Below are 47,632 nucleotides of genomic sequence, written 5' to 3'. Positions count from 1 at the left end.
CAGGGCGATGCGGTAGAGCGCGGCGTTGGCGGCCCGGTCGCCGCCCCGGGACAAGCGGTGACGGTTGGTCCTGCCGCTGGAGGCGGGGACCGGAGCGGCTCCGCAGAGAGCCGCGAAGGACGCCTCGGTCCGCATCCGCTCAGGATTGCCTCCCGCGGTGATCAGCAGCTGTGCCGCGGTGTCGGGGCCGACTCCGTAGGCGGCCCGCAGCCCCGGGTTGCCCGCGGTGGTCTCGGCGTCCAGGGCCCGGGTCAGCATCTCGTGCTCGGCGGTGAGCTCTTTGACACGGCGGGCGAGACTCTTCAGCGCGGTAAGGACGGCGACGTGGAGCGCGTCACCGGCCGGCCTCAGCCGGGCCAGGGCCTCGGTGCGGTCTGCTCCCTTGAGCTGCCCGTATTTCGCGCGGACGGTCTCTGGGGCGGTGATGAGGACGTGACCGATCTGGTTGAGTGCGGCGGTGCGTGCCTTGACCGCCGAGCGGGCGGCGTTGCGCAGGGCGCGTATCCCGGCGACCGTGTCGTCCTTGGGGGCGCTGTCGGCTCGTCCGGACAGGGCGGCGCGGGCGGCGGCGTAGGCGTCGATCGGGTCCGACTTGCCGGTGCGCCGGCGTTCGGCCCTGTCGGGGCGGTTGACCTCGATGACCCGGTGCCCGTGGGAGCGGGCGGTTCGGGTGAAGCCGGCTCCGTAGGAGGAGGTGCCTTCCACACCGATCGCGATCACTTGGCCGTGTGCGGTCAGGAAAGCCAGGGCCGCCGCGTATCCGGCGGCGGTGGTGGCGAATTCGGCGTCCGCGAGATGACCGCCGATGTCGCTGATGACAGCGACATGGACCGTGTCGGCGTGGGAATCGACTCCGCCGAACACATGCTGGTCCGCAGTGTGCTCCGTGACCCTCGATGTCATGCTGATGATGCCTTCCAACCGGAGGTAGGCACCGGTCGGGTGGCGCAGACAGGACATTGAAGGGGCTTCTGGCCAAGCTCCTATCAGGTCATGTTCCGCCCGGCCGGAGCCGTGAGGAAAGGTCCCGGCGGCCGGACAGTACAACCGGAAGACAGCCCAGCAGGGCGTCAGTCAGACCCTGAGCCACGGCCACCGGAACCTCAGTATCAGCATCAATGTCAGACCCGGCTGGCAGGATCGGTGATCATGACGCACACCGAACGCCCCATGCCGCCCCTGAACGCCGACGAGCGCACCAACCTGGAGAGCTGGCTCGACTTCTACCGGGCCACCGTGGCCGTGAAGTGCGAGGGCCTGGCCGACGAGCAGGTCCGCGACGCCTCCGTGCCACCGTCGCCGCTGACGCTGATGGGACTGGTCCAGCACCTGACAGAGGTCGAGCGAAACTGGTTCCGCCGGGTGCTCGCCGCCGAGGACGCCCCGCCCGTCCACGCCGCACCGGCCGGTTCCGGTGGCCAGGACGGGGGCTTCGAGGTCTCCGCCGACGCCTCCTTCGCACGGGCCCTCGCCGCGTGGCAGGACGAGATCGCCGTGTCCCGTGCCAACTGTGCCGCGCGGGCGCTGGAGGACACCGCACCCTTCATGGGCGGCGAGGTGAGCCTGCGGTGGATCTACACGCACATGATCGGTGAGTACGCCCGCCACAGCGGCCACGCCGACCTGCTGCGCGAGCGGATCGACGGCAGTACCGGAGCGTGACGGCAGGGCGCGCGGGCAGGGACGGGGCCACGGCGACGCGCAACCGCGTGCGTCGACCACATGCGCCCGGCCCGTCACCCGTGAGCGGTGTTTCGTCGCGCCCGCCCGAACGGGCCGCGCGGCCGGATGTCAGGATGGTTCCATGACGAGCAAGGTTTACTTCGACATCACCATCAACGACGAGCCCGCCGGGCGGATCGTCTTCAACCTGTACGACGACGTCGTTCCCAAGACCGCGGAGAACTTCCGCCAGCTGGCGACCGGCGAGCACGGCTTCGGCTACAAGGGGTCGTCCTTCCACCGGGTCATCCCCGAGTTCATGCTCCAGGGCGGTGACTTCACCCGTGGTGACGGCACCGGCGGCAAGAGCATCTACGGCGCGAAGTTCGACGACGAGAACTTCAAGCTGGCGCACACCAAGCCCGGCCTGCTCTCCATGGCGAACAGCGGCCCGAACTCCAACGGTTCGCAGTTCTTCATCACGACCATCGTGACCTCGTGGCTGGACGGCAAGCACGTGGTGTTCGGCGAGGTCGCCGACCAGGAGAGCCTGGACCTGGTCACCAAGATCGAGGGTCTCGGCTCGCAGAGCGGCCGGACCAAGGCGAAGGTCACCATCGCCGACTCCGGGGTTCTCTGATCCCGACCCGCTGGCTGAACAGCTGACCGGACGCGCCGGCCGACGAACACCGTCGGCCGGCGCGTTCGTCGTACCGGGGCTTCCGCGACCGGCGCCGGCGCTGCCGGCCACACCCTCCCACGCTGTCAACGGAAGGTTGACGGTACGGCACTGTCAACCTAAGGTTGACGCATGACGAAGCCAGTGGTTCCCACGCATCCGGTCCGTCTCGACGACCTCATCGAAGCCATCAAGAAGGTCCACCCCGACGCCCTCGACCAGCTCCAGGACGCCGTCATCGCCGCCGACCACCTCGGCGACGTGGCCGACCACCTGATCGGCCACTTCGTGGACCAGGCACGGCGCTCCGGCGCCTCCTGGACCGAGATCGGCAAGAGCATGGGGGTGACCCGGCAGGCGGCGCAGAAGCGGTTCGTCGCCAAGGGCCCCGGCGAGCCGACCGACCTCGACCCCAGCCAGGGCTTCGGCCGTTTCACCCCCCGCGCGAAGAACGTCGTGATGGCGGCGCAGAACGAGGCGCGCGCCGCGGGAAACAGCGAGATCGGGACCGAGCACCTCGTACTCGGGCTGCTCAGCGAGCCGGAAGGGCTTGCGGCGGCGTTCATCAAGGCACAGGGAGTGGCTCTGGACACCGTCCGCCAGGAGGCCACCGCCGCGCTCCCGGCCGCCTCCGAGGAGGAGCTGCCCGAGCTCCTCCCTTACAACGCCGGTGCCCGCAAGGCGCTGGAGCTCACCTTCCGCGAGGCCCTGAGGATGGGGCACAACTACATCGGGACCGAGCACATCCTGCTCGCGCTGCTGGAGTACGAGGACGGCGCGGGACTGCTGACCGGCCTCGGCCTCGACAAATCGACCGCCGAGACGGCCATCACCGAGGCGCTCACGCTCATCGTCGCCGCACACGAGAAGGGCTGACTGCCCGGGGCCAGTGCCACGGCGCGTGCCGCGCGGCCGATGCGGGGCGGGCGCCGCGTACCGGCCGCGCGGCGGAACGGGACGGCCCGCCGCACGTGTCGCGGCCCGGAGTCCCGTACCTGCATCTACGTTCTCGAGTTGGACACGAGGGACGCGGCGCGCCCCGGCCGAAACGGCCCGTCCCCTGCTCCGGGAGAACGCATGGCCCCGCCCAGCGCCAGCACGTACGCGGCACCGGAGAAATCGCGCGGGGGACGGCTGCTGCGGCTGGGCGAGTGGTGTGCCCGCCACTCCGTCGTGGTGATCATCGCCTGGGTGGTCGCCCTCGGCGGGCTGCACGCCCTCCAGAGCGCGTTCGGGGGGACGTACTCCGACGACTTCAACCTGCCCGGCACCCAGTCGAACACGGGCGCCGAGCTGCTGAAGGCACACGATCCCGCCGCGGGCGGCACCGGTGCGCAGGTGGTCCTGCACGATGCGCAGAAGCCCCTGACCGATGTGCGGAGCCAGGTCGACCAGGTGGTGGGCAACCTCCAGAAGCTGCCGCATGTGCTGTCCGCCCAGAACCCCCTGCCGTCCTCGTCCTCCTCGACGTCCACCGCACTGTCCAAGGACGGCACGATCGGGTACATCACCGTGCGGTTCGACGTGAATCCGACCTCGTTGGACGACGCCTATCTCCACCAGGTCGACACGGCGGTGAAACCGCTGCGCAGCGCCGGGGTGGACGTCGAGTACGGCGGACCGCTGGGGGAGCTCGCCAGGCCCGAGACCAAGGACCTGACCAGCGAGGCCATCGGTTTCGCCGTCGCGGTGGTCGTCCTGCTCATCGGATTCGGCAGCGTCGCCGCCGCCGGCGTCCCGCTGCTGACCGCGCTCATCAGCGTGATCGTCGGGCTGAGCATCCTGTCGCTGGTGGCCGCAGCCACCACGTTCGCGAGTGTGTCCCCCACGCTCGCGACCATGATCGGGCTGGGGGTCGGGATCGACTACGCCCTGTTCCTGATCACCCGTCACCGGCAGCTCGTCATGGACGGCGGCGATCCGGTCCGGGCCGCCGGCCGGGCCGTGGCCACCAGCGGGCGTGCCGTGCTGGTCTCCGGCTGCACTGTCATCGTCGCGCTGGCCGGGCTGTACGTCTCCCGGGTGAGCTTCATCGGCAAACTGGGGGCCGCGGCCACGGTCACCGTCATCACCGCGGTCATCGGCGCGGTCACCCTGGTCCCCGCCCTGCTCGGCCTCATCGGCAGGCGTATCGACCGCTACCGGGTACGGCCGCCGGTCGCGGAGGGCGGGGCCGTACCCGGGACCCCCTCGCAGGGCGGCTGGCACCGCTACGCCCAGCGGGTGGAGCGGCGGCCCTGGTGGTTCCTGCTCGCCGGGCTCGTCGTGGTGGGGGTCCTGGCGATCCCGCTGTTCTCCATCCGCCTCGGGCACATCGACGACGGAGCTGATCCGGCGAGCTTCACCGACCGGCGCGCCTTCGACCTGATCTCCACCGGTTTCGGGCCGGGTGCCAACGGCCCGTTCACCCTGGTCGTCGATCAGCGGGCGGTGCCCGGCGCGGACCGCTCAGCGCTGGCGAGCAGTCTCTAGAAGGCCCTCACCGATGTCCCGGGCGCGGCCAGTGTGAGCCCGCTCCGGGCGACGGACGACGGAGCGCTGCTCATCGGCGACGCCGTCTCGAAGCAGGCCCCGCAGGACGCGGGCACGACCACGCTGTTCAACCACCTCAAGGACGACGTCCTGCCGAAGGGCGTGTCCGGCACCGACGCGTCCACCTACGTGACCGGAACGACCGCGGCCCAGGAGGATTTCCTCGACATCATCGTCAGCCGCCTCCCGCTCATCATCGCCGTCGTGGTCACTCTGGCCTTCGTCATCATCCTGATCGTGTTCCGCGGTGTCCTGGTGGCGCTGAAGGCCGCCGCCCTCAACCTGCTGTCGATCGCCGCCTCGTACGGGGTGGTGGTGGCCGTCTTCCAGTGGGGCTGGGGCGGGCCCTCGCTGGGCGTCTCCGGGACGGTGCCCATCGAGAGCTATGTGCCGATGATGATGTTCGCGATCGTCTTCGGTCTGAGCATGGACTACGAGGTGTTCCTGATCGCCCGCGTGCACGAGGCCTGGCTGCGCACCCGGGACAGCAAGGGCGCCGTGGCACACGGGCTGGAGATCACCGCCCGGGTGATCACCTGCGCCGCGCTGATCATGGTCAGCGTGTTCGCCGCGTTCATCCTCAGCGACACCATCGTGGTCAAGATGCTGGGCCTCGGGCTGGCGGTCAGTGTGCTCGTCGACGCCACGATCGTCCGGCTGCTGCTGGTACCCGCCGTGATGACGCTGCTGGGCCGCAGCGCCTGGTGGATCCCCCACTGGCTGGACCGGGTACTCCCCCACATCGACACCGAGGGCGAGCCGGCCGCGCCGTGACCGGTTCCGTGCCGGTCGGAGCGAGGCGTACACCGCCTCGGTCAGTGGTGCCGTCCTGCGCGGATCGTCGCCGCAGGCCGGGCGCGCGCCGTGCCCTCAGCGGGCTCCGGTTTCGAGGCGGAGGCTCCAGCGGCGGGGCAGACCGGTCAGCGTGACGGTGGAGAGCGGGCGGACGTCGAGGTTCCAGTACGTCGAGGGCGGGGCCCGCAGCGCGTACACGAGAGCGGCCCGGACGACGGACGGTTCGGCGACGGCGACGATCGACCCGTCGCAGGCGGGGCGGGTGTCCAGCCAGCCGCCTATCCGGGAGATGAACGCGAGCAGCGGTTCACCGCCGTGCGGCGCGGACCGCGGGTCCGCGAGCCAGGCGTCCACGGCCGCCGGTTCGCGCGCCGTGACATCCGCGAGCGTGCAGCCGCGCCACCGCCCCATGTCACAGTCGCGCAGCGCGGGCTGGACCATCGGGGCGAAGCCGAGTGCCTGGCCGGTGGCGCGGCTGCGAGCGGTCGGTGAGCAGTAGCGCAGCTCGGCAGCCCCCAGGGGTATCAGGGCCGCGGCGGCGAACTGCACCTCGTGCCAGCCGGCCTCGTCGAGCGGCCGGTCGTCGTCGAAGCGCTCACCGAGGGGGGAGGAGTTGCGCGCCGCGGCGACGAGTGAGACTCGAACACTCATGGCCGCGATCGTGGAGCCGATCGCCCCGCAGGTCAAGAGCGCGGGCGGAAGCGCTTCCGGGTCAGCCGAACGTGAGGGACATCCACTTGTCCGGGTTGTCGAGCGGCTTGAAACCGACCTTCTCATATACGCCGTGGGCGTCATCCGTGGCGAGCACGATCCTGCGGACCCCGGCCTCGGCGAGGTGGTCGCGCGCCGCGGCGACGATCCTGGCGCCGAGTCCGTGGCCGCGGGCTGCGGGGTCGACGTACACGTCGCAGAGCCAGCCGAAGGTGACGTGGTCGGTCACCACCCTGGCGTACGCGGCCTGTTCGCCCGAAGCGAGGTCGTAGGCGCCGAAGTTGAGCGAGCCGGCGATGGCCAGATCCTGGCGCTCCCTGGTCCGGCCGAGTGCCCAATAGGCGTCGCTGGAGAGCCAGTTGTGAATCCTGGACGCATCCAGCCGGGACGGGTCGGACGAGATCTCGTAACGCTGCTGGGGAGTTTCCGTCATGCCCGGAGTCTAGGGTCTCGTCTCGATCAGGCCGGGCTCGCGGGGGCCGGCGCATCGAGAGCGCCCGCCCAGGCCGCGTGCAGGCGTCGCACGCCCTCGGCGATCTCGGCCGTTCCGGCGACGGCCGCGTAGCTCAGCCGGACGTGGGGCGCCGGGGGTTCGGCGCAGAAGTACGGGCGTCCCGGCGCGATGGCGACCCCGGCGCGCAGGGCCGCCGAGACCATGGCGGACTCGTCGGCACCGGCTCCGGTGCCGGGCAGGCCCACCCAGAGGCTGCCCCCGCCCACGGGAATGTGCGGGAGCGCCAGAGCGGGCAGATCGCGGCGGAGCGCCACGGTCATCGCGGTGCGACGGGCCCTCAACTCGGCCGAGAGGGAGCGTAGATGGCGGCTCCAGGCCGGTGTGCCGACGAGTTCGAGCGCGGCCTCCTGGAGCGGCCGGGGGACGAAGAAGCTGTCGACGACCTGGATGGCACGCAGCCGTTCGAGTACCGGGCCGCGGGCGGCGAGGGCGCCCACTCTGAGGCTGGGCGAGGTCACCTTGGTGAGGGAGCAGACGTGGACGACGACCCCATCGGGGTCGTCGGCGGCCAGCGGTCGCGGCAGCGGTCCTGCGTCGTCGTGGACGAGCCGCCGGGCGAAGTCGTCCTCGACGACGAACGCGCCCGCCTCCCTGGCGATCCGGACGACCTCGGAGCGCCGGGCCGGGGCCAGGACCGCGCCGGTCGGGTTCTGGAACAGCGGCTGGCAGACCAGGACCCGGGCGCCGGTGGCCCGGAAGGCGGCGGTGAGCAGTTCCGGCCGTACGCCGTCGGTGTCGGCCGGCACCGGCACGGGCCGCAGCCCGGTGGCCCGCGCCACCGCCAGCATGCCCGGGTAGGTGGGCGATTCGACGAGCACCGGGGCGCCGGGCGGGGCGAGTGCCCGCAACGCGGTGGCCAGGGCGCTCTGGCCACCGGCGGTGATCAGCACATCGGCGGCGGTGAGCGCGGGCCCGATCTCACGGGCGAACCAGGCGCGCAGTTCGGTCAGCCCCTCGGTGGGCGGGCGGCCCCAGGCGCCGGGGCGCCGGCCGGCCCGCGCGAGTGCGGCGGCGAGGGCGCGTTCGGGCTGGAGCGAGCTGTGCAGGTAGCCACCGTTGAACTCGACGACGCCCGTGGCCGGGGCCGCCAGGGTGGCCAGAACACCCGAGGCGTCGACCGTGCGCGGTACGACCTCGGGCCCGCCGTCACCACTGAGCGACACCTCCTGCCACGAGGTGTCACCGGGCCGCGGCGCGCCGGCGCGCGGCTGAGCCCGGAACGCGCCCGCGCCGGGGCGGGTGGTGACGAGCCCTTCCGCGGCGAGCTGCGCGACGGCCCGCGAGACGGTCACGGGACTCGCCCGGAAGCGCTCCACCAGGGCACGGCTGGACGGCAGCTTCTCACCGGGCGAGTAGCGGTTCAGTTCATCCCGAAGACAACCGGCCAGATCCGCCACACTGCTACGCTCATGCATGAAAGAAGAGGATAGCGCTACTCCCAGCAGCACGATAGCGGTCGGCCCGGCAGCGGACGGCCCCGCCCGCGCCCCGGTGCAGGACGCGGCAGGCGGTGGCCCCGGGGGCCGGCCGGCGGGCCGGAGCGGGACACTGCTCGCCGGACTCGGAGTGGTCGCCTTCTCGCTGACCTTCCCGTCGACCGCGTGGGGCCTGGAGAGCTTCGGCCCCTGGTCCCTGGTGGCATTGCGCAGCCTGCTGGCGGCCGTGATCGCCGGCAGCGTGCTCCTCGTGACCCGGGTGCGGGTGCCCGAGCGCCGGCACTGGGCGGGGCTGGCCGTCGTGGCGGGCGGTGTGGTGGTGGGGTTCCCGCTGCTGACGACGCTGGCGCTGCGGACGTCGACGACCTCGCACGCGGCCGTGGTGGTGGGGCTGCTGCCGCTGACCACGGCGGTGTTCGCCTCCGTGCGCACCGGATCGCGCCCGTCCCGTACGTTCTGGATCGCGGCGGTCACCGGCGCGGGCGTGGTGATCGCCTTCACGGTGCTGCAGAGCGGCGGCACGCTCTGCGCCGGGGATCTCTACCTGTTCGGCGCCCTGCTGGTGTGCGCGGCGGGGTACACCGAGGGCGGCAGGCTGGCGAAGGTCATGCCGGGATGGCAGGTGATCGGCTGGGCGCTGATCCTCACCCTTCCGCTCGCCGTGGCGGGCACCGCACTCGCGCTGCCGTACGAGCCGGTGCGGCTGACCGCGCACGGAGTGATCGGCCTGGTCTGGGTCGCGGCGTGCTCGACCTTCTTCGGGCTCTACGTCTGGTACCGGGGCATGGCGGAGATCGGGGTGGCGCGGGCCAGCCAGCTCCAGCTCGCGCAGCCGCTGCTGACGCTGGTCTGGTCGTACTTCCTGCTCGGCGAGAAGGTCTCGGCAGCCGCACCGGTGGCAGCGGTGGCGGTGCTCGTCTGCATCGCGGCCACCCAGCGCACCGGCGGCGCCGGGGGCGGCGGGTGACCGGCCCGGCCGTACCGCGGGGCCGGTCCGGAGCCTCCCCCATCGGGCGAAGCCGCCGTCCGGACATAGACTTGTCGACATGGACCGCCACCCCGTGAGGAGGTCACACCCGATGGAGGCACACACGGGCGACCGGCTGGTGACGCACGGCAGGACCGTGGGGCAGCAGGACCGGGTCGCAGAGATCGTCGAAGTGCTCGGGGACGGGGGCGCTCCCCCGTACCGCGTCCGCTTCGACGACGGACATGAACATCTCCTGGCCCCCGGCCCCGACAGCGTCGTCCGGCACGAGGCCGCCCCCGGCCGGGTCCCGGGACGATAAGGGCCGCCGCACCGCACCCGGCCGGTCAGCCGGGCGGGCGCACCCGCGACCGGTAGTGGTCGGCCACCACCCGCGCCATCGCGCCGATCCGGTCCGCGACCACGACCTTCCCCGAGAAGTAGACGTGGCCGCGGGCCTGGTCGTACCCGGCGGCGAGGTCGATGTGCCGGGAGAGTTCCGCCGGGTCCTGCCAGGCCGCGGGCTGGGCCGGATCACCGGCCTTGTAGAGCGCCTCACCGATGAAGAGGTCGACGCCCGTGCCCCGTACCACCTCGTTCCACCAGGGCAGCAGGACGGCGTAGTCGGCGGCGGCGAAGCCGATGTTCCAGTAGAGCTGCGGGCAGATGTAGTCGATCCAGCCCTTCTTGATCCAGCCGCGGGTGTCGGCGTACAGATCGTCGTAGGTCTGCACCCCCGCCGCGCTCTTCGAGCCGAGCGGGTCTGTGGAGGCGTTGCGCCACACGCCGAACGGGCTGATACCGAACCGGACCGCCGGCTTGACCGCCTTGATCCGCTGTGCGGTCTCCTGAACCAGTTTGTCGATGTTGGCGCGCCGCCAGGCCGCCTTGCTCGCGAAGCCCGCGCCGTACTTCTCGTACGCGGCCCCGTCCGCGAAGGACTGCCCGGCCACCGGGTACGGGTAGAAGTAGTCGTCCCAGTGGACCGCGTCGATGTCATAGCGGCGGACCGCGTCGAGCATCGCGTCCTGGACGAAGCTGCGCACCTCGGGCAGGCCCGGGTTGTAGTAGAGCTTCCCGCCGTACGGCAGGGCCCAGCCGGGGTGCAGCCTCGCGGGATGGGTGGCGGCCAGCCGGGACCGGTCGGTGTGGTTCGCGACCCGGTACGGGTTGAACCAGGCGTGCAGCTCCAGGCCGCGGCTGTGCGCCTCCCGCACCGCCGTGCCCAGCGGGTCCCAGCCCGGGTCCTTGCCCTGGACGCCCGTGAGGCACGCGGCCCACGGCTCGTACCGGGAGGGCCACAGCGCGTCGGCGGACGGGCGGACCTGGAGGATCACCGCGTTCAGCCGCCGGTCGACGGCCTCGTCGAGGTACGCGATCAGCTCGGCCCGCTGCGCGGCGGCGGACAGTCCCGGTTTCGAGGGCCAGTCGAGGTTGCCGACCGTCCCCACCCACATGCCTCTGAGCTCCCGCCGCAGCGCGTCGCGGGGTCTGCCCACCCGGTCCGTACGCCCCTCACCCGGCCCTGCCGCGACAGCCTCACCGGACTCACCGGCCACGGCGGCCGAGGCCACCGCCGCCACAGCCGCCCCCACCGTCCCGGCCGTACCGGCCACAAAGCTCCTCCTGGCGATTTGCCGCATTTCTTCGTACCTGCCGTCTCTCTGTCGTCGTCCGGACCCACGAAATCAGGGGCCGGGGCTGAGCATGCACGCCCCGGCCCGTGATCCCGTGGAAGGCGCGGAGTAACGTCGTGGGGTCGAGGCGGGGCGCGGAACCGAACGGAAGCCACCGCACGGAGAACAGTGAAAGGCACGAGGTGACGGACCCCATGGCGGACATCGCACGCGTCGGAGTGGTCGGCTGCGGCCAGATGGGCGCAGGCATCGCGGAGGTGTGCGCCCGCAGCGGCCTCGATGTCAGAGTGGCCGAGACCACCGGCGAGGCGCTGGAGATCGGCCGCACCCGGCTCCACAACTCCCTCGCGAAGGCCGCCGAACGCGGCAAGATCACCGAGGAGGAGCGCGACGAGACCCTCGGCCGCCTCAGCTTCACCACCGACCTGGGTGAGTTCGCCGACCGCGATCTCGTCATCGAGGCCGTCGTGGAGAACGAGCAGGTCAAGACTGAGATCTTCCAGGTGCTGGACCAGGTGGTGACCCGGCAGGACGCGATCCTCGCCTCCAACACCTCCTCGATCCCGTTGGTGAAGCTGGCCGTCGCGACCTCACGCCCCGACCAGGTCATCGGCATCCACTTCTTCAACCCGGCCCCGGTGCAGAGGCTCGTCGAGCTGATCCCCGCGCTGACCACGTCGGACGAGACGGTCAAGCGTGCCGAGGCCGTGGTGCAGGACATACTCGGCAAGCACCCGATCCGCGCCCAGGACCGGTCCGGCTTCGTCGTCAACGCACTGCTGATCCCCTACCTGCTCTCCGCGATCCGGATGTTCGAGTCGGGCATCGCCAGCCGCGAGGACATCGACAACGGCATGGAGATGGGCTGCGCCCACCCGATGGGCCCGCTCAAGCTCGCCGACCTGATCGGCCTGGACACCGTGGCCTCGGTCGCCGACTCCATGTACGCCGAGTACAAGGAGCCCCTGTACGCCGCTCCCCCGCTGCTCCAGCGGATGGTGGACGCGGGCCGGCTGGGGCGCAAGACGGGCTCGGGCTTCTACGCCTACTGACCGTCCTACCGGCGGGCCCGGCGCTCACGCCGCCGGGCCCGCCGGGGGCGCATTGCCCGAGGTCAGACCCAAGTGAGGCCCGCGACGCCTCGCCTCCTGCTACCGACCCGGTGCCGTGTCGGAACGCTACGGAGCAGTGGCGTGGGTGGTCGTGACCGAGGTCTTGAGCCTTTCAGCACTGTCACGGCCTTCCGTGCCTGTACCGCGGAAAGCCCCTCGGATGGCCCTCCGACAGAGCTGAAAGTCCCTGAAGAGTCCCTGGCCCCTCCGACTCGAGACCTAGGCATTACGAGACCGTGAGCGTTCGTACTGCGTGGTGCCCGGTCGTGCTGCCGAGTGACGTTACGCCTGATCAGAGCATGTGCGACTGGTTGGTCTGTGCCCCCTCGTGTTAGGTGCGTGGGTGTACTGCTCGTCGGTGACGGGTTCGAGCCAGGTGGTGCCATCTCCGTTGGCGTCGTCGACGACCATGGCGATGTGGGCCATGAGCGTGGTGTCGGTGGCGCCGTGCCAGTGCTCCTCGCCGGGAGGGCACTTGGGGGTCTGTCCGGCGCTCACGCGTGCGACGTTTCCGTCTCGGGTACCGACCAGCCCGATGCCGTCGGTGATGTAGAGGGTCTGGCCGTTGGCATGGGAGTGCCAGTTCGTGCGCGCGCCGGGGGTGAAGCGGACCAGGGCGGAGGCGTAGCGGGCGGGGTCGGTGGGCGTCTCGGTGGGGTTGAGGTAGACGTCGCCGGTGAAGCGCTCGGCCGGGGCTTTGACGGTGGGGCGGAGGTGATGTGTTCCATGGCTGTCTTCCGTTCTCGCTTCAGGGTGGGTGGTGGCGCGCCGGTGTCAGAGGGCGCGTTCGTCGGCGATCTTCTTGAGTTGGGTGATGGCGGTCATGGCGTTGGGCCAGCCGGCGTAGAAGGCCAGGTGGGTGCGGGCCTCGGAGAGTTCCTCGATGCTGAGGCCGTTCTCCAGGGCCGCACCGAGGTGGCAGGGAAGCTGTTCGCTGCGGTAGAGGGCGGCCAGGACGCTGACGGTCACCAGGCTGCGGTCGCGTGGGGACAGGCCGGGGCGTTCCCAGATGTCGCCGAAGAGGACGTCGTTGGTGACATCGACGAGTTTGGGGGCGAGGGCGCGCAGTTCCTCGGGGGCTGACCGCTTCGGCACGGGGATCACTTCTTGGACGGGGCCGTATGGGTTGGTGGGTTCCGGGGTGGTTACTGCGCGACATAGCCGCCGTCGACGGGCAGAGCGACGCCAACGACGAAGCTGGCGCCGGGACTGCACAGCCACAGGACGGCGTGGGCCATTTCCTCTGCGGTGCCGAGGCGACCGATGGGCTGGTTCGCTTCAGCTTCGGCGCGGTCGAGTTCTCCCTTGGCGATCATGTCGCTGACCATGGGGGTGTCGATGGTGCCAGGGCAGATCGCGTTGATTCGAATGCCGCGCGGCGCGTATTCGAGGGCGGCACTGCCGGTCAGACCGATCACGCCGTGCTTGGAGGCGTGGTAGGAGGCGCGGCCGGGGATGCCGACCAGGCCGCCCAGGGAAGAGCAGTTGACGATCGCTCCGCTGCCCTGGGTGCGCATGTGGCGCAGTTCGTGCTTCATGGACGCCCAGATGCCGCGGAGGTTGATGTTGTTGACGCGGTCGAACTGCTCGGCGCTCTCGTCGGCGGCGTCGGTGGGTGGGATCTGGATGCCGGCGTTGTTGTACGCCATGTCGAGGCGGCCGAAGGTCTCCACGGTGCGGTCGACGGCGGCGGCGACCTGGTCCTCGTCGGTGACGTCGCAGACGAGCGCGAGGGCCTGGTGGCCTGCGTCGGTGAGCTGCTTGACCGCGGCCGTCAGGGCAGCTTCGTCGATGTCGGCCAGGCCGACGGCGGCCCCGGATTCGGCGAAGGCGCGCGCGGCGGCCAGTCCCATGCCGGAGCTGGCTCCGGTGACGAAAGCGACCTGGCCGGTGAAGTCGTACGTGGGGTTCATGGGTGCGGCTCCTTGAGCGGGGGCTTTGGTGGGTCAGACGGTCTGGCCGCCGTCGACGACGAGCGCGGTGCCGGTGGTGAAGGCGGCATCGTCGGAGCACAGCCACAGCACGGCGGAGGCGATCTCCTCGGGCATTCCGAGGCGGCCGACGGGCTCGTCGGCGATCAGGCCGGCGCGACCGCCGGGGCGGCTGTCGCCGAAGCGGCGGATCATCTCAGTGTCGATAATGCCGGGGCACAGGGCGTTGATACGGATGCCGTCGGCCGCATGGTCGAGGGCCGCGGAGCGGGTGAAGCCGATGACGCCGTGCTTGGCGGCGGCGTAGGCGGCCTGGCCCTTGAAGCCCTTGACACCGGCACCGGAGGAGACGTTGACGATGGCTCCGCCGCCGTCCTGCCGGAGCATCTGCCGGATCTGGGCCCTGGTGCACAGGAACGCACCGGTGAGGCTGACGCCGAGGATGCGGTCCCAGTCGTCCTTGTCGGTGTCGGCGGCGGACTGGACGGGCTGCTCGACGCCGGCGTTGTTGAACGCGGCGTCCAGGCGCCCGAACTGCTCTACGGTCTGGCCGACGGCGGCCTGGACGTCTTCTTCGCTGGTGACGTCGCAGGTGAGGGTGAGGGCTTTCCCGCCGTCGGCCTCGATGAGGCGAGCGGTCTCGCGCAGTCCGTCGGCGGACCGGTCGACGAGGGCGACCTGAGCGCCGGCACGGGCGAAGGCGAGGGCGGTGGTGCGGCCGATGCCGGAGGCGGCACCGGTGACGAACGCAGTCTTGCCGTGGAAGTCGTAGGTGACGTTCATGTGAGTTTCTCCTTCGATGGCCGAGCCGTGGCCCGTGTTCGGGCGGATGTCAGTGGTGTGCCGGTGTAGAGGCGTCGTCTCGCACAGCCGCTGGAATGGCGCGCTGGGCGACGCCCCGCCTGCCACTGAGTGCGAGCGTTATAAGCGGAAACAGGGTGAGCGCGGCGAAGACGGCGCCGACCAGGGCCGGCCCGGTCAGGCCGAGGGAGGAGCCCAGGGCCACACCGGCGATGGCGGATCCGGCGGCGACGCCGGTGTTGTAGGCGGAGGTGGTCAGGCCCGAGGTGAGAGTGGGGGCGTCGCCGGCGGCACGGACGGCCAGGGAGGTGACGACCGGGTTGACGGTGAACCCGGTCAGGGCCATGAGAAAGACCAGGAGCACGGCCGCGACGGGTCCGGTCGACAACGGGATCAGCAACAGCAGCACCAGGGCGGTGGCCGCGGCGGCGGGGACGGCAGTGGCCATGGGGCGGCGGTCCCCGAGCCGGCCGCCGATGGCGGTGCCACCCAGAGCGCCGACGCCGAAGGCGACCAGGACCAGCGGGACGGCGCCTTCCCGGATGCCGGCGCGGTCGGTCAGCACCGGGGTGATGTAGGTGTACGTCGCCAGGACACCGCCCATGATCAGCGCAGCGGCGGCCAGGGCCAGCCACAGCCGGCCCTGCCGCAGGGCCCGGATCTCCGCCCGTACCGACACGTCGGCGAGTTGCTCCGTTCGAGGGATGAACCGGCCGACGAAGACGGCGGCCAGGGCGGCCAAGGCCCAGAAGGGGCCGCGCCAGCCGGCCAGCCGGCCGGCGAACGAACCGATCGGTACGCCGATGACGTTGGCCAGGGTCAGGCCGCCCATCATGACGCCGACGGCCTTAGTGGAGTTGGCAGGACCCGCGGCGGCAGTGGCGATGACGAACCCGACGGCCCAGAACGCGCCGGTGGCCAGGGCTGTGACCACGCGCGAGACGAGGACGACCGTGAAGGAGCTGCTGAGGGCGGCGACAACGTGCCCGCCAGCGAAGACCGCGAGGGCAGGACCAAGGTCTTGCGCTGCGGCAGGCGCAGGGTGGCCAGTCCCATGGCCGGCCCACCGATGATCATGCCGATGGCGAATGCGGTGATCAGCAGGCCCGCCTGGGAGACGCTGACGCCGAGGTCACCGGCCATTTCCGGCAGCAGGGCCAGCGATGACGAACTCGGTGGTGCCCATCAGGAACGTACCGGCGGCGAGCACCCAGACGACGAAGGGCAGCTTGCCGTGGGCGGCTCCGGCTGGGAAGGACATACATGTGCTTCTTTCCGGAAGAGTGGCTGACTAGGTCAGGAGGTGGGTTCGATGGTGATGCGCTCGGCTCGGCCGAGCTGATCGGCGCCGACGTCGAGGCGGCCGAGGATGAGGAGATCGTCCGAGGCGGAAGGCCCGTTCTGGTTGAAGAGGGCCAGGTTGCCCCAGGGCGCGTAGTAGGCGATGTCGCCGACCTTGGCTGCGGCCGGTGCGGGGGCGCCGTCGGTGGTCAGCTTGCGCGGCAGGTCCGCGACCCGCTCCGTGCCGTGGAAGTCCTCCAGGTCCAGGGCGAGCGGGAGCAGCTCGGCGAAGTCGCGGGCGGCGGGGCTGTCGTTCAAGGTGGCGTCGACTGGGCGCCCGTCGAGGGTGACCCGGATGTCCATGGAAGCGCTCCCCTCGGAGGTGGACGGTGTGGTGGATGCCGCCGTCTCCTGCCGCCCCGAGGACGCGGGGGAGGTGGAGGTGGCGGGCGGGGTGGCTTCTTGTGAGTTGCTGGAGCAGGCGGCTACGGCCAGCAGCAGGGCAGCTGCCGGAGCGACGCGGACCAGACCGCGACGGGCCGCGGGATTCATGAGGACATCCAGTCGGTCGTTATTCGGGCAACGGCTCGGCATAGTGGCGGAACCCGTTGCGCTCGGTATGGAGGGCGTACAGGCGCAGGGCCAGGGCATCGGGGCTGCTGTGTTCGGCGTCGGGGCGGATCGCCCCGGGGATGATCAGCTGGGCAGCGTGGATGTTCTCCGGGGCGAGCACGTCGTGGAGCATTGCCGCGTAGGCGCTCGCGGCGGCGAACGCGATGGAGGTGCCGGCGACGTTCGGGTTGGGCCGCACCGCGCTGGAGCCGTTGACGAACAGCAGGGTGCCTCGGCCGAGTGCCCGCATCCCGGGCAGGACGGTGTTGACGCAGGTGAGAGGGCCCTTGACGGAGAAGGCCAGCGGTGCGTCGAGGTCGTCGGCGCTCGTGTCGAGGACCGGCTTCATGAAGTCGGCGCGGGGCACGGGGCTGTACTGGGCGATCTCGATCGGCCCGAGGGCCTCGGTGGCCGCCTGCAGGGCCGTGGTGAGGGTGGCGGGGTCGAGGACGTCGGCGGTGAAGCTGCGGGCCTGGATACCGTCCCGACCGAGTTCGGATGCCAGATCGTCCAGGTGCTCGGCGTTGCGGGCGATGAGCGCGACGCTGTGGCCTGCGGCGCCGAAGCGGCGGGCGGCGGCGAGCCCCAGGCCGGGGCCGGCCCCGATGAGAGCAAACGTGGTCACGGTGAGTCCTTCGCGAGGGTGTCCCGGGGCTGGGCGGCAGTCGTGCCCGGCTCCGGAGTCCGGACATGGTGGTTCAGGGCTTGAGGAGGGCCTTGATGGCGCGGCGTTCGTCCATCGCCTTGTAGCCCTCGGCGACCTGGTCCAGAGGCAGAGTGAGGTCGAAGACCTTGCCCGGGTCGATGCGCCCCGCCTGGACGAGGCCGATGAGGTCGGGCAGGTAGCGGCGTACGGGGGCGGGTCCGCCGCGCAGGCCGACGTGGGAGAAGAACAGCTCCTGCCCGTCGGTGGCCACGTCGTGGGGGACGCCGACGAAGCCGACGTTGCCGCCCGGCCGCGCCGAGTGCAGGGCCTGCTGCATGGACTCGGCGGTGCCAACGCACTCCAGGACACTGTCGGCGCCGATGCCGCCGGTCAGCTCCTTGATCTGCGCCACGCCCTCCACGCCGCGCTCGGCGACGATGTCGGTGGCGCCGAACTCGCGGGCCAGCTTCTGCCGGCTCTCGTGGCGGGACATGGCGATGATCTGTTCCGCGCCCATCTCCTTGGCGGCGATCACCGCGCACAGGCCGACCGCGCCGTCCCCGACCACCACGGCGGTCGAGCCGGGCTTCACCTCGGCCGCGTCCGCGGCCCACCAGCCGGTTCCCATGACGTCGGAGACGGCCAGCAGGCTGGGCCACAGCTCCTCGCCCGGGACGTGGTCGGTGGCGACCAGGGTGCCCTGGGCGTTGGGGATGCGCACGTAGTCGGCCTGGCAGGTGGACATGAATTCGCGGTGCAGGCAGCTGGACTGGAAGCCGTTCCTGCAGTTCGCGCAGGTGTTGTCCGAGGTGGCGAACGAGCCGATCACGAACTGACCCGGCCTGACCGAGGTGACGCCGGAGCCAACCTCCTCGACGAAGCCGACGTACTCGTGCCCCATCGGGTGGGGAGCGTCTGTGGGCTCGGTGCCACGGTAGGACCACAGGTCCGAGCCGCACACACATGTCACCGCCGTGCGGATGATCGCGTCGGTCGGATTGAGGATCTTCGGGTCCTCCAGCGTCTCGAAGCGGATGTCGCCGGGGGCGTAGATCATTGCGCCGCGCATGAGAGGGGTTCCTTTGCGTACCGGGGCGACATACCGGGGGTTGGCGGCCGTCGCCGTGTGGAGTTCCAGGTGGCGTCGTGTCCGGTCGGCTCACGCCGGGCGAAAAGCACCACGCCATCCAGGTAACCCGCTCTTGGCGCGCCCAGCGAGGCACGGTCAAGGGGTGTACTGCCGGTACATCCCTCCCGCCGTGTGCGGGACGTACCGTCGAAGGCGTGGACAACCAAGCAGAGGTCCGCGAGTTCCTGACCTCGCGGCGAGCGAAGATCACCCCCGAACGGGCGGGTCTGCCCTCCGGCAGCCGGCGCCGGGTGCCCGGCCTGCGCAGGAGTGAGGTCGCCGCGTTGGCCGACATGAGCGTGGAGTACTACTCCAAACTGGAACGCGGCAACCTCGCCGGTGCCTCCCCGGCCGTCCTGGAAGCACTCGCCCGTGCCCTCCAGCTCGACGATGCCGAACGCGCCCACCTGCTCAACCTCGCCCACGCGGCGGACGGCTCCGACGCGCTCACACGCCCCCGGCGGCGTACCCCCCAGTGGAAGGCGCACCGCAGCCTGCAATGGGTCCTGGACGCCGTCACCGCGGGCCCGGCCTTCGTCCGCAACGGCCGCATGGACCTGCTCGCCACCAACCAGCTTGCCCGCGCCTTCTACGACGACATCTACGCCACGCCCCACGACCAGGCCAACCTGGCCCGGTTCAACTTCCTGGACCCCGCATCCCGCCGCTTCTACCCCGACTGGGACCAGGCTGCCGACGTCGCCGTGTCGATTCTGCGCACCGAGGCCGGCCGCAACCCCCACGACAAGGGCCTGCACGACCTCGTCGGCGAGCTGTCCACTCGCAGTGACGACTTCCGCACCCGCTGGGGCGCCCACAACGTCCGACACCATGGCACCGGCACCAAACGCTTCCACCACCAGGCCGTCGGCGAACTCACGCTCGCCTACGAAGGACTTGAGATGGCCGCCGAACCCGGCCTCACCCTCACCATCTACACCGCCGAACCCGGCTCACCCTCCGAAGAGGGGCTGCGCCTCCTCGCCTCCTGGGCCGCCACCCGAGACGCCGACGCAACGGAACCTTCCGGAACGAGCTGAACCTGGAATTCTGCGGGTGTGTGAAGGCAGTTGCCCTTCGGCACCGAAGTGGGTTCGTGTGCCGATTGCTGACCCGCGCGCCGTCAGTCGATACCGACATGCGACACCCCCAGCCTGCTCACTCCTTATGACTCGATTCACTCCCAGAGAACCGAAACAGCTGGGTTCGTTGCCGAACGCCCGATTGGATGACAGAGGACGTCTGTCCCGGGTCAGAGACTCGTCCCCGGCCTCGCCCAGGCCCGGCACCTGGACGTCGGCGCCCCTCGAACTCGGTGGCGAGGTGAGGCAGGACAGCCACCGGCACAGTGCCGGGCCTCTAGTCACCTCGCGTGATGTGCGGCGGCACCGCCCCGAGGGCGAGCGGTTCCGTCCGTCCCGAATACCCTCTCGGCCGTTTCGATTACCTCTTGTACCGATCATGGGAGGGGGCGCTGGTGGCCGAGCTGATGTTGTTCCGGCGGGACGCGAACGGGCAGGACATCGATAGCGACAGGGCGAGTTCACGTTCGGGCAGGCGGCCGGGCAGCCACGGGGACGGGAATTCGGGGGGCGCGAGGGCGTGATCTCCATCGTCGAGCGCAACTGCGAGCAGGCGCGTCGGATGGCCGAGCGCCTCACTCGCGATGTCGACGGTGTACAGGTCCTCAACGACATCGTCCTCAACCAGGTGCTCGTGCGCTTCCCAGGTGGCGACGACGCCAACCGTGCGATCATCGCCGAGGTGCAGCGCGATGGCACGTGCTGGCTCGGGGGCACGCAGTGGCAGGGCGAGCACGTCATGCGCGTCTCGTTCTCGAACTGGTCCACGACCAGCGACGACGTCGACCGCTCCGCCGGCGCGATCGCCGCCGCCGCGGCCCGCGTCGCCGCGTTCTGAGCTGCGGGGCCGCCAGACGTTCGACCACCGAGCCGCTGGGCCGCTGGGCCGCACAGAAGGTGCCTTACCTTAAGGGGGTGACCTCCGGTACGCCAGGACGTTCACCGACCCAGCTGAGGCGAGAGCCTCGGCCACGCGACGGGCGCGTGGGATGGGAGATGTAGGTGCCGGTACCCGGCCGCGCAGGCAGGATCTCGGTCTGTCGACCGATGTCGGCGGAATGATCGAATGCCGGCCGGGAGCCCGCTTCACCATGCTGCTGCGCCTGCCGCCCATGCCCGGCCACGACAGCCCGCGGATGAACAACGGCCCCGATCACCTTCGAGAAAGCCCTCCAACTCACACCAACTACGCTGGCACAAGCCGCATAACCCGTGTTCAGGATTCGGGGTCAAGGCCGTCGCACGGTTCATCGACGAACTGGACAAGACCTTCGCGCGCGTACGGCTGCCGCAGGACGGGGACCGGCTGAAGGCGGGCGAACGGGTCGACTTCTTCGGGGCCCACCTCGATCCCTCCGGTGTCGGGTACCTCGACCATCGGCTCGGCCGGCGCGAGGTCGACCGGCTCACGGTGAAACGAGGCTGGCTGGAGATCCATCGGCACGGCGACGGAAAGCCGTGGGCAAGCGGCGGACGAAGTCCTGCATGAACAGTGTGCTGGCACCTCGGCCGGGCTGCCAGTCGCTGCACCCGGAAGATCCGGTACAGGTGCCGACCGGGAGCGGTGCCCGGTCGGCACCCGTCGCAAGGACCTGGTGAGCGTCAGGCGAGGGTGATGACACTGCTGGCCGCGAGTTCGACGATGACCTCGGCCGTGTCCTCGACGGCGGTCTGCTCGTCCACCTCGTACTCTGCGGCAAGCAGACGGCCGATCTGGGCGACCGTGTTGCTTCCGTCGATCTGCTTCCAGATAAACGCGGCCGTCTCGGAAAGCTCGAAGGCCTGGGTGGGGCCGGCGATCATCATCTGCCCCCGGACATTGCGGACCCGGGCATCGAGCCTTCGGGTGGGGACCGATGCGTGGACGTTCTGCTGAGTGTCGGACATCAGACGGATACCTCCATGGATACGTGCTGGCAGAGGCGGAGTGCCTCCTCGACCCAGGCGCGGGGCGCCGAAGGGTCGAACGATTGCATCGTCTCGATCGCCCAGTACTGGTCGAAGGTGACGATCGTGGGGCCGGCGGTGCGGAAGCGCCGGGCCCGCCACTTCGCGTTCTGGCCGTACTCGCCCTCGAAGGCGAGCAGGGCGTCCATCGCGTAGCCGAAGGCGATCTTCACGGAGAGCACAGAGCTCTCCACGTCGCCTGCTTCGAGCTGGCCGACGACGTCCTGGGTGTAGGTGTCGACGCTGTTGAGGGCTCGGGCGACCATGACCGACCGCAGACCGGAGTCGGCCAGCTGCTTTTGACGGCTCCCGAGCCAGTCCGCCCCGGCGAGCGGATACGCGTAGGAAAGCCGCTCCAGGAAGTCCAGCTCGTCGGTGGACAGCCGGCGACCGACCTCCTGGGTCCCTTCCAGTACCGACCAGTCGACCTTGGAGATCACTTGCTGGATCTGATCGGTGCGCCAGTACTCGATGTCCCAGCGCCGGCCATCGACGTACTTGATCTCCACCGGGAGGGTGTCCGGCTCCAACGGCACCTGGACGTACACCGCCGTCTCGCTGCGGTAGTCCTCCTCCGTAATGACGTAGATGTCCACGTCGCTCAGTGCGTTTCCCCAGCCGCGGACCAGTGAGCCGCTGATGTAGACGCTGCGGCAGGCAGCCGGGAGAATCCCCAGCTCCTGCAACTGCTCCAGGGAGGCCAGCGAGGCCCCGGGCAGGTCGGTCATGGTGTTCCTCCTTCGTCGTGCTCCCGCTGGAGCTCGAAGACGATCGACGGCGCGTTGTTGACCACGTGCGCGACCAGTGCGGGCAGGATCGAGCCGGAAGCCACGGTGAGGCCCAGCAGCACGGCCGCGGCACTCACTTCGGTCACGGTCGCCCGTGCCGAGCCGCGCCGATTGGCGCCAGGTGCGATGTGGTGCCGGGCGACGAAGGCCGCGGCGGCGAGGAGTCCCAGCGGCCCGGCGGCGACTGCGGGGGCCGCCAGGTACGTCCCTCGGAACACCACCTCCTCTCCGGTCGGTGAAAGCAGGCTGGTCGTCACTCGGGCCAGCGCCTGCGGCCGGGGGGTCGGCCCGTACAGGAAGGCCAGATCGCCGGAGACCAGCGCGCGAAGGTTCATCCCGCCCAGCAGGACGAGCGCGATGCCCGCGGCGGCGCCCAGTGGGTACCACCACCACGCGGGCGAGTCGCCGAACCAGGACGGGCCGGACACGACAGCGAGGACAGCGGCCCCGACCGGCACCAGCATTCCGGCCGAGGTCTCGGCCCAGAAGCTCGGCCCGCTGCGCCGGCGGCGCGGCACCCGCCACGGCAGCCCGACGAGAACGGTCTCGACCCCTACGGCCACGCCTGCCCACCGGAGGGAACCCCCCTGGCCCCAGAGCGCTACCGCGTAGGCGAGCACGCAGGCAGCAGCCGCGGTTCGCCCGCCGTCCAGCCGCCACGCCTTCCAGTCGAATGTCGGATCCGGACCGGCCGGGTTCACCTGAGTCTGCTGATCGGTCGTCACCGTGCCACGTCCGCAGGCTCGCCGAGCTGGACCAGCCCGGCCAGGAGGGCCTCGTCGAGCGGCTCCTGGACGTCCTCCAGCGCGCAGTCGACTGCCGCGAGGATCTCCTTGAGTGACCGAACCCCGTCAACGGCCCGCAGCACGGCCAGCCAGGACGCCGACTCCTGAGGATCGACCAGGTACTCGATGGTCCCGTCGACCAGGATCAGCCACCCGCCGTCGAGCGCCGGGGCGTGAGCGAGTAGCACCTCCGGAGCGAGGGCCACAACCAGATCCGGATCGATGTCGGTGCCCGGCGCGGCGCTGAACCTGGCGGCGAGCTGGTCCGCCGACGCGTCCCAGTCCTCGACCGGCAGCGCCGTCGGGACGGTGTGCGAGTGCTGGGCGGGAGGGGCCGGCAGATCCGTGGTCATGGTTTCCAGCAGGCCGAGGTTGACCAGCCTGAGCAGGAAGTCGACGTGTGCTGATTCGGAGTCCGCCTCCAGGCGCCGCAGTGTGGCGCGGGCCGCGTCCGCGGAGATATATGTCCGCGCGCCGGGGGCCGCCAGTGCCTCTTCCAGGAGCGCGTCCCCGTTATGGGCGAGCATGGAGACCATGGTGGTGAAGGCGTGGCGGCGACCCTCCCCGTAGAAGAAGGGCACCTTGGGCCGGGCCGCCAGGACCGGGTCCATCAGATCTGCCACGGCCAGGCGCAGGATGCGCTTGTCGAGCAGCAGCGCCGGGCGGCGGTCCCGGGGGATGGTGGCGAGCAGATCGACCAGCCGGTGGTCGAGGAACGGGACCCGGGTTTCGATTCCGCTGCCGGATGCGGTGCGGTCCTCGTGCCAGCAGTTGTACTGCTGTAGGTCGCGGTATTTGCTGGAGGTGTACGCCGCGTACGGGTCGTCGAGTGCGTGGCGGCCGTCGGCGGTCAGGGCGCGGTCGGAGAGGAGGGGGAGGTCGGAATGCTCCCACCAGGCGGCGAGTTCCGGACGGTCGATCAGTGCGCGGCGCCGGGCCATCTGCCGAAGGCTCTCCTCGTGGTCTGCCCAGTCCCCGCCGCCCAGCCCGACCGAATAGCCGCCATTGAACTCGTCGCTGCCCTGGCCCACCAGGACGACCTTGAGGTCCGGGCGGGCGGCGCGGGCGTAGCGGTGCAGGCCCGCTTTGTAGAACTGCTCCGGACCGCACAGCGGCGTTTCCAGCAGCCAGAGCAGTTGCTTCCACTCCTCGGCGGTGGGGATGTCCTGCGTGCCGAAGAGCACCTGGTGGTTGGTGAGTCCCAGCGAGGCGGCTGCCCGGTGGGCGTGCTCGGCGTCGCCGTTGATGAGGGTGCTCCCGCTGAGGACGGTGAACGTCTGCAACGAGGCCGTGCGTGCGGCTAGTGCGGCGACCGCTACGGAGTCGATTCCGCCGCTCAGGAACAGGCCCACCTCGGCGTCGGCCGTCATGTGCTCGGCGACCGACGAGGCCAGCAACTCGCGGTAGGCGGCGGCGAACTCGTCGTCGGAGGCGTCTGAGTCGCCGCCCGGGGTCGGGAGTTGCCAGTATCGGTGGGTGCGGGTGCGTCCGTTCGCCGACTCGATCTCCAGGACGGTGCCGGCCGGGACCTGCTCAATGCCCTGGAACCAGCTGGTCGGTGGCGCGCCGGAGAGAGTAGGGGTGGCCGAGAGCATCGGATCGGCGAGAGCCGCGGCCCAGTCGATTCCGCGCGGAGTGCGGGGATCGGAGAAGAGCGCCTTGACCTCGGAGCCGAAGACGATCCGGGTTCCGTCGCGGTGGAGGTAGAGCGGCTTGATACCGAAGCGGTCCCGTCCCAGGAGCAGGGTGCCGCGGGTGCGGTCCCAGAGGGCGAAGGCGAACATCCCGCGAACCTCAGCCAGGAAGTCCAAGCCGCGGGCCTGGTAGAGGTGCAGCAGCACCTCGCAGTCGGATCCGGTGCGCGGTCGGACGCCGGGAAGACCTGCCAGCAGTTCCCGGTGGTTGTAGATCTCGCCGTTGGCGATCAGCACGAGTGAGCCGTCCGGGCTGGTCAACGGCTGGGCACCACCGGCTGGGTCGATCACCGACAACCGGCGGAACGCCAGCCCGACCGGGCCGTCCAGCAGGAGCTGTTCGTCGTCGGGCCCCCGGTGGGCGATGGCGGCGGCCATCTTGAGCAGAGTGCCCCGGGTCTCCGGCGGTAGGGCTGTCCCGCTGGTGCTGATGACACCGGCCAGGCCGCACATGATGATGACCTCTCTCCGAGCTTGCTGGGCTGATGCTTTGGGGTCGAACCGGCTTCCCGCGGACGGTTCAGGAGGGTCTGGCCGCTTCGGCGTCGGCCCGGGTGACCGTGCGCAGTGGCGTGAGTCCGGCGGCCAGGAAGACGAGCAGACCGCCGACCGACCCGATCACCAGAGCCAGCTTCGGGGAGGCGGCGCTCGCCAGCGCCCCGCCGGCCAGGGCACCGAGGGTGGCCCCGCTCCAGGCAGTGGTGCGCAGGGCGCTGCGCAGTCGGCCGAGCATTTCGGGCGGGGTGCGGCTCTGGCGCAGCGAGGTCGCGGTGGTGTTGTACACAACGATGCCCATCCCGGTGAACGTGCCGCCGATTCCCGCCAGCAGCCCGGCCACCCAGCCGTCGCCCCAAGGCAGCAGAAGCCCGCCGAACAGGCAGGCGGTGGGAAAGGCCCACAGGGCGGTGGCGGGGGATCGGTCCGCGAGCCGACCGGTGAGTGCGGCGCCGATCACGCCGCCGATTCCGGAGACCGCGAAGACGATGCTGACCCCGGTGGTGCCCAGGCCCGCCTCGTGGACCAGGTGCGGGACGAGGACGGCCGTCGTACCGGTGGCGAAGAAGTTGTAGCTCGCGGAGACGCCGGCCAGGATCAGCAGCAGCTTCTCGCCCTTCAGGAAGCGCAGGCCTTCGAGGATGTCCAGTCGGATCGGGCGCCGGGAAGTACCGGGCTCCGCCGTGCGGCGGGCCTCGGGTACGGGGACCAGGAAGGCGCCCAGCGCGCTGGCGAGATAGCTGACCGCGTCGACGGCCATCGCGTACGGCGCTGTGAGCACCCCGATCAGCACGCTGGCGACGGTCGGGCCGGCGACCTGGGCCACCGAGTCGGTGCCGTTCAGGCGGGCGTTGCCCCAGTTCAGTTGGGAGCGGTCCAGGACGAGCGGGACGAACGCGAAGAGTGCCAGGTCGAAGAACATGGTCAGGGCGGACACCCCGAACGCGACGGCTACAAGCAGGCCGAGCGAAAGCAGATGCAGGGCCGCCGCAATGGGGATCAGCGCGACCAGTACGCACCTCAGCAGACTCGATGCGATCAGGATCGGGCGCCGTCGCCAGCGGTCGACCCAGGCTCCGGCGTGCAGCCCGAAACCGAGGTAGCAAAACCCCTCCGCGGCGGTCAGCAGGCCGACCTGCCAGGCGGGGGCGTGGAGCACGACCACGGCGATCAGGGGCAGCGCGACATGGCTGATCCGGGTGCCGAAGGCGCTCGCCGCCTCGCCCGCCCACAGCCGGTTGAAGTACCGCTTGGCACGCCGCGACACGTCATCGACGTCGGGTTCGGAGCCTTCTTCTGTGGTGGCGGTCATGCGCGCGATTCTCCGGAGGGAAGCTGGTGGCGGTCGTGTTCGGCCTGCTCGACGAGGCCGACCAGCTCGGCGACGATCCTTGGCACGGGACGGGTGGAGTCGAGGGTCGGCCAGTGGTTGCGTTCTGTCCAGCGGTCCAGGTGATCCGAGATCGAGCGTTGGTGGGTGAGGAACGAGTCCTCGGTGCAGGCCGGGTCCATCCCGCACTCGTAGGGGACGAGGTCGCCCTGCTTGCGCTGCCAGGCCGTGGCGAGGTCAAGGCCGAGCCGTACGGTCAGATCTGCCGTCGGGACTCCCGCGACCAGGGCTTCGACCCATTCCGGGTCCAGTCCGTAGGCGATCTCGCTGGCGGCGTGCTTCATCCAGTAGCCGTCGACGACCACGATTTCCCCGGGCTCCTCACGGGCGCCTTCCAACGCCATGGCCATCGACCAGATGAGAAACAGCAGGCGGGAGGTTCCGGGCATGTCGGCGATACAGGTACGAATATCTCTGATGTCATGGCTCAGGAATCGTGCTGCCGGATACCGGGAATCGGCCACAATATCCCACCGATCGACCGTGCGGGCCCGGTACCCGCGCGTGTTCAGCGCGGCGACGAATGCGCGGGTGACGGTCGATTTACCGACCCCGTCGGTGCCGGTGAGTGCCAGCAGCACGGATTTTCCTTTCGGGCGGCGGCTGCCGGGTCGCCACGCCGTGGCGACGGCGGCCCGGCAGCCTTGTGTCACGCGACGTGCGAGAGAACGGAACCGAAGCTGACCTTCTTGACCTGCGGCTTGATGTACTTCTTCATTTTTCTTCACCTCCTCCCAGGTGGATTCCCCGCTTGATTCAGAATGGCGGATAAGTTGAGATGATCTGCCATTGAATCTGCGGACGTCAATCATTCTTGCAGACCGACATTGCAGCGCGTCAATAGCTTTCATCGTGCGACCGCATACGGAGATGAACCCGTTTTCGGGAATGCCAAAATAACGGGCCGACACCCAGGGTGATGCGAAGGAAATATGTGTGGATTCAGCGGGTGAAAGCCATGGCGTCACGTTCCAGAATTGCCGGGAAGAGGACATCTTGGACGTGCTGGTAATCCGCCGGGAAGTCGCATTCGGAGAAGAGTAGGGAGCCGGGTAGCTGGGCAGCCGGCAGCCGCCCCAGCGTGAAGAGGTACTGCCAGACCTCCTCGTGCTCGGAGAGCCGACCGCCGAAGCCGTAGGGGCGGATAGCCGGGGGCTCGCCGACGATCCACCGGGTCACGTCGGCTGCCGAGACGGTGCCTGCGGCATCCAGCAGGATCAGGCCGAGGCTCTCGCCGAGCAGTTCGAGGTCGCGTGTCATACCGCTGTTGAGACCCTTGCCGATCAGGACGGGTTCGTCGACCGACCGCCCGTAGACCCGCACTTCCTCCCCGTCGCCGTTCACTCGGTCGATGGTCAGCAGCTGGGACCCGTCGAGTGCCCTGACGTGGTCCATCAGCAGGCGTTCGTAGACCACGTCCGCGTCCGTCACCAGCGTCCGGGCGCCGTGCGGGCGCCAGCGCAGCAGGGACTGCAGGCCCGCGAGCATGCTGACACTGGATCCCGTGCGCTCCTGGCCGGGGTCGATCACGACCAGTTCGACGAGGTCGTCCGCAAGGGCCTCGAAGGCCGCCCGGTTGGCGGAGCCGACCACCAGGAAGACCCGCTCGGTACCGATGGCCCGGAAGAATTCCAGATTGCGGCTCAGGAAGGTCGGCCCGGCCGGGTCGTCCGGCCGGAGCGGGAGCAGCGCTTTCGGGCCTGTCACGGCCCCCATCCGGCGGTTCTCACCGGCGGCGAGCACGACGACGCTTTCGATCACGACAGCACCCCTTCGGGTCGGGAAACGGGGGGACGAGGGTGCGAGCGGAGGTGATGTGCGCGGAATCCGGACCGGAAGCCTTTGAGCCAGACCAGCACATCGCGCATCACATGGTGGTTCTGGTCCGGTCGCAGGGCACCGAGTTGGAAGAACATCGCGCCTTCGGACGGCGGACCGAGCGCCGTGATCCGCCGCTCCACCGTTCCGTCGGCCCGGACCGGGTGGAACTCCGGCGTCAGGTCGATCCCGCCGGGCTCGAAGCTGCTGCCGTCGGCCGAGGTGTTGCGCCAGATCCTGACCAGCCCGCGGTCGAGCAGGCTCCGATAGAGCGGCAGGACGTCCCTGCGAGGGTCGAAGGCGTGGACCCGGGCGTCCACCAGAGTGTCCACCAGCCGCGAGGCGCCCGTGCGCGGTCCGGACACCAGGAACTGTCCGGAGCTCTCGTCGGGCGTCACCCTGGCGTCCGGGCCGGTGCCGATGTCCAGCAGACCGTGCCGGACCAGGGCGAGGATCTTCTCCATCACCTCGCGGGCGGCGCCGTTGGCCAACTTGTTGTGGTGGCGCATGTAGCGCTCCAGGAACAACCGGTGCGACCGCGCCGTGAGACCTGCGTCGTCGACGGCGTGGCCCAGGACCTGGCGCAGGTCGCGCCAGACACCGTCCGCCGCAGCCTTCGCGGGGTTGTCGAGATTCCCCTGCGCGGCCCACAGGTGGTCCACCGCCATGAACTCCTCGAACCGCCGCCGGTACTCCTCGGGGGTGGCAAACGTGGACGCGCCCAGCGGGTCGGTGAGCCACGCCCAGTCGAAGCGGTTGCCCCGCACGCTCTCCTCCAGCCGCCAGGGCGAGCGCAGGCCGGCCGACACGGAAGGCAGCTCGTCGGGGTCGCTGAGCGTGGCGAGCACCTGCCGCCGGCCCTCGGGACCGAAGACGACCTGCGCCCAGCGGGCCAGCGCCTCCTCCAGCGGCCAGTCAACATCCGCCTGTGTCTCACCGGTTGTGGTGGAACCGGAGAGGATCTTCTCCAACAGCGCGGTCAGCTCGTCGACCGCGGACTCCAACGGGGCCAGCAGGTCGTTGCGTCCGCCGTCCAGGAACGACCGGTAGTCGGGCGCCACCCGCTCGGTGAGGACAGCCGCCGTGCCGGGCCCGAAGAGCGTTGCGTAGTGCAGATGCGCCATCTCCAGCAGCACCAGCGGGAGGACATCCGGCTCGAAGTCGAGCTGGCGTCCGACCGTGCCGCCCGCGCGGGGAACGGGCGTGCCGACCGTCTCACGCAGCCGGTCCAGCGCCTCGACGGTCAAAAAGACACCCCGGTGCTCCAGCCGCGCCAGGTCCTGCTCCTTGTCGTTGTACGGCCGGGCGTAGGTGAACACTCCCGTCGGGCCGAACGCGACGATGACGGCCGGCTCGGCGCCGCTCGACCGGTAGGCCAGGGTGCCGTCGGGCCCTTGCTCGAAGCGTCCACCGCGTCCCTCGGTGAGGTGCAGGATCTCGTCGATGGCGGTGAGGCCCATGCCGGCGCAGGCCACCACCCGGTCCGGCCCCGAAACGGCCTCGGGCAGAGCCTGGTCCAGGGGGTAGGCGTACGGGATGTAGTGGGCGCCGGTGCGGCGGGCGAAGTCGGTGAACTCGGCCGGAGCGCCGCCGCTCGTCGGGTCCGTGTGCGAGTGGCCGGTGAGCAGCAGGACCTCGTCGCAGTCGTACTCCCCGCCGTCCGCGGTCCTGAGTCGCAGCGCCTGTCCCTGCTCGGCCACGTCCACTACCTCGGTGGCGTGCAGCTCCACCACAGCGCCGGGGCGGCTTCGCAGGTCGGCGACGAAGGCCGCGAAACGGTCGCTCAGTGCCAGGCCGTGGACGTACCTCTTGGGCCAGTCGGCAGGCCGGAGGTCGAAGTCCGGATGCCCGGTCTCAGCGAACCTCTGCCGGCACCACTCGTAGAGGGTCGGCCGCTCGCTGAGTGGCCGCAACGGGCCCGCGTCGGGGACACTCTCGTCGGCTGCGAACCCGATCTGAGCCGTGATCCGGTTCAGGAAACTGGTGGTCGGCTGGGACCAACTGTGCACCCGTCCGGCTCCGAACTCCCCACCCCGGTCGAAGACATGAACCTCCAGCCTGCAGTCTGCCGAGGTCTCGGCGGCAGCCGAGAGCCGCTCCATGACGTAGGTCGCGCTGGGCCCGGCGCCGACCAGGGCCAGACGGTACGGCCCAGCTGCGCAGTCCCCCGGGTCGCCTGCCGCCCCTGCGGCCCGACCTGGCGTAGACGTGGCCAATGGTCACCCCTCTGCTGCGATGGACGTGTTCCGCTCGGCGGAGCACACCGGTGAAAGCGGACCGCCCCCGTCGACCGGTCCGGTGTCAGGCTCTCAGCCGGGTACCCGGCCGCCCACGTCGATGATGGTGGCGGTGATGGCGGAGGCCGATCCCACACAGATCCGTGCCATCCGCTCCTTGTGCTCGCGGTACTTGCGCTCCCAGGCCACCGGGTCGCGCTCGTAGATGCTGCGGTTGTAGCGCGTCAGGAAGTCCTCGACGAGCTCTTCCAAACGCGCTGCCTCGATGCTGGTGAGCCGCAGCGTGGAGCGGGCCGTGTCGATGTGCAACGCGCCCTCGTAGGTGATGGTCCCGTTGCTGACCGCCCGTTCGAAAAGCTCGGACCCCGGGATCGCCTGCGCGATGAAGACGTTGATGGAGTGGAAGGGGAGCTGCTCGACGTACTCGAAGCCCTCCTCGATCTGCGCCTCGGTCTCGCCCGGCATGCCGACCACCAGGGTGCCGTGCATCAGCACACCCAGGTTATCCAGGTAGGCCATCAGGTCCGGCACCTTGGTCAGGTCCACGGGCTTGCGGTGCTGCTCCTTGAGTGTCTCGGCGCTGCCACTGTCGAGGGAAAGGGTGATCTGGTAGAGCCCGGACGCCACCATGCGGTCGACCAGTGGGGCGCTCAGGGTGTTCACCATGATGCCGTTGGGGGTGCACCAAGGCAGTTGGAGAGCCGTCATCCTCTCGAAGAGCTCGGTGGCACGCTTGCGGTCGAAGGTCAGGTTGTCGTCGGCGAACTGCACCTCGTCCACGCCGAAGGCGTCCTTGTAGTGCTGGATTTCAGCGATCACGCTGTCGACCGACCGGGCGATGTACTTCTTCGAGAAGTTCGTGCTGGCGCAGAACGTGCAGCCCACCGGGCAGCCGCGGGAGGTGTAGAGCTGCATCACGCGTTTGCCCCGCGGGTACGGAGAGAACGGCACGTTGTGGGCGAAGTACCGCTCCATCGGGACCTTGTGGTACGCGGGGAAGGGCAGCGCGTCGAGATCGGTGACGCGCGCGAACTGCGGGTTCGCGAAGACCTTGCCTTCGTGCCAGCCGGCCAGGCCGTCGGCGCTGATGTCGATCTTCCCGTCGGCGAGGTTGCGCAGGAAGTCGCCGAGCCGGATCTCGCCCTCGCCTCGCAGCACGTAGTCGATGAACGGCGTGCCGTCCGCAACCGCGTCCTGAAGGAACCTCCGGGCGTAGATGCTGGCGTGCAGACCGCCGGCGATAACCATCGTCTGCGGCCGGACCTCCTTGACGATCTGCGCGTACCGGTAGAGGTTTTGCAGGTCGGAGGAGTAGATCATGGTGAAGCCGACGACCTCGAAGTCGTTCTCGGCGATGTACGCGCGAAACCGTTCCTCGGACATCCCGAGGTTCCAGACGCCTTCGGCGACCGGGGTCTCCTCGTCGATCCCCTCGACGATGCAGTCCAGGATGGAGATGTCGATCCCCTCCTGCTCCAGCGCACCGGCGATGTAGCACAGGCCCAGCGGTGGGACGACACGCTTCACCGCGCCCTCGTACACGCACATCGGTGGCAGCACCAGCAGCGTGCGGGGAGTCCGGCCGAGCGGCTCGCGGACGTCGATCAGCCGGGCGTCCGGGCGGGGCTTGCGGACTCTCGCCGTCTCGTCCTTCTCCGCCAGGTAGAGGCGCAGCGCACTGTCCTGCGGAAGGTGGTCGTCCAGCTTGTTCTGACGGACCCGTAGATCCTGGTCGGCGTTCGGCTCGGTCACTTGCCCTCCCGATCGGCTGTCACGTGCTCGGTCCGTTCGACGGTGGTGCCCAGAAAACGGCCCAGCGCGGCGAGGAAGCCCTCGATGTCCTGCTCGGTCATCCGACCCATCGTGGACAGCCGGAAGAAGTCGCGCGCCAACTGCTCCTGGGCTGCGTAGATCACGAAGCCCTCGGCCCGCAGGGCCCGGTGGAGTTCCGGGTAGCCGACGCCCTGCGGGAGGCGGACGGCGGTCAGGCCCAGCGATCTGTGTTCGGGGGGCAGAAGCAGGCGCAGGCCGAGATCCTCCAGGCCCTGCCGGAGCCGCTCGGCGAGCGCCTGGTAACGCTTCCCGCGGGCAGCCACCCCCTCCGCCAGCATGAGCTCCAGCGCGGCGTCGAAAGCGTAGAAGGCGGGCACCCCCGGGGTGAAGGCCGGTGCCTGGGCGTGCTCCTGGGCGGTGTAGTGCCGGTGGAGGTCCAGCGAGTAGGTCCGGCGCGGCTCGGGGCCGAGTGCGGCGAAGGCGTCGTGCCGTGCGCAGACGAAACCCAGGCCGGGCATCCCCTCAAGGTTCTTGTTGGCTGATCCGGCGACCCAGTCGAGGCCGTCGCCGACGATGTCGAGCGGCTCGGCACCGATGCTGCTGACCGCGTCAACGATCACCTTCCGGCCGTACCGGTGCGCCACCCGGGCGACTGCCGCGATGTCGTTCAGCATGCCGGTGCTGGTCTCGTGGTGCACCACCGTGACGAATCCGAGCGACGTGTCGGCGGCCAGTGCCGCTTCCACGGAAGCGAGGTCGATCGGGACGCCCCAGCCGAGCTCCAGGTGGTGGACCGTGATTTTGTGGATCACGGCGATGTCGTGCATCCGGCGGCCGTAGTGGCCGTTGTCGATGGCGAGCACGCCGCTGTCCGCCGGAGGGACGGACGCGATCAGTGCCTCGACAGCGGAGGTACCGGACCCCGTCAGAACGACGCTGGTGAACTCCTCGGTACCGCCGCACACTTGGGTGACCCGGGTGCGAACGCGGCCCATCAGCTCGGCGAACTCGCTCTCGCGGTGGCACAGGTCGGGCCCGCCCAGGGCGGCGCGGACGCGCTCGTCCACGAGTACCGGGCCGGGGTTCATGAGTACCAGGCGCTGTGCCGCGGGGCCTGTGGGCGATGTCATGACGAAACCGCCTTCCGAAATCTGGACGCCACCTCGGGCGGGGTGAGAGCGGGCCGGCCGAGTGCCGGGTCGGATCCGGGTCGGATGCGAACGCGGATCAGATGCGGGCCCGCCTGCGCGGCGCCGCGGGTCACCGCGTCGCGCAGCTGCGCGGCCTGGTTCACGTCGGCGGTCGTGCGGTAGCCGCAGGCCTTGGCAACCGCGCAGAAATCCAGCCCGCCGGAGACCGTGGGTTGGCCGCCGGTGGACTCGTACGCGGCGTTGTCGAGCACGATGTGCAGCAGGTTGCCGGGAGCCTGGTGGCCGATGGTGGCCATCGCCTCCAGGCGCATCAACGCCGCGCCGTCGCCGTCCAGCACGACGACCTCGCGGTCGGGGGCGTTCAGGGCGACCCCGAGACCGATACTGGCGGCGCATCCCATCGAGCCGACCACGTACAGATTGCCCGGCCGGTCCCGGTCCCGTTCCAGCTCGCGGGCCGTCTTTCCGGTGGTTGCCACGAGCAGCGCGTCCTGGCCCACCGAGTCGACGGTCAGGCCGATCGTCTCGGCCCGCGACATCAGACGCGGGTCCGACGCCGGAGCGGGCCCCGCCGCCCGGTGCGGCGCGAGGGCTCCTTTGGGCACGATGAAGGCGTACGGGCTGCCCGTGCGGTCCATGTGCCCGGTGGCTCGGTCGAGTGCCGGCCCCAGCTCCGCCGCATCGGCGGGAAACATCTCGTGGCCGATCTCCATCGCGGAGAGCAGGCCGGGGGTGATCCGGCCCATCAGCTGGTGCTGGGGTTCGTCCGGAAGGCCGGGTTCGCCGCGCCAGGTCACCAGCAGGAGCACCGGAAGCCGCAGAGTCTGGCAGAGCGAGGTGAGGGGGTTGACCGCGTTGCCGAGGCCCGAGTTCTGCATGATGACCACCGGCCGTCGGCCCGCCAGGCGGGCGCCCGCCGCGATGGCCACCGCCTCGCCCTCGTTGGCCGCGGTGAGGTAACTGTCGGGGTGGTGCGCCTGGAGGACGCTGATCAGCGGTCCGAGGAAGGAACAGGGAACACCCGCGAACGGGCCGAACCCGGTGTCGAGCATGGTCCGGGCCACGGCGGCACTGTCGAGCGAGCCACGCGTCTTCGTGGTGCTCACCGCGTCTGTCCGGTGAGCAGCAGCTCGGCCCGCCGCACGTCCTCTTCGTTCCTGAGCTCGGCCCAGCCGGAGGCAATCTCGACGGCGTCGACCGTCCAGCCCGCGTTGATCAGGTCGGACAGGAGCACCGCCAGGCCGGGCTCTCCGTCGGCCTCGGCGAGCCGCTTCTCGGCGGCCTCGCGCAGGGCCGCCCAGCCCTTGTCCGAGAAGGCGGCGATCCCGGTGAACTCGCCGTCGCCGGGACCGGTACCGAATCCGGTGACGCTGTTGCTGCGGGTCCCCTTGAGCCGCCGACCCAGCACGGCCCCTGCTGCCATCGTCACCGATGTCCGGCTGTCCCCGGGGTCACCGGACGCGGCGGAGACGTCGATCAACACCGCGATGTCGCGCCCGTCGGCGACGAGTTGGAGCAGCGGCTCCGGATCGAACAACAGGTCGGGGGCGGCTACGAGGGTATGGCCGTGGAAGTCCGGCGCGGCGCTCAGAACCACCTCCGCAGTGGCTGGCGCTTCCAGCCCTGGTGTGTGGACCACGGTGACGCCTGCGGGATGGATGTCCTCGCCGTCGCGGCCAGTGACAACGGTGATGTTGTCGATGCCGGCGCGCCGGAGAGATCCACACTGGAGTTCGGTGATGCTGCGGCCGTCGACGTCGGATCCGCCGGGCAGGTCGCTTCCAGTGGCCAAAACGGCTCGCAGGCGACGGCCTGCCCTGCTGAGGAAGCGCTCCTCCGCCTGCTGTAGCGCGGCCATCCCCTGGAGATCGAAGACGGTGGCAAGCGGGGCGATGCGTGTCTCGATACCGCTGGTGCGGCCGTCTCGCAAGATGGCCTCGAATGTCTCGCTCACTGCCGTGATCGAGGCCCGCAGGCCGTGGTTCGCGTAGATCACCAGCTTCGCACCGGCTGCGGAAAGCTCCTCAGCGGTGATGGTGTGATAGGTGGTCGGGACAACAACGACAGGCAGTCGCTGCTGCCATTGGCGCAGGAACTCCAGGACAGGTTCCGCGGATTCACCCTTCGCGTGGATGAGGACCGCGTCCGCGCCGGCCTCGGCGTACGCCTCTGCCCTGCGCAGCGCTTCGTCCAGACCCCAGCCGGCCACCAGGGCCTCGACCCGGGCGATCACCATCAGGTCCGGTCTCACTTGGGCGCTCTTGGCTGCGGCGATCTTGCCGGCGAACTCGGTGATCGGCGCCAGCTCCTGGCGGCCGGGTATGAAGCTGTTCATCTTGGGGAACCGCTTGTCCTCGATCGAGACCGCAGCGATCCCGGCTGCCTCGTACCGCCGGATCATGTGCATCACATTGTTCGCGTTGCCGTAGCCGGCGTCGCAGTCGGCAACCACCGGGACGGCCACAGCGGCGGCCATCGACCTTGCCACTTCGAGGAGTTCGGTCATGGTGAGGATGTCCGCGTCAGGCAGAGCGTGCGAGGCGGACACCTCCAGACCGCTCGACCAGACGCCGTCGAACCCGGCGCGCTCGGCGAGCCGTGCGCCGAGCGCGTTGTGCGCCCCCACGATCCTCACCGGACCGGGACGTTCGAACAGTGCCCGGAGCTGGGCGGCCCCGCCGACCCGGTGCCCCGGCGTCTGGGCAAGGACGTTTTCGGCACGCATCGCTGTAGGACCCCCGGGACCTCAGTCAGTCGACGAATCCCGGAGCCGGCGCCCGGGTGGTGTTGAGACTGCCCCGACGCCATTGTCATGGGCGAGGCGGGACCGGAGCCTTAGCGGCCGGTGCCACTCTCAGCAGTTAAGCACAGGATTCTGGCCGTACGACCGATGATCACGACTTGACCGAAAAGCATCCAAGCGCCCTCCACGCGCCCGTGACCAGGCATTTTGGCAGCCTTTGCGGATCACCCCTGAACAGCGATCTATCATACATGTCATGGACATGTCAGTTTACCGTCCGAACACCCAACCCTGATTGGCTTCATGTGCAGACATGTCCGCGATGATGGACTCCGGACTGGTGAAACCTACCGACGAGATTCAGCCAGTTGTGGCATCAACTGCACTGCTGGACACGTGATATGACCGGGGCGGTTCCAGTTCGGACCGGTAGCGTGGCCGTCGTGAGCGAGAAGACACGCAACCAGTTCAGGGCGCTCCAGGTCTTCGCGGACCTGGAGCCGTCGGGTTTCACCATCGAGGACCTGCCGGCCAATCCGCTGCAGGCGCTGGAGGAGTGGATCCTCTCGGCAGCCGAGGCCGGGCAGGCTGAGCCCCACGCCATGACCCTGTGCACCGTCGACGCCGACGGGACGCCGTCCAGCCGGGTGCTGCTCTGCAAGGACATCGACGACGAGCGGCTCTACTTCGCCACCCACTCGGACAGCCGCAAGGGCCAGGAGATCGCCCGGAATCCGCGCGTCGCCGTCCAGTTCCACTGGCCGACGGTGGGCCGCCAACTGCGCATTGTCGGGGACGCCGAGGCGACCGGGCGAACCGACAGCCGACGGGACTTCGCCGAGCGCGGTCGCGGCTCGCGGCTCTCCGCGCACCTGCACAGGCCCACCCCGCCGGCAGACCGGGACGAGGTCCTGGCCGAGTACGCACGGCTGTCCGCGTCGTACCCCGACGAGGTGCCCTACTTGCCGAGTTGGACCCTCTACGGCATCCGGCCGGACGAACTGGAGTTCTGGGAAGCCAGCCCGGACCGCATCCACACCCGGGTGAACTATCGGCGCGAAGCGGGCGACTGGCAGACCGAGTACCTCTGGCCGTGACGGACCGGGCCGCAACGCCACAGCGCCGCAACGTCCTTCTGATCGTCGCGGACCAGCTCCGCGCCGACGCGTTGGGCTGCTACGGCGCCCCCCACGCGCGTACCCCGCACCTGGACGCACTGGCCGCCAGAGGTACGCGCTTCGAGCGGCACTACTCCGTGACCGCGCCGTGCGGGCCCGCCCGCGCGTCCCTGCTCACCGGTGTCTACCAATCGGTCCACGGTGTGCTGAGCAACCGCACCCGCGCCGACGACACGCGGCCGAACCTGGCGACCGCACTTGCCCCGGCCAGCATTGCTTCCCATGTCGTCGGCTACACCGACACCGTAGCCGAGGGGGCAGCGGGCGACGCCGAGACCGTCCCCAGGGGATTCAACTGGCATACCAGGTTCAATCTCAACCGCGCAGGGCTGCGCTCATGGCTCGACCAACTGGCCTCACACGGACACCTGGTGCCCGACGATCCGATGGACGTGCTGCTCCCCGCACCGGGCAGCCGCAACCTCGCCCGTTACCCGGCCGAGCTCAGCGACACCGCCTTCGTTGCCGACCGCACCATTGCCTGCATGACCGGACTGCAGGACCAACCCTGGCTCATCCTGGCGACGTTCCTGCGCCCGCACCCGCCCTGGGTGGCACCGTTCCCCTACGATCGGCTGCACGACCCGGCCGATATGGCGGCCCCGCTCCGGGCAGCGAGCCCGGCGGAGGAGGGCAGACGCCATCCCTTCCTGCGCCACTGGGTCGGGCGTGACGTACCGGACACCGCGCCCGCAGACCTGACCGCGGAGGCCATCGCCGCGCACCGGGCGACCTACTTCGGTCTGGTGAGCGAGGTCGACCATCACGTCGGACGGATCCTCGCCGCCCTGGAGAACCTCGGCCGAGCGCACGACACTCTCGTCGTGGTCACCGCCGACCACGGCGACACGCTCGGCGATCACTGGAGCCTCGGGACGGGAGGCTTCCGGGACACCGCCTACCGGGTGCCGCTGATCGTCGCCGCCCCCGACCGACGGGCCGCCGCGACAGTGACCGCTCCCACAGAATCGGTGGACGTCGCGCCGACCGTACTCGACTGGGCTCGGGCGCCGGCACTGCCGTGGAGCAGCGGGCACTCGCTTCTTCCGCTCCTGTCCGACCCGGCGGGGCGCACGCCATGGCCCCGATCCGAGATCGTCCACGAATTCGACTTCCGCGACCCGGTGGGCCACGTTCCGGAACGGATGATGAGCCTCAGCCCACAGGAGTGCAACCTCGCGGTCCTGCGCGGACCGCGCTTCACCTACGTGCACTTCCCGGCACAACGCCCCCTGCTTTTCGACCAGTTGACGGACCCAGGGGAAAGCCGGAACCTCGCCGAACTACCGCAGTACGGGCAGGTGCTGGCCGACTGCGCCCGCCGCCTGCTGGACCGTCGGATGCGGCACGGCGACCAGGCGCGTGCAGATCTTGTCGCCACGCGCGCACCGGCCGCCGGCAATGGCCCCGCCCCGAGTCCTCCCAGGAGAGTCACATGACCCCGACCACCGTCGACCCGTCGGACCTGCCGACTTTCCTGATCCTCAAGATCGGCGGAGGGCTGTTCTCCGTCAAGAGTCGCGACCACGACATCGACCACGACGCCGTCGCTGGTTACGCCCGGCAGGTCGCGGACCTGGCCGCGGCGGCGCCCGGCCGAATGGTGCTGGTCTCGGGTGGCGGGTCCTACGGCCATGGAGCGGTGCGTCACCTGGATCCGGAGGATCCATGGGCAGCCCTCCCGCTCACCGGTGCCAACGCCGAGTTGCGCTGGATCTGGACCACAGCCCTCCACCGGGCCGGCGCACTGGCATTCCCCGTCCAACTGGCCGCCGCTGCCGTACTGGAGGAGGGCGGCGCGGTCGTCGGCGTCGGCAGCCTCCAACGCCTCCTGGCCACCGGAGCACTGCCCGTACTCACCGGCGACTGCCTTCCCCACCCTGACGGCTCCTTGCGCGTAGTCGGCAGCGACCACGTGCCGTCCGCGCTGCTCGGGCTGTCGGCGGGCCCGGTCCGGGTCGCCATGCTCACCGACGTGGACGGTGTGCTCGACGACGGGCGGACCATCCCGTGGATCGATCCACGCGCGACCGGGCCCGCTCGCGAGGCCCTGCGGGTGGCGCCCGACTGGGACACCACCGGGGCGATGGCCGGCAAGCTCGACGCCGTCCTCGACTGCGCCCGGCGCGGTGCCGAGTGCCTGATCCTGCGCGGTGACCCGGATCAGCCCGATCTGCGGCACCTGCTCCGCCCGGTGTCCAACTGGCCCGCAGAGCTCCGGCACACCCGGATCGCCGACAGCGAGCCGACGACCGGGCAGCTGGTGGACACGGTGCCCGCTTGACGACGCCGCGCCGTCTTCGGTGGACGAGTCCAGCGTGACCAACGGGAGACCACGACCACACTCGAGAACCGGCCGGACACCGCACTCCTCGTCATCGACGTGCAGAACGACGTCGTCGAAGGGGCCTACGAGCGCGACTCGGTCGTCGCGAACATCGGCAGCCTTGTCGCGAAGGCACGGCGGGAACGAGTCCCCGTTGTCCGGGTCCAGCACTCGGACGAGGGGCTCGCGAAGGACAGCGACGGCTGGCGGATCGTTCCTGAGCTGACTCCGGGCGACGCCGAGACGCTCGTCGAGAAGAGCTACGGCGACTCCTTCGAGGACACCACCCTCGGGACCGCGCTGGCGGGCCCCGGAGTCGGGCGACTTGTTGTCGTCGGAGCCTGACACCGCTCGCCCACGGGTGCGAGGGGCCGGCCGGCCCCTCGCACCCGTACGGGCCGGTTCAGCCCAGCCGTAAGTGGTGCAGCATCATGAGCCCGGCCGCCATGCCCGCGGCCGGCACCTCACCGCGGGCGATCATGTCGGGCACCAGCTTGAGCGGTATCCACTCGCGGCGCGAGGACTCGAAGGCGTCGCAGGGGTCACCGGTCCAGTCGGCCCGCTCGCCCCAGTAGAAGTGGTGCCGGGCGTCGGTGAGCCCGTTCGACGGTTCCACGGTCAGCAGCGGGCGCAGCTCTCCGGGGCGCCAGCCGGTCTCCTCCTCCATCTCCCGGGCGGCCGCCTCGGCGATGCCCTCACCGTCCTCGACCACGCCCGCGGCGAGTTCCCAGCCCCAGCTGTCGGTGATGAACCGGTGCCGCCAGAGCAGCAGGACCTCGTTCGCCTCGTTGACGACGGTGGCGGCGGCGACGGGGCGGAGCCGGATGACGTAGTGGTCGAGGTGGTCACCGTCGGGAAGGACCACATCCGCCAGATTGACCCGGAACCAGCGATTCTCGTACACAGTTTGTTCGTTCAGGTTCGTCCACTGCACAGTTCTGCCACCTTCTGACTAGTAGGTGGCCATATCGCAGCAGACCTGCGCTCACAGCGGTACGCGCAGCGATCCGTCGATGAGCTCCGCGGCCCGTTCCGCTTCGGTGCTGCCGCTCGCGACCAGGTGCTCGCGCACCGACCGCATACGGTCGCGCAGCCGTTGCGACTCCATGCCCCTGGCCCGCTCCGCCATCTCGGCGGCCGTGACCGCCGCCCGGTCGGCCTCGCCCTGCCGCAGCTCGATCGTGGTCAGCATGGCCAGCCGGTGGACCCGGCCCCGGTCGTGCGCGGGCGTGCGCACCGCGGCCGCCGCATGCTCCCTGGCCGACGGGAGGTCCCCGAGGCCGAGCAGCGCCTCCGCCACCTGGACGTTGACCAGGCCCGGCTGGACGTACCCCGTCTCGTCCGGCTCCTGGCCCGGCCGGATGCGCTCGGCCTCGGACTCGGCGCGCCGGATCGACTTCAGTGCGCTGCTCCCGTCGCCGAGATGGGCATACGCCTTGGCCTGCATCGCGTGCAGATCCGCCGCGAGCGCGGGCGTGATGTCGCGTCCGGCGGCCCGCAGCGCCGCCTCGGCGAACGCGACGGACTGCCGGTAGTCGGCCAGGAACAGCGACTGGTTGACCAGCAGCGCGATCACATAGCCGCCCAGCCCCCGGTCCCCGCTCGCCTTGGCCAGGCGCAGCGCCTGGTGGAAGTAGCGCTGGGCGAGCCCGTGCGCGTCGGAGTCGTAGGCGCAGATGCCCGCCACGGCCACCAGCCCGCCCGTCGCACGGTGCAGTTGACGCCCCAACGCGTCGCTGTAGCCGCCCCGCAGCAGCGGAGCGGTCTCCGCGTTGAGGAAGCCGACGATGCGCGAACGCGTCGCGATACCGCCCGCCTTGCGGTACATCAGTTCGTAGTGGGCGCGGGCGGCGCGCAGTGTCGCTATGTCGGCCATGCTGACCCGGGTCGGGCCGGCGCGGGACACATCCGCGTCCTCCGGCGGGTTCTCCCACTCCCACACGGGCATCACCGCGGTGGTCCCGGTGACGGCCGGGGCGGCGACGACGTGCGGGCGCTGCTGTTCGTCGGAGCGCCACAACGCGGTGGCCCGTTCCACGAATCCGGTGAGCGAGCAGCCCTGCGCGGGCGGCCGGCCGCCGTGTCCCGCCATGCCGATGTCGTCGAGCGAGACGGCCCTGCGCAGGCGGTTGCCGAGCACTTCGCAGATCAGGTCGGGCACCTGGCCGCGCGGGCGCTGGCCCTTCACCCAGCGGGCGACGGCGGTGTGTTCGTACCGCAGGCACAGCCCCCGGCCGCGGCCGGCCTGGTTGACGTGCGCGGCGAGCCCGGCCCGGGAGACACCCGCCTCGTCGATCAGAGCCTCTAGCAGAGTGTTGGGCTCCATTGCCCCCATTGCCCCTCCGGTGGGTCGGCACGCCAGGACGTGTCGCCCCAGTGGAGCACGATTCACACGGGGTGTGAACGGAATGCCCGAACCGTCCCGCTGCGCACGCTGTCGCACCGGTCGGTGACTCGCTTGACTGGGTCCCTCGCAAGAGGCGGCCGGGTCGTCTGCTCCCCCTCGTACAGCACGACGACCCGCACCCGCGCCGTCCGCTCTGCCGACCTGCCCGACGCTCCCCGGCAGCGCGGACGGCGCCGGATCGCACGACCCACTGCCCACGGATCGGAGGGTGGCTGCGGGGTCGGCCGGGCACCGGGTTCCCCCGGACCCGGTCAGGGCCCGCGTGCGGTCCCCGCCTCCGGGCGAGCACACAGGAGGGGCGTATCCGGTGGCCGGATACGCCCCTCCTCCTTGTGCGTGGACCCGCGTGGGGTGTTACGCGCCGCGCAGCGCCGCACCCGTGCGCTCGGCGGCCAGTGCCACCGCGGCGTCCCGGGCGGCGGTGGCCTCGTCGACGGTCAGCGTGCGGTCCGCGGCACGGAACCGCAGCGCGTACGCCAGGGACTTGTGGCCCCCGCCGATCTGCTCACCCGTGAAGACGTCGAACAGCCGCAGCGATTCGAGGAGTTCGCCCGCGCCCTCGCGGAGCGCCTGCTCCACTTCGGCGGCGGGCACGTCCTGCCCGACGACCAGCGCGACGTCCTGGGTCGCCACCGGGAAGGTGGAGATCCGGGGTGCCTGGAGGGCGCCGTCGACGGCCTGCTCCAGGACGTCGAGCTCGACCTCCATGGCGCAGGTGCGCTCGGGCAGGTGGAGCTCCTTGATGACGCGCGGGTGCAGCTCACCGGCGTGTCCGAACAGGGTCTCCTCGCCGTCGACCGTGACGTACAGCGCGGCGCAGCGGCCCGGGTGCCACGGGGCGTGCTGACCGGCGCGGACGGTGAGTTCGACGCCCGCCTCACGGGCGATGGTGCGGGCGGCCTCGACGGAGTCCGCCCAGTCGGCCGGGCGGCCCTCGCCCCACCAGCCGGCCTGCTCGCGGGCGCCCGCGAGGACGACGGCGGCGCGGCGCGGCTGGCGCGGCAGCGCGGCGTCGAGCGCGGCGATCTCCTCGTCGGAGGGACGCCGGTCGACGGGCAGCCGGACGGGCTTCGTCTCCTGGCCGGTGAGTGGACTCTCCCCTGCCCGAACGGAGCCGAGAGCTTGGGGAATGAAGACGAGACCGGTCTCGAAGAGCGCGAGGTCGTGGCTGCCGCGGCCGTCGTTGCGCCGCAGGGCGCCGAGGAGGCCCGGCAGCAGCGTGGTGCGCAGCGACGGCTCCTCGTCGGAGAGCGGGTTGACGAGGCGGACCGTACGGCGGCGGTCGTCGTCCGCGTCCAGACCCAGCTGGTCCAGGACCGCCTCGCCGGTGAACGGGTAGTTCAGCGCCTCGACGTAGCCGGCGGCGGCGAGCGCCCGGCCGATCCTGCGGTGCAGCCGCTGGCGGTCGGTGAGCCCTCGGCCGGACGGCGGCGTCGGGAGCGTGGACGGGAGGTTCTCGTAGCCCTCCAGCCGGATGACCTCTTCGGCCAGGTCGTTCGGCTCGCCCAGGTCGGGCCGCCAGGACGGTGCCGTGACGAGCAGCTCGTCCTGTCCGTAGACGTCGCAGCCGACCTGCTGGAGGCGGCGTACGACGGTCTCGCGGCCGTAGGTGACACCGGCCACCTTGTCGGGGTGGTCGGCCGGCATCGAGATGGTGCGCGGTCCGGACGGGGCGGTCACCTCGGTGACGCCCGCCTCGGCGGTGCCACCGGCGAGCAGCACCAGCAGGTCGACGGTGCGCTGCGCGGCAGCGGCGGCGGCCTCGGGGTCGACACCCCGCTCGAAGCGCTTGGACGCCTCGGAGGACAGCTTGTGGCGGCGCGCGGTGCGGGCGACCGAGATCGCGTCGAAGTGCGCGGCCTCGATGACGACCTCGGTGGTGCGGGTGCCTTCGGCGGCGTCCGCGATCTCCGTGTTGGCCCCGCCCATGACGCCCGCCAGGCCGATCGGCCCGCGGTTGTCGGTGATGACGAGGTCGGCCGCGTCCAGGACGCGGACGGTGCCGTCGAGGGTGGTGAGCTTCTCGCCCTGCCGGGCGCGGCGCACCCCGATCGGACCGTCGATGCGGGTCCGGTCGTAGGCGTGCAGCGGCTGGCCGAGTTCGAGCATCACGTAGTTGGTGACGTCGACCGCGAGCGAGATCGGCCGCATCCCGGCCTTCTGGAGCCGGCGCTGCATCCAGATCGGGGAGCGGGTCTCGGGCTTCAGGCCGACCACGGTGCGCGCGGTGAAGCGGGAGCAGCCGGCCGGGTCGGCGACCTCGACCGGGTAGCCGTACGCGTTCGGCGCGGGCACGTCCAGGAGGGCCGGGTCGCGCAGCGGCAGGCCGTAGGCGATGGCGGTCTCACGGGCGACGCCGCGCATCGAGAGGCAGTAGCCGCGGTCGGGCGTGACGGCGATGTCGAGGACCTCGTCGACGAGCTGGAGCAGCTCGATCGCGTCGGCGCCGACCTCGTGCTCCGGCGGCAGCACGATGATGCCGTGGGTACCGTCGTCGCCCATGCCGAGCTCGTCGGTGGAGCAGATCATGCCGTGCGAGGTCTTGCCGTACGTCTTGCGCGCGGCGATCGCGAAGTCACCGGGCAGTACGGCGCCGGGCAGGACCACGACGACCTTGTCGCCGACGGCGAAGTTACGGGCTCCGCAGACGACCTCCTGCGGCTCACCGGTGCCGTTGGCGGTGCCGACGTCCACCGTGCAGAAGCGGATGGGCTTCTTGAAGCCCTCCAGCTCCTCGATGGTCAGCACCTTGCCGACGACCAGCGGGCCCTTGAGGCCGGCGCCGATCTGCTCGACCGTCTCGACCTCCAGGCCGACGGCGACGAGCTTGGCCTGTACATCACGGCCGGTCTCGGTGGCAGGCAGGTCGACGTACTCCCGCAGCCAGGAAAGCGGGACGCGCATCAGATCTCCATCCCGAAGGGCCGGGTGAACCGGACGTCACCCTCGACCATGTCTCGCATGTCTTCTACGTTGTGGCGGAACATCAGCATCCGCTCGATGCCGAACCCGAAGGCGAATCCGCTGTACTTCTGGGGGTCGACGCCGCAGGCGACGAGCACCTTGGGGTTGACCATGCCGCAGCCGCCGAGCTCGATCCAGCCCTCGCTGCCGCAGGTGCGGCAGGGGCGGTCCGGGTTGCCGACGGACTCGCCGCGGCAGACGTAGCAGACCATGTCCATCTCGGCGGACGGCTCGGTGAACGGGAAGAAGTTCGGCCGCAGCCGGGTCTTCATGTCCGGGCCGAAGAGCGCCTGGACCATGTGGTCGAGGGTGCCCTTCAGATCGGCCATGGTGAGGCCCTCGTCGACGGCGAGCAGCTCGATCTGGTGGAAGACCGGGGTGTGCGTCGCGTCCAGCTCGTCGGTCCGGTAGACCCGGCCGGGGCAGACGACGTAGACGGGGGGCTCGCGGTCGAGCAGCGTGCGGGCCTGGACCGGAGAGGTGTGGGTGCGCAGGACGACACCGGACTCGTCGCTCTTCGCGCCGTCGGCGCCCTCGACGAAGAAGGTGTCCTGCATCTGCCGGGCCGGGTGGTCGGGCACGAAGTTCAGGGCGTCGAAGTTGAACCACTCGGCCTCTGCCTCGGGGCCCTCGGCGACCTCGTAGCCCATGGCCACGAAGACGTCGGCGACGCGCTCCATGATCGTCGTCAGCGGGTGGCGGGCGCCGGCCGGGGTGCGGTCGTAGGGCAGCGTGACGTCCACCGCCTCCTCGACCAGGACCCGGGCGTCACGCTCGGCCTCCAGCTCCGCCTGGCGGGCGGCGAGCGCCCTGCCCACGGCGGCGCGGGCCTGGCCCACCCGCTTGCCCGCCTCGGCCTTGGCCTGCGGCGGCAGTGCGCCGATCTCGCGGTTGGCGAGCGACAGGGGCGAGGTGCCACCGGTGTGCGCGGTCTTCGCCTGGGCGAGCGCGTCGAGGTCGCCCGCGGCGGCGAAGGCGGCGAACGCCTCGTCCCGGACGCGCTCGATCTCTTCCGGTTTCAGTGCCTCGACCTCGACTGGGTCGTACGACTTGTTCGGTGCCGACATCTCTTCCCGTACTTCCGATTGGCTGGTACTGCGCTGACGACCTGGTGCAGGTCGTTACCGGGGGATACCCCCGGACCCCCGCGGCTCCGCTCGACGCCTTGAGGACACAAAGGTGCCAATGGCCGAGTCTAAGGGTCACAGGATGTGTGGGCCGCCCGTGGTCCGCCCAGGCCCTTCTACTTCATGTAGGCCGGCGTGCTCACGGGCAGGATAAATCGGAACTCGGCGCCGCCACCCGGGCCGCGGCCGACCGTGATCGTGCCGCCGTGCGCCTCGACGATGCCCTTCACGATGTAGAGGCCCAGGCCCGTGCCACCGCGCTTGCTCCCCCGCCAGAAACGGGTGAAGACGCGGCCCATCGACTCCTCGGGAATGCCGGTGCCTTCGTCGCTCACGGTGACAGCCGTTCCCTTCTCGTCGCTCTTGGCCAGTGCGGGTGCCACCTCGATGGTGACGGTTCCCTCGCCGTGGCGCACCGCGTTTTCCAGCAGGTTGCCGAGCACCTGGTCGACCTTGTCCGGGTCGGCCCAGACCGCGGGCAGCGGCTGGCAGGTGCGGACGAGGAAGCGGTCCGGCGCCTGGCCGTTCGCGGTGAGCGCCTGGACGTGGCGCTCCACCGCGGCCGAGAGGTCGACGGGCTGGCGGCGCAGCTCCAGGCGCCCCGAGTCGATCCGGGAGATGTCGAGCAGTTCCGTGATCAGCCGGGTGACCCGGTTGGCGTCGGCGTAGACGGTCTCCAGCATCAGCCGCTTCTGGTCGTCCGTGAACCGCTCCCACTTGGCCAGCAGCGTGGCGGTGAAGCCCTTGACGGAGGTCAGCGGCGAGCGCAGCTCGTGGGCGACGGTGGCGATCAGCTCGGCATCGCTGCGCTCGGTACGGCGGCGGGCCTCGGTGCCGCGCAGGCTGACCACCAGCCGGCGGACGGGTCCGGTCGGGCTCTCGCGTACGTAGCGCGCGGAGACGAGGACCTCGCGGCCGCCGGGCAGCAGCAGATTCCGTTCGGGCTGGCCGACCCGGGTGGCGAGGCCGCCGTAGGGGTCGGTCAGCTCCCACCAGCGGCGGCCCTTGAGGTCCTCCAGCGGCAGCGCGTGCTCCAGCGGGCGGCCGAGGGCGGCAGCCCTGGGCATGGCGGTGATCCGTACGGCGGCGGCGTTGAAGCAGATGACCCGGCCGGTCTCGTCCGCGACGACGAGGCCGTCGGGAAGGTCGTCGGGATCCAGCGGCCCGCCACCGGGTCCGGTGTCCGGGACGGACACCCCGACCGGGTCCGCGGCGGCGCGCACGACGGCCGCGTGTGTCGCCTGCGGTCCGCTCATGCCGACAGCCATATTCCCGTACCCCA

General features: G+C 70.5%; 41 protein-coding genes and 4 pseudogenes. 13 read left to right on the top strand and 32 right to left on the bottom strand.

The window, feature by feature from the left end:
• Positions 1 to 903: IS110 family transposase (locus AB0I52_RS20875; RefSeq protein WP_363074614.1), on the bottom strand; the 903-nt coding region annotated here is incomplete at its 3' end.
• A gap of 246 nt (positions 904 to 1,149) precedes the next feature.
• Here AB0I52_RS20875 and AB0I52_RS20870 point away from each other — a divergent pair.
• The 4 genes and pseudogenes from AB0I52_RS20870 (at position 1,150) to AB0I52_RS20855 (ending at position 5,647) form a co-directional block, all read left to right on the top strand.
• Entirely contained in the window at positions 1,150 to 1,662 is a 513-nt protein-coding gene (locus AB0I52_RS20870) for a DinB family protein (protein WP_363074612.1), read from the top strand.
• 142 nt (positions 1,663 to 1,804) lie between these two features.
• Positions 1,805 to 2,302 carry a peptidylprolyl isomerase gene (locus AB0I52_RS20865; RefSeq protein ID WP_123468564.1) on the top strand — a complete coding sequence of 166 codons (498 nt, stop codon included), beginning with the start codon at positions 1,805 to 1,807 and terminating at the stop codon, positions 2,300 to 2,302.
• 171 nt (positions 2,303 to 2,473) lie between these two features.
• Positions 2,474 to 3,217, top strand: coding sequence for a Clp protease N-terminal domain-containing protein (locus tag AB0I52_RS20860; RefSeq protein WP_363074610.1), 744 nt, complete (start codon positions 2,474 to 2,476; stop codon positions 3,215 to 3,217).
• A gap of 201 nt (positions 3,218 to 3,418) precedes the next feature.
• Positions 3,419 to 5,647, top strand: a pseudogene (locus AB0I52_RS20855) (MMPL family transporter).
• A gap of 96 nt (positions 5,648 to 5,743) precedes the next feature.
• Here the strand turns inward: AB0I52_RS20855 and AB0I52_RS20850 are convergent.
• The 3 genes from AB0I52_RS20850 to AB0I52_RS20840 form a co-directional block, all read right to left on the bottom strand.
• Positions 5,744 to 6,319, bottom strand: a complete 576-nt coding sequence (locus AB0I52_RS20850; protein WP_363074608.1) for a histidine phosphatase family protein — start codon at positions 6,317 to 6,319, stop codon at positions 5,744 to 5,746.
• Positions 6,320 to 6,380: 61 nt separating this feature from the next.
• Positions 6,381 to 6,812, bottom strand: a complete 432-nt coding sequence (locus AB0I52_RS20845) for a GNAT family N-acetyltransferase (protein ID WP_363074606.1) — start codon at positions 6,810 to 6,812, stop codon at positions 6,381 to 6,383.
• A 26-nt stretch (positions 6,813 to 6,838) separates the two neighbouring features.
• Positions 6,839 to 8,308, bottom strand: a complete 1,470-nt coding sequence (locus AB0I52_RS20840; RefSeq protein WP_363074604.1) for a PLP-dependent aminotransferase family protein — start codon at positions 8,306 to 8,308, stop codon at positions 6,839 to 6,841.
• Between AB0I52_RS20840 and AB0I52_RS20835 the strand changes: the two genes are divergently transcribed.
• Positions 8,307 to 9,296 carry a DMT family transporter gene (locus tag AB0I52_RS20835; protein WP_363074602.1) on the top strand — a complete coding sequence of 330 codons (990 nt, stop codon included), beginning with the start codon at positions 8,307 to 8,309 and terminating at the stop codon, positions 9,294 to 9,296. The genes AB0I52_RS20840 and AB0I52_RS20835 overlap by 2 nt on opposite strands.
• A 112-nt stretch (positions 9,297 to 9,408) precedes the next feature.
• Complete coding sequence (locus AB0I52_RS20830; RefSeq protein ID WP_363074600.1) at positions 9,409 to 9,618, top strand: DUF1918 domain-containing protein; 210 nt, start codon at positions 9,409 to 9,411, stop codon at positions 9,616 to 9,618.
• 25 nt (positions 9,619 to 9,643) lie between these two features.
• On the opposite strand, the gene AB0I52_RS20825 is transcribed toward AB0I52_RS20830, so the two are convergent.
• Complete coding sequence (locus tag AB0I52_RS20825) at positions 9,644 to 10,939, bottom strand: family 10 glycosylhydrolase (RefSeq protein ID WP_363074598.1); 1,296 nt, start codon at positions 10,937 to 10,939, stop codon at positions 9,644 to 9,646.
• Positions 10,940 to 11,127: 188 nt separating this feature from the next.
• Here AB0I52_RS20825 and AB0I52_RS20820 point away from each other — a divergent pair, with 188 nt between their 5' ends.
• The gene (locus tag AB0I52_RS20820) at positions 11,128 to 11,985 is read left to right on the top strand and encodes a 3-hydroxybutyryl-CoA dehydrogenase (protein WP_363074596.1); all 858 of its coding nucleotides are present in this window, start codon (positions 11,128 to 11,130) and stop codon (positions 11,983 to 11,985) included.
• Positions 11,986 to 12,327: 342 nt separating this feature from the next.
• Here the strand turns inward: AB0I52_RS20820 and AB0I52_RS20815 are convergent.
• The 9 genes and pseudogenes from AB0I52_RS20815 to AB0I52_RS20775 form a co-directional block, all read right to left on the bottom strand.
• A pseudogene (locus AB0I52_RS20815) lies at positions 12,328 to 12,773 on the bottom strand (cupin domain-containing protein).
• A gap of 46 nt (positions 12,774 to 12,819) precedes the next feature.
• Positions 12,820 to 13,140 (bottom strand): carboxymuconolactone decarboxylase family protein, encoded by a 321-nt coding sequence (locus AB0I52_RS20810; RefSeq protein ID WP_363074594.1) that lies wholly within the window; start codon positions 13,138 to 13,140, stop codon positions 12,820 to 12,822.
• Positions 13,141 to 13,190: 50 nt separating this feature from the next.
• Positions 13,191 to 13,958, bottom strand: a complete 768-nt coding sequence (locus AB0I52_RS20805; protein WP_363074592.1) for a glucose 1-dehydrogenase — start codon at positions 13,956 to 13,958, stop codon at positions 13,191 to 13,193.
• Between the two features lie 33 nt (positions 13,959 to 13,991).
• Positions 13,992 to 14,759 (bottom strand): glucose 1-dehydrogenase, encoded by a 768-nt coding sequence (locus tag AB0I52_RS20800; protein WP_363074590.1) that lies wholly within the window; start codon positions 14,757 to 14,759, stop codon positions 13,992 to 13,994.
• A 49-nt stretch (positions 14,760 to 14,808) separates the two neighbouring features.
• Positions 14,809 to 15,920 (bottom strand): annotated as a pseudogene (locus AB0I52_RS20795) (MFS transporter).
• Positions 15,910 to 16,038, bottom strand: a complete 129-nt coding sequence (locus tag AB0I52_RS20790; RefSeq protein WP_363074588.1) for a hypothetical protein — start codon at positions 16,036 to 16,038, stop codon at positions 15,910 to 15,912. The pseudogene AB0I52_RS20795 and the gene AB0I52_RS20790 overlap by 11 nt, the downstream one beginning before the upstream one ends.
• 35 nt (positions 16,039 to 16,073) lie before the next feature.
• On the bottom strand, positions 16,074 to 16,610 hold the full coding sequence (locus AB0I52_RS20785; protein ID WP_363074586.1) for a cyclophilin-like fold protein: 537 nt from the start codon (positions 16,608 to 16,610) through the stop codon (positions 16,074 to 16,076).
• A 19-nt stretch (positions 16,611 to 16,629) separates the two neighbouring features.
• Positions 16,630 to 17,295 (bottom strand): SDR family NAD(P)-dependent oxidoreductase, encoded by a 666-nt coding sequence (locus AB0I52_RS20780; RefSeq protein WP_363074584.1) that lies wholly within the window; start codon positions 17,293 to 17,295, stop codon positions 16,630 to 16,632.
• Positions 17,296 to 17,368: 73 nt separating this feature from the next.
• Positions 17,369 to 18,385, bottom strand: a complete 1,017-nt coding sequence (locus tag AB0I52_RS20775; RefSeq protein ID WP_363074582.1) for a zinc-dependent alcohol dehydrogenase family protein — start codon at positions 18,383 to 18,385, stop codon at positions 17,369 to 17,371.
• Positions 18,386 to 18,600: 215 nt separating this feature from the next.
• Here AB0I52_RS20775 and AB0I52_RS20770 point away from each other — a divergent pair, with 215 nt between their 5' ends.
• Together AB0I52_RS20770 and AB0I52_RS20765 are read left to right on the top strand one after the other, a co-directional pair.
• A complete protein-coding gene (locus tag AB0I52_RS20770) occupies positions 18,601 to 19,485 on the top strand; it encodes a helix-turn-helix transcriptional regulator (RefSeq protein ID WP_363074581.1) in 885 nt (294 codons plus the stop codon).
• 562 nt (positions 19,486 to 20,047) lie between these two features.
• Positions 20,048 to 20,365, top strand: a complete 318-nt coding sequence (locus AB0I52_RS20765; protein WP_363074579.1) for a hypothetical protein — start codon at positions 20,048 to 20,050, stop codon at positions 20,363 to 20,365.
• 378 nt (positions 20,366 to 20,743) lie between these two features.
• Here the strand turns inward: AB0I52_RS20765 and AB0I52_RS20760 are convergent, their stop codons facing one another.
• The 13 genes from AB0I52_RS20760 to AB0I52_RS20700 all read right to left on the bottom strand — a co-directional run bounded on the left by AB0I52_RS20760 (position 20,744) and on the right by AB0I52_RS20700 (position 36,330).
• Positions 20,744 to 20,971 carry a hypothetical protein gene (locus AB0I52_RS20760; protein WP_363074577.1) on the bottom strand — a complete coding sequence of 76 codons (228 nt, stop codon included), beginning with the start codon at positions 20,969 to 20,971 and terminating at the stop codon, positions 20,744 to 20,746.
• Between the two features lie 158 nt (positions 20,972 to 21,129).
• Complete coding sequence (locus AB0I52_RS20755) at positions 21,130 to 21,414, bottom strand: PqqD family protein (RefSeq protein ID WP_306052019.1); 285 nt, start codon at positions 21,412 to 21,414, stop codon at positions 21,130 to 21,132.
• On the bottom strand, positions 21,414 to 22,202 hold the full coding sequence (locus tag AB0I52_RS20750) for a hypothetical protein (protein WP_363074575.1): 789 nt from the start codon (positions 22,200 to 22,202) through the stop codon (positions 21,414 to 21,416). The genes AB0I52_RS20755 and AB0I52_RS20750 overlap by 1 nt, the downstream gene beginning before the upstream one ends.
• Positions 22,199 to 22,987: a CPBP family glutamic-type intramembrane protease gene (locus tag AB0I52_RS20745; protein ID WP_363074573.1), complete on the bottom strand. Its 789-nt coding sequence runs from the start codon at positions 22,985 to 22,987 to the stop codon at positions 22,199 to 22,201. Before AB0I52_RS20745 ends, AB0I52_RS20750 begins: the two co-directional genes overlap by 4 nt.
• Positions 22,984 to 25,194, bottom strand: a complete 2,211-nt coding sequence (gene asnB, locus AB0I52_RS20740) for an asparagine synthase (glutamine-hydrolyzing) (protein ID WP_363074571.1) — start codon at positions 25,192 to 25,194, stop codon at positions 22,984 to 22,986. Before asnB ends, AB0I52_RS20745 begins: the two co-directional genes overlap by 4 nt.
• 67 nt (positions 25,195 to 25,261) lie before the next feature.
• Positions 25,262 to 26,548, bottom strand: a complete 1,287-nt coding sequence (locus AB0I52_RS20735) for an MFS transporter (protein WP_363074569.1) — start codon at positions 26,546 to 26,548, stop codon at positions 25,262 to 25,264.
• Positions 26,545 to 27,207, bottom strand: coding sequence for a thymidylate kinase (locus tag AB0I52_RS20730; RefSeq protein ID WP_363074567.1), 663 nt, complete (start codon positions 27,205 to 27,207; stop codon positions 26,545 to 26,547). The genes AB0I52_RS20735 and AB0I52_RS20730 overlap by 4 nt, the downstream gene beginning before the upstream one ends.
• Positions 27,208 to 27,568: 361 nt before the next feature.
• Positions 27,569 to 28,387, bottom strand: coding sequence for an Sden_1164 family protein (locus AB0I52_RS20725; RefSeq protein ID WP_363074565.1), 819 nt, complete (start codon positions 28,385 to 28,387; stop codon positions 27,569 to 27,571).
• Complete coding sequence (locus AB0I52_RS20720) at positions 28,384 to 30,579, bottom strand: FAD/NAD(P)-binding protein (RefSeq protein ID WP_363074626.1); 2,196 nt, start codon at positions 30,577 to 30,579, stop codon at positions 28,384 to 28,386. Before AB0I52_RS20720 ends, AB0I52_RS20725 begins: the two co-directional genes overlap by 4 nt.
• Before the next feature lie 174 nt (positions 30,580 to 30,753).
• Complete coding sequence (locus AB0I52_RS20715; RefSeq protein WP_363074563.1) at positions 30,754 to 32,433, bottom strand: Sden_1168 family B12-binding radical SAM P-methyltransferase; 1,680 nt, start codon at positions 32,431 to 32,433, stop codon at positions 30,754 to 30,756.
• On the bottom strand, positions 32,430 to 33,584 hold the full coding sequence (locus AB0I52_RS20710) for an aminotransferase class V-fold PLP-dependent enzyme (protein ID WP_363074561.1): 1,155 nt from the start codon (positions 33,582 to 33,584) through the stop codon (positions 32,430 to 32,432). The genes AB0I52_RS20715 and AB0I52_RS20710 overlap by 4 nt, the downstream gene beginning before the upstream one ends.
• Positions 33,581 to 34,711, bottom strand: coding sequence for a phosphonopyruvate decarboxylase (gene aepY, locus AB0I52_RS20705; RefSeq protein WP_363074559.1), 1,131 nt, complete (start codon positions 34,709 to 34,711; stop codon positions 33,581 to 33,583). The genes AB0I52_RS20710 and aepY overlap by 4 nt, the downstream gene beginning before the upstream one ends.
• A complete protein-coding gene (locus AB0I52_RS20700) occupies positions 34,708 to 36,330 on the bottom strand; it encodes an isocitrate lyase/phosphoenolpyruvate mutase family protein (RefSeq protein WP_363074557.1) in 1,623 nt (540 codons plus the stop codon). The genes aepY and AB0I52_RS20700 overlap by 4 nt, the downstream gene beginning before the upstream one ends.
• 461 nt (positions 36,331 to 36,791) lie before the next feature.
• On the opposite strand from AB0I52_RS20700, the gene AB0I52_RS20695 reads away from it, so the two are divergent.
• The 4 genes and pseudogenes from AB0I52_RS20695 to AB0I52_RS20680 all read left to right on the top strand — a co-directional run.
• On the top strand, positions 36,792 to 37,445 hold the full coding sequence (locus tag AB0I52_RS20695; RefSeq protein WP_363074555.1) for a pyridoxal 5'-phosphate synthase: 654 nt from the start codon (positions 36,792 to 36,794) through the stop codon (positions 37,443 to 37,445).
• Positions 37,442 to 38,965 (top strand): sulfatase-like hydrolase/transferase, encoded by a 1,524-nt coding sequence (locus tag AB0I52_RS20690; RefSeq protein WP_363074553.1) that lies wholly within the window; start codon positions 37,442 to 37,444, stop codon positions 38,963 to 38,965. Before AB0I52_RS20695 ends, AB0I52_RS20690 begins: the two co-directional genes overlap by 4 nt.
• Positions 38,962 to 39,810 carry a hypothetical protein gene (locus tag AB0I52_RS20685; RefSeq protein WP_363074551.1) on the top strand — a complete coding sequence of 283 codons (849 nt, stop codon included), beginning with the start codon at positions 38,962 to 38,964 and terminating at the stop codon, positions 39,808 to 39,810. Before AB0I52_RS20690 ends, AB0I52_RS20685 begins: the two co-directional genes overlap by 4 nt.
• A 54-nt stretch (positions 39,811 to 39,864) precedes the next feature.
• Positions 39,865 to 40,194, top strand: a pseudogene (locus AB0I52_RS20680) (isochorismatase family protein); the annotation flags it as partial.
• Between the two features lie 61 nt (positions 40,195 to 40,255).
• Here AB0I52_RS20680 and AB0I52_RS20675 read toward each other — a convergent pair.
• The 5 genes from AB0I52_RS20675 to AB0I52_RS20655 all read right to left on the bottom strand — a co-directional run bounded on the left by AB0I52_RS20675 (position 40,256) and on the right by AB0I52_RS20655 (position 47,618).
• Positions 40,256 to 40,786 carry an NUDIX domain-containing protein gene (locus AB0I52_RS20675; protein ID WP_363074550.1) on the bottom strand — a complete coding sequence of 177 codons (531 nt, stop codon included), beginning with the start codon at positions 40,784 to 40,786 and terminating at the stop codon, positions 40,256 to 40,258.
• A gap of 51 nt (positions 40,787 to 40,837) precedes the next feature.
• Positions 40,838 to 42,178, bottom strand: a complete 1,341-nt coding sequence (locus tag AB0I52_RS20670) for a transcriptional regulator (RefSeq protein ID WP_363074548.1) — start codon at positions 42,176 to 42,178, stop codon at positions 40,838 to 40,840.
• 435 nt (positions 42,179 to 42,613) lie between these two features.
• Complete coding sequence (gene pheT / locus AB0I52_RS20665; RefSeq protein WP_363074546.1) at positions 42,614 to 45,163, bottom strand: phenylalanine--tRNA ligase subunit beta; 2,550 nt, start codon at positions 45,161 to 45,163, stop codon at positions 42,614 to 42,616.
• Positions 45,163 to 46,290: a phenylalanine--tRNA ligase subunit alpha gene (pheS, locus tag AB0I52_RS20660; RefSeq protein WP_363074544.1), complete on the bottom strand. Its 1,128-nt coding sequence runs from the start codon at positions 46,288 to 46,290 to the stop codon at positions 45,163 to 45,165. Before pheS ends, pheT begins: the two co-directional genes overlap by 1 nt.
• A 176-nt stretch (positions 46,291 to 46,466) precedes the next feature.
• Positions 46,467 to 47,618 carry a PAS domain-containing sensor histidine kinase gene (locus AB0I52_RS20655; protein WP_363074542.1) on the bottom strand — a complete coding sequence of 384 codons (1,152 nt, stop codon included), beginning with the start codon at positions 47,616 to 47,618 and terminating at the stop codon, positions 46,467 to 46,469.
• Between the last annotated feature and the right edge of the window lie 14 nt (positions 47,619 to 47,632).

Origin of the sequence: Streptomyces sp. NPDC050423 (assembly GCF_040655445.1) — a bacterium.
In the GTDB taxonomy this organism is placed as follows: domain Bacteria; phylum Actinomycetota; class Actinomycetes; order Streptomycetales; family Streptomycetaceae; genus Streptomyces.
This window is presented reverse-complemented; position numbering and strand designations above follow the sequence as displayed.

What these genes read in the sequence shown, in the direction of transcription:
- AB0I52_RS20790 (WP_363074588.1), bottom strand. Translation starts at nt 16,038, where the DNA reads ATGTCCTTCCCAGCCGGAGCCGCCCACGGCAAGCTGCCCTTCGTCGTC.
- AB0I52_RS20685 (WP_363074551.1), top strand. Translation starts at nt 38,962, where the DNA reads ATGACCCCGACCACCGTCGACCCGTCGGACCTGCCGACTTTCCTGATC.
- AB0I52_RS20830 (WP_363074600.1), top strand. Translation starts at nt 9,409, where the DNA reads ATGGAGGCACACACGGGCGACCGGCTGGTGACGCACGGCAGGACCGTG.
- AB0I52_RS20840 (WP_363074604.1), bottom strand. Translation starts at nt 8,308, where the DNA reads ATGCATGAGCGTAGCAGTGTGGCGGATCTGGCCGGTTGTCTTCGGGAT.
- AB0I52_RS20785 (WP_363074586.1), bottom strand. Translation starts at nt 16,610, where the DNA reads ATGAATCCCGCGGCCCGTCGCGGTCTGGTCCGCGTCGCTCCGGCAGCT.
- pheS (WP_363074544.1), bottom strand. Translation starts at nt 46,290, where the DNA reads ATGTCGGCACCGAACAAGTCGTACGACCCAGTCGAGGTCGAGGCACTG.
- AB0I52_RS20735 (WP_363074569.1), bottom strand. Translation starts at nt 26,548, where the DNA reads ATGACCGCCACCACAGAAGAAGGCTCCGAACCCGACGTCGATGACGTG.
- AB0I52_RS20825 (WP_363074598.1), bottom strand. Translation starts at nt 10,939, where the DNA reads ATGCGGCAAATCGCCAGGAGGAGCTTTGTGGCCGGTACGGCCGGGACG.
- AB0I52_RS20710 (WP_363074561.1), bottom strand. Translation starts at nt 33,584, where the DNA reads ATGACATCGCCCACAGGCCCCGCGGCACAGCGCCTGGTACTCATGAAC.
- AB0I52_RS20755 (WP_306052019.1), bottom strand. Translation starts at nt 21,414, where the DNA reads ATGTCCGACACTCAGCAGAACGTCCACGCATCGGTCCCCACCCGAAGG.
- AB0I52_RS20750 (WP_363074575.1), bottom strand. Translation starts at nt 22,202, where the DNA reads ATGACCGACCTGCCCGGGGCCTCGCTGGCCTCCCTGGAGCAGTTGCAG.
- AB0I52_RS20805 (WP_363074592.1), bottom strand. Translation starts at nt 13,958, where the DNA reads ATGAACCCCACGTACGACTTCACCGGCCAGGTCGCTTTCGTCACCGGA.
- pheT (WP_363074546.1), bottom strand. Translation starts at nt 45,163, where the DNA reads ATGCGCGTCCCGCTTTCCTGGCTGCGGGAGTACGTCGACCTGCCTGCC.
- AB0I52_RS20845 (WP_363074606.1), bottom strand. Translation starts at nt 6,812, where the DNA reads ATGACGGAAACTCCCCAGCAGCGTTACGAGATCTCGTCCGACCCGTCC.
- AB0I52_RS20870 (WP_363074612.1), top strand. Translation starts at nt 1,150, where the DNA reads ATGACGCACACCGAACGCCCCATGCCGCCCCTGAACGCCGACGAGCGC.
- AB0I52_RS20850 (WP_363074608.1), bottom strand. Translation starts at nt 6,319, where the DNA reads ATGAGTGTTCGAGTCTCACTCGTCGCCGCGGCGCGCAACTCCTCCCCC.
- AB0I52_RS20670 (WP_363074548.1), bottom strand. Translation starts at nt 42,178, where the DNA reads ATGGAGCCCAACACTCTGCTAGAGGCTCTGATCGACGAGGCGGGTGTC.
- AB0I52_RS20860 (WP_363074610.1), top strand. Translation starts at nt 2,474, where the DNA reads ATGACGAAGCCAGTGGTTCCCACGCATCCGGTCCGTCTCGACGACCTC.
- AB0I52_RS20655 (WP_363074542.1), bottom strand. Translation starts at nt 47,618, where the DNA reads ATGGCTGTCGGCATGAGCGGACCGCAGGCGACACACGCGGCCGTCGTG.
- AB0I52_RS20820 (WP_363074596.1), top strand. Translation starts at nt 11,128, where the DNA reads ATGGCGGACATCGCACGCGTCGGAGTGGTCGGCTGCGGCCAGATGGGC.
- AB0I52_RS20800 (WP_363074590.1), bottom strand. Translation starts at nt 14,759, where the DNA reads ATGAACGTCACCTACGACTTCCACGGCAAGACTGCGTTCGTCACCGGT.
- asnB (WP_363074571.1), bottom strand. Translation starts at nt 25,194, where the DNA reads ATGTGCGGCCTGGCCGGTGTCATCAGCACCAGCGGGACAGCCCTACCG.
- AB0I52_RS20700 (WP_363074557.1), bottom strand. Translation starts at nt 36,330, where the DNA reads ATGCGTGCCGAAAACGTCCTTGCCCAGACGCCGGGGCACCGGGTCGGC.
- AB0I52_RS20775 (WP_363074582.1), bottom strand. Translation starts at nt 18,385, where the DNA reads ATGCGCGGCGCAATGATCTACGCCCCCGGCGACATCCGCTTCGAGACG.
- AB0I52_RS20865 (WP_123468564.1), top strand. Translation starts at nt 1,805, where the DNA reads ATGACGAGCAAGGTTTACTTCGACATCACCATCAACGACGAGCCCGCC.
- AB0I52_RS20835 (WP_363074602.1), top strand. Translation starts at nt 8,307, where the DNA reads ATGAAAGAAGAGGATAGCGCTACTCCCAGCAGCACGATAGCGGTCGGC.